The sequence below is a fragment of the Mucilaginibacter aquaedulcis genome (genome assembly GCF_030409325.1).
GTDB classification, from domain to species: Bacteria; Bacteroidota; Bacteroidia; order Sphingobacteriales; family Sphingobacteriaceae; genus Mucilaginibacter; species Mucilaginibacter aquaedulcis.
Genome location: NZ_JAUFPR010000001.1, coordinates 230,685 through 288,355 on the forward strand (window position 1 = coordinate 230,685; position 57,671 = coordinate 288,355).

Sequence of the window (57,671 nt, forward strand, 5' to 3'; positions counted from 1 at the left end):
ACCCGGAAATTTTGATTGCAGATCGGGGCCGGCACCGTTTGGTACAGAAGCAGGATTTTCTGTTTCTTCTACCCAGATGGCTTCGGTATTTCCCTGGGTACGCCGCTGATTACCAAAAATAAACATATCGGCAAAGGGATCGCCCGGCTGCGTGGCTTTAACACCATAGCGGTTGGTGATGAGGCTAAACTGACCGCTGTTAATAATGGCATCGCACTCGGCTTCGGCATCGGCATCCTTGCCTCCTATTCTTAAATAAGCCTCTGCCAATAATTGCGAGGCCATGGATTTATTAGGAAGTGATTTTGCTTCCAACTCGTCTATTGAAGGGGCATTGGTTTTAGCGAATGTAAGATCGGCAACGATCAAATTATTTACATCATTTAATGAAGCCCGCGTAAAATCAGTTTTGGGTGCCGAAAGCGGTTCCGTGATAAGCGGAACGCCACCATACAAAGTTGCCAGGTAATTATACCCCAATGCACGATAAAACATGGCCTGGGCCTTTATTTTATTCCTGAATCGGGCACTCATCGGTACAGTTGATTTATCAATATTAACAATAACAACATTGGCGTTATTGATAATGTTGTACGCCCATTTCCAGACAAATTCTGAAGAAACATCGGCAGAGTTTAACTTTTCATAATTAGTGTAAGGGATAGACATCGGGTCGAGATCGTCAGGCGCTTTGTTATAGGCTACATCGGTCCCCATTTGCCAAACGCACAAAAAGCCCTGGTTGCCATTGTTATTCTCGTTCATCGTGTTCCAGAGCGAATACTGGCTTTGCAAGCCAACAATACCGGCTTCAAAAGCCAATGAATCATTTAAAGCCTCGGGAGTAAATTTTGAATAAACCTTTTCGTTTAAAAAGTCTTTTTTGCATGCCGGCAGCACAAAAACAGCCAGCAATACAATTACTGATAATATTTTATAACGTTTCATTTTTTGTCGTATTAGCGGAGTGTGATGTTGGCGCCAATGATAATTGTGCGTACCAACGGATAGTTAACTTCGGTGTTTCCTGTGGCATTGTAAGCTACTTCAGGGTCCCAGCCATGCCATTTGGTAAATGTTGCCAGGTTGCGGCCACTTGCATAAAAAGAAAGGCCTGCAATTTTTAACCTGCTTAGTAACTCTTTACCCACCGTATAGCTTAGCGTTACATCTTTTATCCTGGTAAAACTGGCATTTTCCGGGTAGCCATAATTCAAATAATTAACATAGGTTAGCTTTGGTCTTATGTTACTTTGATTAGCCTCGGTCCAGTAACCTAAACCACTTGGCAGGTTTTGCCGGCCGCCCATATCAATAAAATCAATGGCTTCATTATTTTTTGTTACACCTTGTACGGTTTGTATAAAAACATTGAGCTGAAAGTTTTTGTAACGAAAGGTATTGGTTATACCACCTGTCCACTTGGGGAGTTGCTGTCCAATTATGGTTTGATCTTTTCCGTCTGATGTGATCATTCCGTTACCATCCAGATCGGCAAATTTTAGGTCACCCGGAGTAGCATTAGGGTCTTGATTTGCCGGATTTTCACCAACTTTCCAAACACCGGTTTGCTTATAATCATACACAACATAAACGGGTTGACCAATAAAGAAACGATTGCCCCGGTCATCTTTTTTATCGCCATACAGATCAATGATCTTGTTTTTATTGGTTGAAAAATTAAGGTTGGTTTCCCATTTAAAATTCTGCCCAACTATATTTTGGGTTTTGAGTGATATTTCCAATCCTTTGTTAGATACCTTGCCAATATTGGTAACTACCTGCGAATAACCTGTAGCCGAGGGCAGAGCACGGTATAATACCAGATCTTTGGTACGTGTGTTATAGGTTTCAATAGTACCGGTTACACGGTTGTTCAGGATCGCGAAATCAACACCAATATTACTGCCGTAGGTACTTTCCCACTTCAAATCGCTATTACCTAAAACATCGGCTATTACACCGGTTGTAGGTCTGCCGTTTGATGGGATAGATATAGTTGTAAATGTAGAGATAGTTGAATTTGGAATAACGGCCGATTGATTTCCCGATAAACCATAAGAGCCACGCAACTTCAGATTATTTATAAAACTTACCTTGTGCATAAAATCCTCGTTAGTGATATTCCAACCGAGCGCTACAGAAGGGAATAAGCCATATTTATTGGTATTTGCCCCAAACGCAGAATAGCCATCTCTCCTGGCCGTTGCTGTTATGAGGTACCGGCTATCGTAATTGTAATTAACCCGCAGCATTTGCGATACCATTTGGGTAGTAATGGCTTCAGATTCGGCCGAAACGGTGCTTGCTCCCTGCAAATTATTAAAATCCAATGCGTCGTTAATAAAGCCCGACGCCAAGGTTGAGGAATTAAATTGTTTGTTTTCTTGCGCGCTGTATAAACCTGTTACATCCAGATGGCTTTTGTTCCAGTTTTTCTCGTACGATAAAATATTCTCTACTATCCATCTTTTACGTTCACTATTGGTTATGGTAGCTGTGCCACCTGCTATGTCACCGGCAAGCCTGCCCTGGTAATTTTGAAAAAGTGTTGGCGTGTAAGTATAACCTGCATTAATGCGGTATTTAAAATCTTTAAATGGTTTTAACTCAGCATAAATGTTGGCTATGATATTTTGTCGTCTGTCGTTTCTGTCATTCAGCAAACCCAGCATGGGGCTTTGTATGGCCTGCTCCCCTTCCATGGGGAAAATTGCGTAAGTGCCGTCGGGGTTTTTAAATCTGCCGTATGGACTTACTGCCAATGCCTGGGTCAAATTTGCCCGGCCTCCGTCAGAATTATTCGATACCAGGTTTAAGTTTAAACCAGCGCTTAAATAATTGGTGATTTTGGCATCAATGTTCGAGCGGATGCTGCCGCGTTTATTCTGATAGCCTTTAATCACTCCCTTCTCACTAAAATAATCACCGGATACATAATATTTCACATCCTCATTACCGCCCGAAATGCTTAGGGTATGATCCTGTATAAAGCCTTGCTGTTGAATCTTTTTAAGCCAATCGGTAGTAATGCCGGCATTATAGTTTTGCTGCTCGTAAAGATTAGGCACTACGAAATCGTTAGTAACCCCGGCCTGCTGTTTCCAGTCGGCATATTTTTGTACGTATTCCGCAGGGCCCATAGGTTTAAAGGTGTGGGCAAAATTCTCATAACCTGCGTAAGTATTAAAAGTTATGGCAGCCTTACCGCTTTTACCGCGTTTGGTGGTGATCAGGATTACACCATTTGCACCACGAGTACCATATATAGCAGTGGCCGATACATCTTTCAATACATCAACCGAGGCCACATCTGTGGTGCTGATGTCACTTAAGCTGGCATTTTCAAACGGGATACCATCAATAACGATCAAGGGCGATGTTTGCCCGTTGATGGAATTTACCCCTCGCACCAATACTGAAGGCGACTGGCCCGGCACAGCCGTACCTGTGGTAATATTTACACCTGCCACAGCACCCTGCATAGCCTGTAAAACATCGCCAACGGGCAACTGGGTAAGCCTTTCTTTTGATAATGATGAAACAGAACCGGTTACATCTGATCGTTTGGCTGTACCATACCCAACAACAACAACTTCGGTAAGGGCTCTGTTTAAAGAACTCAGCTTTATCTGCAATGGCTTATTACCATCTGCCTTAATTTCAATGGGCTGATAGCCTATACTGGTTATTTCAATAATGGCATTGTTAGCAACGTTAAGCTTAAACATTCCCTGGGCATCGGTCATGGTACCGTTACTGGTATTTTTAACTCTTACGGATGCACCGGGAACCGGTTCATTGGTGTTGTTATCAACTATTTTGCCGGTAAGCGTTTTGGTTTGCGCCTGGGAGTGAACGCTAAATAATAGCAGCCAGCATAATAGCATAACAATGCGCTTATTAAAAAATAAGCCTGCTAATTGCGGTAAAAAAAGATAACGGCTTAAAGAGGCAATTAAGCTGCCTGCTACGCCGGGTTTCTTTGTAAATACACCTGGAGGTCGTTGTTTGATCATAATTCAAAGTTTGAGTGTGTTATTAATTAGTATCAGATATTTTCTTGGTGGATATCATTAATAAGCCAATTGTCACCCTCACTCATCTGCCAGTTTTAGCGCAGTACCTTCAGACAATTCACAACACTTTTCAACCGGCGCTCAAAACCGAAATCACAATACGTGTACGTATACAATTTAAACGTGTACGTACACGTTTAACAAATATAATTAGTTATTGTCATTATCCAAATTTATTTTCAGGAAATAGAATAAAATCAAAATCAAACACATGCTAACAGCAGCAGTAGTTAACTTTTACAGCGGAATAACAATCATTAGCGACATTAAAATTGGTTTAAACAAAAAAAGGAAGGCATAATTACCTTCCTTTTTTCTGGATATAATGGTATGCTATTCTACCTTACTATAGCTGTCTTCATCCACAAACAGTACAGCGTCGGAATGAGTTTTTAATATGGTTGAAGGGTATCTTTCAGAAACGGGTTCATTTAATGTGTAATTAATTGCTTCTGCCTTATTAAGGCCTGGCACCATGCAAAACAAATGCGAAGCACGCATTAACGCTGGAACCGTTAAAGTAATGGCATGCTGCGGTACATCCTGCAGGGTAGCAAAACAACCATCGTTTACCTGCTGCTGCCTGCAAGCCAGGTCAAGGGTAACTGTTTTAACCAGTTCCGGATCATTAAAATTTGCTACATGCGGATCATTAAAGGCAATGTGTGTGTTTTCCCCTATCCCCATACATACAATATCTGCCGGGTATTTTTTCAATAGCGCGGCATAGCGTGCACATTCTTCAGCAGGGTTTTCCGGGTTACCATTTATACAGTTTACACTCCTGAACGGAACGCGGAAAAATATGCTTTTCTTCAAAAAACTGCTGAATAATTGCGGAGCATTGTCAGGTAAACCCAAATACTCATCCATATGAAAAGCATTTATTTTTGGCCACTCAATGGTTTCATCAGCAATCAGTGTACTCAAAAATTCGTTTTGAGATGGCGCCGCTGCGAATATGATGTTTATGGCAGGCTTTGTAACCAGTAATTGTTTTATTTTGCTGCTTACCATTTCCGCAGCAGTTTTGCCAAGGGCTTCCCTGTTTTTTAAAACAAGCACTTTAAGCTTATTATTTATCTTTTGTAACATGTTTTTTTGTTAAAAAATTAATTAAACCGAGTAAACTACCTTGCCACCAATTATGGTTGCATGCAGATTAATATCATGATCAAATAAAACGAGGTCCGCATTTTTACCTGTTTCAATTGATCCCATCTTATCAAACACCTTCATAATTTTAGCTGGCGTGGCAGTCATCATTTTTACAGCATCAGTAACAGGCACATCGGCCAGTGTTATCATATTTTTAACCAGCTGAATAGTAGTTGCCACACTACCTGCAAAGGCACTCCTATCAGGCAACTTGGCCACATTATCCTCTACTATCACTTTCAGGCCATCATCAAGCCTGCCGAGCACGCTCTCGCCGGGCGGCATACCTGCTGCACGCATGGCATCGGTGATCAGTGCAATTTTATCGGGTCCCTTTATTTTATAAATAAGTTTAAGCAATGCCGGGGGCAGATGGCTGCCATCAGCAATAATCTCAACCGTCATATCATCAATCAGGTAGCCGCTCTCTATCACCCCAGCATAGCGGAAAGCATTGCGCCTTGTTACGCCCGACATGCACGAGTAGAAATGAGTAATATGTGTATATCCATTTTCGTATGCTGCCAAAACATCCTCATAAACAGCGTTGGTGTGAGCTATTGAAGGTAAAATCCCCCTATTGCTCAGGTATTTGCCAAAAGCTACAGCGCCTTCCAGTTCAGGCGCAGCGCTCCACCTTTTTACTATTGACGATCTTTGCAAAATGTCCTGGTACTCAGCAGCATCAGGCAAACGGATAAATCTTGGGTCCTGCGCGCCGCGTTGTTCCATTGAAAAATACGGCCCCTCTATATGCATGCCTATAAACCTTGCCCCATTAACATTTAGTGGCTCGGCTTGCTCATACAATTCAAGTGTTTTCAGCAATGCATCATGCTCGCAGCTTAATGTGGTGGGCGTAAACGCGGTGGTGCCATAGCTTGCATGCAACCTGGCTATTTCCAAATAGGCCTCGATGCTGTTATCCATGAAATCATATCCGCCGCCGCCGTGCACATGAATATCAATAAAACCAGGTGATAAATATTTCCCCTGCGCATCAATAACATTTGTGGCTAAAACATCTGTATCCTTACCTGTTAAGCCGGTTATTTTACCGCCATTAACCAATAAAGTGGCATCATCTACAATACCGGCCGGCGTAATGATCCTGGCATTAATTATTTTCAGATCTGAAGCATCCATTGATGACATATATAATATATTAAAAACTCCACTTTTTGACCTTGTGGCCATAAAATGCATAAAAAGCCAAATAAAAATAACAAGGCAACAACACCCAATAACCTTGCTGAAGATTCAAATGATCAGCAAAATACCCGTAAAACAATGGCAGGATAGCATTGCCACACAAACCCATGATGAGCAGCGATGCTCCTAATTTTAAATGCCTGCCCAAATTGTGCAGTGCCAGCGGCCATATGCCGGCCCATATCATAGAATTGGCAAAGCCCAAGGCCACTATAAACCATAAAGAAATATCGGTATGGTAACTCAAAAACTCAACTCGTCCCCTACTCATGATCACCAACACCGAAAAAACAATTCCTAACACGGTGCAGATACGCAAAGCATTTTTTTGAGAAACGGCCCAGGGTATTAAGCTGATACCTAACAGGTAGCCGCATATGGTAGCAAACAAGGTGTAAGAGGGGAATACTTTGGCTTCCGATAAGGAAAGCCCCTTGCTTTGCGCATAAGGAATAATACTATCGATAGCTATTACCTGTGAGCCAACATGAAAAAAGATAGCTACCGCCCCTAATATTAAATGAGGATATTGGAAAATCCTGGATTTATCGTTGTTTTTAGCAGCTTCATCAATAGCTTGAATCTTATCTATCTCAGGCAAAGGCGAAAATCTGATGAACACGCCAAGCAGGGTAAGAACAGTGCCAACGGCAGCGTATGGGAGTATTACCCGTTTAATAAGCGCATCAAGCGCCAGGTTTTTATGCGCCTCATCCATTAGTTGGATATTTTTAATCAGTTCACTATCGTTAGGCTTAATAATAAAGGCAGCCAACAACAAAGGGGCAATAATACCCGCGGTTTTATTACATATACCCATAATACTTATCCGCTGGGCCGCCCTGTTTTCGGGGCCTAATATGGTTACATACGGATTAGCCGCTGTTTGTAATATGGATAGCCCAATGCCGATAACGAACAACCCCGAAAGAAAAATGTAATATGACCGGTAATTAGCCGCCGGAATAAAAATAAAAGCTCCGGTGGCCATTATCCAAAAACCTACCATCATGCCATTTTTAAATCCGATTTTTTTTAATAAAAACGAAGCCGGAACGGATACCAAAAGATAAGAAATATAAAAAGCGAATGTTACCAGGTACGACTCAAAATTGGTAAGCTGGCAGGCCAATTTAAAATACGGAATAAGAATAGCGTTTACCCATGTAGAAAAGCCGAAAACAAAAAACACGATACAAATGATCATTAAAGGTATCTTATTGTTTAAACCCGGACTTTCCATTGTTCAATATCGCTTAGTATTGTATTCGTGTACGTACACGAATACAATACTAAGCATTAATTTTTATAAAACACAAATAAAATTCAGTATTGATTATTTTCATTGGTTTTTATCAGAATACATCGCTTATCTTTATACTAACAGAACAAAACCCGCATCTTATCAGCTGGCCCAAAGCCATTTAAACCTATTTTGATATGAGGCAAACCGTACTAACCTTTATTACAATAATTGATCCCGATCAGAAGCCAAAACTGATGGGTATCTTTGAAACTATTAGTGGCAACTTATTAACCAACAACTATATTCCATTTCCGTCTGTTAGCTTGCTCCATTTTGCAAGCTTTGTAATTGCGAACGACGAAGAACCATCTTCTTTGCTGATATTCGAGAATAATTTTGATGGCGAAGTATCCGCATACCTTGATGAATTATTATCAGTGGCCGGCCCGGGGCTGCACCAGATATACCAGTGCTGTTCAGACTATCCCGAAACAACATTTCGGCTGCAAAAATTAAAACAATACCTGCAATCAAAGATCATGCGACCGAACGCCTTCCACATAGGCAACGTTGGCAGGGCTGCAAGCGTGATCAAAGAAAACCAGCAGGTGCGTGAAAAATTCCAGGCTTGTTTGGATGATCTTTTCAGCAAACGATCACCTACAGATTATACCTCAGAAAACCTCCGCAAAGAAATGCTGACCGCTGTAACAACCGGCCAACCAGGTTTAATTACTCCGCTCCCGCCGCATCAAACACTGGCCGAAAAGATAGTACCATGGGTAAGGCTGATATTGATCGGACTTGTATTATTCCTGATCTTGCTGATACCTGCACTGATTGCCTTGCCGTTTCTTCGTAAGCTTGAAAAAACAGATGAGGTTGATACAACACCGCCATCTGCATCTGATATTGAACAATTTATCGGTACAGAAAACCGCATCACCCAAAACCATTTGGCGGTCATTACCGACATTAAGGCACCTAAATTTCGCTTATATCTGCTTAGGTTTGTGCTTTATGCGGTTAACCTGGTGGCACGTATAGCCACAAAAGGTAAGCTCAGTGGTATTCCAAGCATCCACTTTGCACATTGGTCAATTATTAATGAAGGGAAGCAAATGCTTTTTCTGAGTAATTATGATGGCAGCTGGATCAGTTATCTGGATGATTTTATTGACAAGGCTGCGACTGGTCTTACCGGCATCTGGAGTAACTCATTCGGTTTTCCCCGCACCCGTTTCCTGGTACTTGATGGTGCCCGCGATGAATTACGTTTTAAGGCTTATTCCCGTAATCACCAGGTTGCTTCACGCGTTTGGTACAGTGCCTACCGTGATCTGACAGTGCAGAATATAGACAAGGATAGCAAGATCAGGGAAGGAATACCCAAAACGCTCTCCAAAACTGAAACCGAGGCATGGCTTAAACTTTTTTAAAGATATGGCATCATTAAACTTTCCGGATATCCAGGGCTTTGTGCTGAGTTCATATGCAACTAAAATGCCTTGTGCCAATTACTTTTTACTGAAGATAACCGATGTGAAAAATTGCAGGGCCTGGCTATTGCAGGTACTACCCGATATCACAACCGGCACAGACCGTAAAAATGATTTTAGCTTAAATATTGCCTTCACCTCTCCCGCTTTAAAACAGCTTGGTATTACTGATAAAGAGTTGACCACCTTTTCTCCCGCATTTCAGGAAGGAATGATCACAGCCACGAGGCAACAGATATTGGGTGATACCGGCAACAGCGACCCTAAAAACTGGGCATGGGGTAATGAACAGTATAGTGTTGATATTCTTTTGCTTCTGTTTGCCATTGATGAAACCATGCTGCAAAAAAGGGTTGATATACTTAAAAACACTTTTGTAGCCGCATCAGGAATTGATTTGCTGCAGATACTCGCCGCAGGCAGGCAACCCGACTCGAAAGAGCATTTCGGTTTTTTGGATGGTGTGGGGCAACCCACCATTGAGGGTACCGGGCAAAAGGAAAGACAAAAGAACAGAACCGGACACGCTACAGAACTTAAAGCCGGTGAGTTTGTACTGGGTTACGAGAATGAAATGCAAAAAGTTGATCCGCTGCCCGCTACCGGGACTATGCCCGAGTTTGGCAGAAACGGCACCTATCTCGTATTCAGGCAGATGGAGCAGCACGTATATGATTTTTGGAATTATGTAAAAACCACAGCAAACAGCATTAATACCCAAAGCAGTATTAAGGATCAGGAGAAACTTGCTGCCAAAATGGTAGGTAGATGGCCCAGCGGGGCACCTATTTCTGAATATCCCGATAGCGACCCTGCTCCCGGTAGCACAAACGAAGAAAATAATTTCAGTTACGCAACTGCAGATCCATCGGGTTTTGGCTGCCCTATTGGTGCCCATATCCGCCGTACCAATCCGCGTGATTCCCTTTTTGATGACCCGGATATGTCAACGCTCACCGTGAGGCGTCACAGGATCATTCGCAGAGGCAGGTCATACGGCGACAGAACGCAAGATGTTTATACAGACGATGGTAAATCAAGAGGGCTTCATTTTATTTGCATCAATAGCAATATTGAACGCCAGTTTGAATTTATACAGCAAAGCTGGGTAAATAACCTCGGCTTTTCCACACTTGATCATGAAACAGATCCATTGGTTGGTCAGCGCAATGATAACAGTGTATACTCATTACAAGGTTGCCCGGCCAGGACACGGATTCATAACCTGCCGAATTTCGTTACTATAAAAGGCGGCGCGTACTTCTTTATGCCAGGCATGGCGGCGCTTAAAGAATTGACGAGGGAGCCTGGCACCGTTTAAGTTTTTTAGTATCGTGTTTCAGCGTATCGGCCTGTTATCAGATCAAAAGTGAATTTTTGCCGGGTTTAAGGTTGTATGTTTTGGCTTTCCATACCAATGTTCCGGAGGTATTTGAAGGTAAGCTGATGTTGATAGTCCACCTGGCACCAGTTAAACTGTAGTTAACCGATACCTTACCATTTGGGTGAGGTATCTCACCCCCTACTTTTGTTAAAGCACCTAAATGCGGTTCTATTTTTATTTTACTGAAACCGGGAGCATCGCTATCAATCCCCAGCACTGTTCTGAAAAACTCAATATTCGGGCTCGACCCCCAGGCATGGCAATCTGAACGTGATGTGTTAATATCAGAGTACTCGGCCCAGGTAGTGAGCCCCATTGCTATATTTTCCCGGTAAATGCCCAGCCAATCCATATAATCATTACCCAGGCCTGCTTTAACCAATGCCTGGTTCAGGTAATATTTAAAATAAACGGAGCACTGTGTTAAACTTTTATCAGTCAGCAATCGCTTAGCTATAGCTGGCCTGTCGGCACTTTTTACTACACCAGTAAGTATGGCCAGTGAATTAACATGCTGCGAAAATCCGTTTTTCTCTTTGGTATCGGCATATAATCCTTTAGCGGGATCCCAGTATTTGCGTTGAATGGTCGCTTTTAGCTGTGCGGCTTTTTGATCATAGAGAATGGCGTAATCATGCAAACCAATTTTGGCTTCCATTTCCGCAGCCCATTGATAGGCCCATAGCAACTGCAGGTCATAAATAGCCGCGCTGCCGTCCTTTCCCTTAACCTCGCCCCATAAGTTGCCCGACCAGTCAACAAACGCCCAATACGGGGTGTCTTTCAATGAACCGTTTGGCTGCTGATATTTGCTAAAAAAGTCAAGCACACCTCTTTCTCCAAGCAATTTATTTTTAATAAATGTATCGTTTCCACGGTACATCCAATAATCATGCAGCATACCAATGTACCATAATGAGAATGTGGAGATCACCTGTGTACCGTTTGAAGGGTAACAACTCCTGGTTATACCTTCAGGTAAGCGCGAATGATCAATCTGGTTAATCGCATTCCGGGCCAGCCGGTCATCAGTGGTGTTATAGTAGGATACGATGGCTTGTATCCGGGTATCGCCAATGTATTGCAACTGCTCATAGTAAGGGCAATCCGTATAAGTTTCCCAGGCGTTTAGCCTTGCGGTACGCCAGCCAATATCAAGCATTTGTTTTATTTCGGTGTTATCGGTGTCAAATATGGAGGCTTGTTTAAAAGGGTACGCGGTAAAAGTGCCATAAAGATCGTCGATCACCAACGGTTCGCTTTGTGTTTTTATGTTGAGCCGGATATAACGATAGGTACGAAAATTCAATGTGGTAAATGATTGGCCTTTACTTCCATCGGCTATGAGGCTATCTATCCGCCCTACAAATTCTTTTCCGTCCACAACGTTCCTGTTCCCTTTACGAACGCCCTTACTGCCCTTTTCATAAAGCGACTCGGCATAACCGAGTGACAAACCGGCGCCCTTGCCCCCACTAAAGTTTAATGTGATATAGGCATTGGTTTCAAAGGTTTGATCAAGCAATAATGAAACTGTACTATTTGCAGGAATAGTAAAAGAAGCCTTCTTTTCCGGAAACTCCTGCGGAACTTCTACACCTGTAGCCTTCCGTAATTTAAGCAGGCGCTGATAGGTCATTTCCCTTGCCGGTAAAGTTGAAGGTACTAAAGCCCAGTCAATACCCCATGCAGTGCCCTTGGGCTTTCCATCAGTTACTTTAAACGCCTGGGGCCAGGTATCATCATTATAATTAATGGTTGTCCAATCGCTGCTGACCGCCTTATTCATATCTACCATTTCGCCTTTACTGGCAGCAAAAAAATAGCCGGGAATGGGCTTGTGCCCTATATCGCGCAGGCATTTCCAGGTATTATTGGTATTGATGATCTCTTCCCTTGATGAATCACCTTGTAAAATAAATCCGGTTCTTACACTGATTTGTGCTACCGGGCTATACTGGGCTTCATTCCAAACAAGCGCGGCTATCGTGTTTTTTCCTGCAATAAGGTAGGGTGCCAGATCAACCGTTTCATAATTCCAGTAATAAGAATCGCCACGGGCCGGCCCCAACGATACCAACTTGCCGTTTATGTATAGCTTATACCGATTATCGGCCGATACGTGCACCATAAAGGCGACTGGCTTATCTGCAAGATCAATGCTCTTCCTAAAATAATAAACGCCATAACTAACCCCGCTATCGCGCGGAGCGGCTATCCATTGCGCGTTCCATGGTTTAGCAAATGCAGTTTGCCCCTGCACATTTTGTATGTAACCAAAGCTTAAAATGAAGATCAACGATAACAGAAAGGTCTTAAGAGAATCCCTCTTATCCCAATGAGCAGCCAAGCTTAATTTCGTGAAAAAAATAAATCGTTTTAGCGAAATGGGGTGATAAGAGCTATAGCTATTCATGGTAAGATGGTTTATATCATTGGTAAAAAAACTGCCAATTTATTTTTTAGGGCTTTTTATAGAGGATTTGCGAACTTTTAAGTTTGTTTTTAATATAACTGACCTTGGTTTGATTGCTCCTGAACGGTCATTAAGTTTCTCTAACAAAACACTGATCACATTATCGGCAATTTCATCTACCGGCTGCGCAATGGCAGTTATAGGGGGAGTATAAAGCTCAAATACATCATAATCATCAAATGAAATAACGGCAATATCATTAGGGGTGCGTTTACCCAGCTCCTGCATTATTCTTAATCCACAGGTACCCATATGGTTAGTACCAAACAAAATAGCATCCAGACCCTTATTTTGAACTATAAAATCACGAAGGGGATTCATAATAAGTTCCTCATTCTGATTAAATACGATCTCTTTGATGGTCACCGGTAAACCTTCGCGCTCAATGGCATCCCGGTAGCCCTTTAACCTGTCGAGCATTTGCGTTTGGTTGGAGGTAAAGGTTACAAAGGCGATTTTCTTGAAACCCTGTTCTATCAGATGGCGGGTAGCATTGTAAGTGCTGAAAAGGTTATTTACTTCTACAAAATCGGTATCAACATACGGAAGATGCCTGTCAAACAATACTACCGGCAACCCGTCTTTCATCAGTGATTCTATATCTTCCTCAATTCCTTCAGGCGGGGATATGATATACCCGTCCACATGCCTATCCCTGAACATCCTGATCAGATCCTGCGTTTTCTTGGTATCGTTATCTGTACTGCAATAAATTATCCTGTAACCATTTTTATAGGCCCGATCTTCAATAAGGCGGGCAATACTCGCGAAAAAGGGATTGGAAATATCTTCAACCATTAAACCTATGGTGTTTGATTTACCGGTGCGCAAACTTTTAGCCAGCGAATTAGGCTTGTACCCAACCTCATCAACGTATTTCATCACCGTTTTTACCAGCTCGGTACTAATGCGCTTTTCCTCGGCGCGCCCGTTCAGAATAAACGATATGGTGGTTTTTGATACGTTTAATGCAGTTGCGATATCAACAATAGACAGTTTCTTCTTCATTCGCGTTTATTGGTTATGGAAAATATCAGGCAATATAGCTGATAGAACTTATAACAATCTAAGTTAACCGATTTAACGCACAAATAAATCGGTTAACCGAATTTCCTTAACACATCATCGTTATCTTATTTATGCCGATCTCTTATTAAGCTTTGGGTAATAAACCCCAAACATCAATATAACAAGATAACATATAATTGGCAGATAATAGGCCGTTGCCACATTGTAATTGGCCACAAGGCCCATAGCAAGCGGAAACAATCCGCCACCTACAACACCCATTACTATAAATGACGATGCCTGCTGCGTTTTAGCACCCATATCTTTTAAGCCGAGGCTAAAAATTGTTGGGAACATGATACTAAAGAAAAAGTTGATGAACAGCAAGGCTACAAAAGACGGCCAGCCAAAAGCCTGTGCCACAATAATACACATCAGGATGTTACAGCCCGCAAAAATAGCAAGCAGTTTATATGGTTTTATATAACGCATTAAAGCCGTGCCTGCAAACCGGCCTACCATCATCATCACCATACTGAAAGAAAAGTAGTAACCCGCATGCTCGTCGGTTAAGTGCATAACTTCCCGGCCGTAATTAATAAAAAAGGCCCATGTACCACCCTGTGCCCCAACGTTAAACAATTGCGCTATGGCCGCAAAAACAAAGTGTTTGTGCTTAAATAATGATTTATCGGCCTCTTCGCCGCCTGGAATGGCATAAGAGTCGTTGCTTACGGCATGTGGGTCGGTTAGCTTTGGCACCTTTACAAATGAGAATAGCAGTGCTACCCCGGCCACTACAAACCCGATAATGATATACAGGTGCTTTACCGAAATAAGATCATTTGAATGTTCCTGCCCAGCCTTTAAAACAAAGTAGCTGCCAACTGCAGGCCCAATAATGCCGCCTACCCCGTTAAACGCCTGGGCAAAATTTATCCGCTGATCACTGGTGCGCTGATCGCCTAATGATGCAACAAATGGATGAGCCACGGTTTCTAATGTAGCCATACCGCAGGCCAATATGAATAAAGCTATCCTGAAAAAGGTAAAAGATTCGGCATCTGCAGCGGGTATAAACAGAAATGCGCCTATGGCATAAAAAGCTAAACCCAACAACACACCACCTTTATACCCAAATTTTTTCATGAATATACCAGCAGGGATCCCCATGAAAAAATATGCTCCAAAAATGGATAACTGAACATAGGCAGACCGCGATTTTGAAATATGCAATACGTTTTGGAAGTGTTTGTTCAGGGTATCGCCCAGGGTCATGGATATACCCCACATTAAAAACAGGGAGGTTACAAATATCAATACAAGAAGATACTTACGTTCTGTAAATTTAGGCTTAATACTCATAAAGCAGGTTTAATGATTTGTGATGATAATGGCAACACCAAAGTACTTTAAATAATTTAAAAGATATTTTAATAAATCGATTTAATTTTTCGCAGTAAGCGAAAACGGCTTGTCTTCCGCCGCCAGGCCACGGGTCATATTTGGTTTATCTCCCATCTCAAGGTGCAAAACACCACCCGCCATAATATCACTGTGTTTAATGAAGTTATGTGTATAAGGCTTGCCATTCAACGCTGCCGACTGGATATATACATTTTGTTTGCTATTGTTATTCGCCTCTATCAGAAACTTTTTGCCATCCTCCAGGGTAATGGTCATTTTTTTAAATGCCGGGCTACCTATTACATATTCATCGGTACCAGGACAAACACTGTAAAAACCTGCAGCACTTAACACATACCAGGAAGACATCTGACCTTCATCCTCATCTCCGGGATAGCCGTTTTCTCCGGCATTGTACATTTTATCCATCACCTCACGCAAATGCTGCTGGGCTTTCCAGGGTTGGCCGGCATAATTATACAAATACAACAGATGGTGTATGGGCTCATTACCTTGTGCATATTGTCCCATCTTAAAGGCGGCCATTTCGGTCATTTCATGAATTACCTGGCCATAACCTCCGACTTTGATGGTACCGGGTTCGGTAAAAACAGAATCTATCTTGTCAGTAAATTTTTTATCGCCTCCCATCAAGTTTATGAGGCCCTGCACATCCTGAAAAACCGACCATGTCCAGTGCCAGGCATTACCTTCAGTATAGGGGCCTCCCCAATCCATCGGGTCAAAGGGTTCTATCCAGTTACCTTTAGCATCTTTTGCCCGCATAAACCGTGTTTTAGGGTCGAAAAGATTTTTATAGTTATACATTTGCCTGCTAAACACATTTTCATAATAGGCATTGCCGGTTTGTTTAGCCAACTGGTACCCGCAAAAATCATCATAGGCAAATTCCAGCGTCCATGCGGTTGCACCCTGCGTTTGAGGCGTAAAAGGCACGTAGCCATCGGCAAAATATTCCTTCCAGCCCGGCCTGCCATTCGCACTGCCCCATGGGCCTTTGTTAGTGGCCTCGTGGTAATAGGCTGCCAATGCCTGTTTGGGATCAAAGGTGCGGATTCCCTTTACCCAGGCATCTGTTAAAAGTGAGATGGCATGATTACCAAGCATTCCCCCGGTTTCGGCCGGGAATGACCATGCCGGCAGCCAGCCGCATTGCTGTTGCGCATCTAACAAGGCCTGTACATATTGCCCCTGCATTTTGGGATGGATTACCGTATTAAGCGGAAATTGTGCCCTGAACGTATCCCAGAAACCATTATCAGTATACATAAAGCCACTATGTACCTTGCCATCATATGGGCTGTAATAGTAAGGCTTACCATCTTTCCCATACTCAAAAAACTGGTGTGAGAACAAGTTGGCATGGTACATACAACTGTAAAAGGTAGCTTTTTCATCTTCTGTGGCCCCTTCAATTTTCATCCTACCCAGCAAGGTGTTCCAAACCTTGTCGGCGGCTTTACGGGTATCATCAAAACCATTGTATGTACCCAATTCGTTTTGTAAAGTAAGTACTGCCTGTTCCGGGCTAATATAGCTGGATGCCACCTTAACCTGCACCGTTTCGCCATCCTTAAACTTCAGGTAGGCCCCTATGCCATCTCCTTCTGCATTCAGGTTTTTAGGGGATAGCTGATCTTTTTTATTTTCCCATATACCGTAATCAGCAAAAGCTTTATCAAAAGTGATTACAAAATAATTTTTAAAACCTTGCGGAGCCCATCTGCAGTTGTTTACCCAACCAATGATCTTATGCTCCTGAGGGATGATCTTGACCATGCTCATTTTGGTGTAACCATCCAACACTAAATAGGAGCTTTGCCCCTTTGGAAAAGTAAAGCGCAAATGCGCCCCCCGTTCGGTAGGCGTCATTTCGGTAGTGATATTGTTATCAAGTTTTACCTTGTAATAACTGGGCTGTGCAACTTCGTTTTCATGTTTAAAGGCCGTAGCACGGGCATCTTCATTAACTACCAGCTTGCCGGTAACCGGCATAAAAGAAAACACAGCGTAATCATTAACCCATGAACTGCATTGGTGCGATTGCTGAAACCCACGTATGGTATGCTCAAAATACTGATATTTCCAGCCATCGCCGTTTTTGCCGGTTTGGGCAGTCCAGGTATTCATGCCAAATGGTAATGCTGTGGCCGGGTAGGTATTGCCATAGCTAAACTCAAATTTAGTATTGGTACCTTGCCGGGTATTTACATACTTAACCAGGTTGGCGTCCTGCGCAAACAGGCGCGTTACGCATAGTAATGCTACAACGCAAGTGAGTGACCGTGTTTTCATGTGGGTGTTATAATATGGTTGATGCCGATAGCGGACGCAGGCATTTAAAACAAATATATTAAAATCGATTTAGCAATCAGGTTTTATTCGGGTTATTTGTATAACTTATTATTAACTAAGTTAATTGCTGCCGAATTTGATCCGTATAAACCTGGGCCTGTATAAATTGGGATGCTTACCCAGATCTTTTATAAACTCAACTGAATTAATGTTATAGCTAATGAGCAGTTCGCCGGGGGCCGATAAACTTGGGTGAGCCTTGGCATTGTAAACCACAAAGGTTTTTTCCTCCAGATCTGGCTTGCAATCCCATATTTTGATCACCGGGCCAAACGGGCCATAAGGCGTTGCACCAATGCGCATACCCACATCTGTGGTCATGCCCCCTACCTGGAAAATCAAGGCATAACGCCCATCGGGCAGTGCCGTGAGGCTTAGCTCATTTGATACGTTATCAGTAATATCGGTAACCTTGGCCATATCTTTTACCCAGTTTTGCCCGTCGTAAAATATCCAGTGGGCAAAGTTTTCAAAATCTTTGGGTAAAACACGGGCCACCATCAATCCTTTGTTTTTACCACGTACGCCATAAACATAAATGTAACCATCGGGCTTAACTGCACCTGACTTTTGGGTATTCACGTAAATGCCCGCGCCAAATGAACCGATATCCCCGTTTTTATCTGTGAGATAAAACGGCGTATCCATTTGTTTTATATCACGATATGGTGGTTGCGCACCAGCCGGAATTTTTAAAAGTGTATTACCAACCTCCTTAAAGCCAAATGCTTCGGTACTGATATTGCGAACCCGATAGCCAAAAATATAGATGGCATTGTTCATTTCCTGGTTTACAAAGCCATCACCCAACCAATAATAATCGCTGGTATCGGTTTGGGCGGTATGTGGTATAAAAACAGTTTCGGGCTGATTCTTTTTATCGGTATCCCAATAAAACTTCATTTGCGTATCAACGGGTTTATTACCATTAAGCCATGCCACTGAATTATGAATCATTTTATATCCCGGCGTCAGTGTACCATTTTCAATTTTCCCGATCATGCTGTCGCTAAAGATAAACAGGATCTTATCATTCGCTTTAGCTGGTTTGTTTTCCACACCGTTGAGTGGTATGGTATAAATACCATCGCCTCCAAACCAACCATCGTGGCATGTTAAAAGCGCGCTCCATTCTGGTGCTGCCTCAACACTAAACTTAATATCGGTAAGGTTTACAGATGCAGGGGCAGTTTGCGCAGTAAGCTTTAATGCTAAACAAACGAATGTGATGCAAATGGCCGCAATTTTTTTCATCATCATGATCAAAATGGAATAATCAAGTTTAAACTATGGGGAGTCAGAACAGTTACTGATCCTGCCTCCCCTGAAGGTTAATTTATAACACTATACCTTATTTACTTTACTAAAGTAATGGCTAAAAAACACCATCTGGAATGTTATGGAATTGCCCCAGTATTCCCAGGTATGGGCTCCGGGCCTAATTGTAAAATCATGCGGAATTTTACGCATCAAAAGCTCATCGTGAAAAGCGGTGTTAACCTTGTACAGAAAATCATCATATCCGCAATCAAAAGTAATAGCCAATGAATTTGGTTTTAGGAGGTAGATCATGTTGATCACGCTGTTCTTTTCCCAAATTTCGGGATGCTCACTGTATTTTCCCAAAACCTTTTCAATACCAAAGGAGTCTGAAAATGGCCTGATATCCACCACCCCACTCATGCTGCCAACTGCACCAAAAATATCCTGATGTTTAAAAGCAATGAACATGGCGCCATGGCCGCCCATACTTAGGCCGGTAATAGCGCGACCGCTCCTATCGGCTATAGTGGCATAATGTTTATCTATATAGTTAACCAGTTCGGCACCTACATAAGTTTCATACTGCGATTCTTTATTAAAGGGGCTGTCATAATACCAGCCAGCAAAATTGCCATCGGCACAAACAATAATAACCTGGTACTGATCTGCCAGTTTGGTAATAGATGGCACTTTAAGTATCCAATCGCTGTAGTTACCGCTGAACCCGTGAAGGAGGTATAAAACCGGAAATTTTTTAGCCTGCGAATAATCTGCCGGTTTAATAACCACCGCCTTAATATCCTTATGCATTGCAGCGCTATGGGTTAACACGGTATCAACAGTAGCTGCATGGGCCTTTGTAAAAACTAAGAAACAGGTAATAAATAATAACAGAGTTTTTTTATACATATTCATTTTCAATTGTTCGGGATATTCTATTTTGCTGCAATAATAGTGATGCGACGATTTTGCGGTTTGTTGATAGCATAGATCTGGTTGGTTAACACCTCCATTTCCTTTTGCCATGCATCGCGCAGGCTTTTGTAGCGGGCACGTGTGTAATTATCTTTATTGCCGTTAACAAAAATATCTTTTACCGCATATTTTTTTACACTATCCATAGCCGCGTTACTATCGTTATGCAGCAGGCCCTTGCCTTTTAAAAAATCATACTGCATCCAAACGTACATTCTGATACGGCGTTCAATATCCCAGCGTTCCTCGTTCAGCTCCCTGATCTGGATAGCCTGCTGGTATTGAGGGGTAGTTGTAATTTCGGCCATATTTATACCATCGGCCAGTTGCTGTGCCGACCAGCGACCAATCAATTCGCCATCAATAAGTACTTTGTAATCGCCAGCTTTCAGGTCTTTGACTGTTAAAGTTTCCTGGTTAAACTCCCTGGTAAACGGAATAACCTTTAATGCATCAGCCTGTTTTTTATGATTACCCCATCCACGAGGGATGGTATCTAAGGGGTAAGGCAGCGAATTAGCCAAGTAAGTAAAACTTAATGAATCGGCACCTGCTGTTACATTAGCAATACGGCAGTTAATTGCTTTGATCACTTTTTTACTTTGAGCACTGACTCCTAAATCGGCCACGGGTTTATTATCAAGCCCCTGAGCTTTCAGAAACAGGTAAGCCATCACCAGGTGTCCGTCATTATCAGGGTGTACCCTATCGTTAGGTGTTAAACTGAAAGTTGAGTCTTTAGCTTGTTCTCTCGCGTTGATGACTGCCATAGGATGGTAGAAATCCACATAACCATACCCGTTTCTTTTAGCCGCTTCCTGTTGAAAATCAATGATCTTTGAGAAAGCGATGCTCTTTTTGGGATAAATATTTTTGGTAGTAAACTTTGATGTTTCATCATAAGGCGAACCTAAAATAAAGATCTTTTTAATATCGGGTCTTTGCTTTAACTTATCCTCAAGCATATCGTAGTATTTGTAGCTACCTTGTATCTTTTTATCCATAAAATCCTGTGCATCTGCACGGTACCATTCAAAATAACCGCTATCATTCATACCCCAGGTAAGCGTTAAAATATTAGGCTTTTTGGTAAATACATCATCATCAAACCGATCATAGATCTGGTTAATGGCATCGCCGCCTATACCTGCATTAAAACAGGTAATACGTGCATTCGGAAAATGAGTCATGTAGTACAACCAAATGTACGAGTGGTAATGCCCGCCATCTGTAATGCTGTTACCCACAAAGGCAACCCTGTCGCCTGCCTTAAACGGGGCTATTTTTTGAGCACCGGCATGCAATAAGATACCTATCCCAAATAGTGTTAAAAAAGCTTTCTTTATCATATATATTTATTTTCTGGCGTTAATTAGTCTTATTGTTCGTAATCCGAATCTGGAGATACCGAATTTGAGGGTATTCCTATTATTGTTTAGCTGAGTAAGGGGTAAAACCTGCCTTATTCTGCCGTCAAGTTCTACCAGCTGGGCGCCATCGGCGTTGCAGTTAACGGTAGTTGTGATTTCTTTTGACGCTCCTGCATTGAACAAGCGAACCAATAGATCATTTTTATCAAACTGTACCGATGTGACCTCCACATCATGGTTATTAGTTTCAATTAGTGATTTACTTTCACTGGTTAACGGCTTTCCGCTACTCACGATTAATGGTTCATTCCATTTGGTGGCCTCTGCCCATGTACCGGCTTTATCCCATGTGGCGGCATGTGGTATCAATGCATAATGAATTTCTGTTGGCCCCTGAATGGTATAATTTCTTCCCCATAGGCCCATGCCTGAATATTGCACATTCAATGCTAAAGGAAAATCCTTACCGTGGGCATAACTCGTTGTGTGATCAGTAAACAGGGCCATACCATATTTTTCATCATCTCCGGTTACATCAACCCAGGTATGTATAACATTATTTTTGATACTATCCCAGCGGGTATAAAAAGTATTATCAAGCTTGCTTTCGGTAACATCAAAAGGGGCGTTCTTGTAAACCTTTTGATGTTTCAAATTAAGCGGGAACATGGCCAGCAGCTTATTCCTGTCGTCATAAAAAGCTTTGGCCGGTAACTCCCATTTATAGGTGCCGGGTTTGGTATCCTGCCCAATGCCTGTATTTTCTTTCCAGTCAATAGTGAGGTTGATATCGATTCGTGGCTCACCCTGGTTAAGCATGATAAATTGGGTGTAATTAGTCCCGTTGATTGTGCCTTTTACCGCTATTTTTAATTTAACAGAGCCGTTCTCCACAACCTCCACTTTGGCACTATTATCCTTGCTCGATTTGAAACCGCCGTCATTATAAAAGTTACCGCGCAATTCGTTGAACCCTCTGGAATTATTCCTGTCCACAAATTCTTTATTACCTAACTTTTTAGCGATAAGGCTTTTAATAACACCACCATGCGCCGGGTCGATAATAAGTTTGTACAAATCAGTTTCCAATTGATAGCTACCATTGGCCTGCAACTTTATACTGGCACCCGTCATTGCTGATCTTTTGACTTCCCTGAGCTGATAAAATGAATAACCCATTGACGGCACCACCGCTTTAAACACAATCCTGGTTGGTACTGAATCATGAGCCGCGATCAATTGCGAGGCGACTGGTTTCCCTTCACTATCAAAAACGCCAACGCTTTTAGCACTAAGTTTTGCCGGCAAACCTGCATACACCGTTTCTGTACGGTTAATGCCCGTCGTATTGTAAACAGTGATATAATCTTCATTATTTTTACTTAGCAGCTTTTCAGCCACATGTATAATGCTGTCACTTTTGTTGTTGGTAAATTCCGTCCAGCGTTTCACTTTGCCGGCCCAGGTATCACCCGGTTTGCCATTGTACGGAACTATCCAGCAATCATGATGCTGCGACAATAAAAGCGTTCGCCAGGCAGCATCAAAATCGTCTTGTGGGTAATTACTTCTGGCATACATCTTTGCCATAGAAGCCAGCTTTTCACTCTGAATAATCTTATTTTCGGCTGCACGAACACGTTGAGCTATCCGCTGCGTGATCTGCGATCCCCAAACCAGGTTCACTAATATATCTTCCTGTGATACTTTCCAATCGGGGTGCGGATCGTTTTTGGCTACATTGGCAAAATAATTTCTCCAGGTAGTATAAATACTTTGTACACTATTTTTGCTGCCATCGCCAATAAATGGGCCGTTTTTCCAGCCTGCATCCTGTAAGGTCATGCCGATAGGATGTTTTATCCCTGTTGCGTAGGCTGCCTTGATATATTCCGCAGAATTATCCCAGGCTATGGTTTGCCATGTAGATTTTGACGATAATTCTTCAACCGCATACCGTGGTGATGTAAGGATACCTGTACCGTCTGGCCCAACCCAGTTAACCAACCCGCCGCCGTGGGCACGTGTGTACCCGCCAAAGCAGGTATTTGGATTTTTAAGTGACGCGTATTTAAAACCGAACGATGTTAATATCTGCGGCAAGGCGTTCGTAAAACAGGGTTCTTCGGACGAATAACTGGTAAAAACAGCCCCGGGGAAATGCACCCTGATCTTTTTTATACCATAAGCAAACTGGCGAATGATGCTTTCGCCCGAGATGTTATAGTTGTAGCTTTGGGCATAAGCGGGGTTAACATATTCAATTCGCCCGCTCAGGCTTTGATCAGCGAACAGTGCTTTAAAATCGGAATAAGCCGCGGAGTCAACTACCTGAGCCTTATCCCAGGTTTCGGGTTCAAGTTCGATGTTGATTTTCCAGTCGGGGTGTTTTTTTAGCATATCGGCCATGAAACGGGTGTTCCAGTCGGGATAATGCCCCCACACGCCTCCGTGATATCCATCAATATACCAGGCCGTTTGCCCCAATGTACTCTTAGCACAACAGCTCAATGTTATAAAAAGGATCAAAGTAAATTTGAATTTCATATGCTATCGGGCTAATGCTATTTCCATAATATGGTTCACCGGTTTATTGATATGGTACAATTCGTCGGTAAGCAGGTCTATTTCTTTTTGCCAAACATCACGTACAGCTTTTATCCGGGCTTTTTGATAGGTAGGCAAGGTTGCCGCTACAAAAAAATCCTTCCGGGCATATTTCTGCAGCGAATCCAAAGTAGCGGGCTCATCGTTAAACAACATTCCTTTGGGTTTTAAAATGGAATAGTGTATCCAGTAATATTCGCGCAAACGCCGCTCTATATTCCAGCGCTCCTCGTTAATATGCATAACAGCCACCGCCTGCTGATATTGCGGCGTGTTGGTAAGCAGAGCCATGTTGATACCTTTCGCATAATCGTCCGCGTTCCAGGTACCGATAAGTTGGCCATCAATTTTTAACGTGTATTGGGCTGATTGTTTTAGTCCTTTGATCTGAACTATTTCCTGATCAAATTCCTCAATAAAAGGTACAAGTTTTAAAGCCTGTGCCTGCGATTTACCAGGGCGGCCAAAACCACTTGGAATGGTATCTAACGGGTAAGGCAACGAAGCTGCAAGATAATTGAATTTGATATGTTCATTATTAATTTGCGGCGCTGTGACGATGCAGTTTTGAGCAAGTGAAACTTTTTTAGTATTTGCATCAACAACCACATTGGCCACTTTTTTACCCACAAGCCCCTGTGCTTTGAGAAAAAGGTAGGCCATCACCATTTGCCCATCATTAGTTGGATGGATACGGTCGCCACCCTGCATGGTAAATGCAGAATCGGTTTGCTGCTCACGCAAATTAATGGCGGTCATAGGCCGGTTCAGATCAACAAAATCCCAATGGTTTTTAGCTGCTATATTTTGTTGGTCATTGGCTATTTGCAGCATCGCAGCATTTTTACCAATTAACGGCGTGGTTTTAATTTTAGAAGTTTCATCATAAGGAGAGGAAGCTATCATCACCTTCCTTATTTCAGGATGTTGTTTCAGTTTATCTTCAATCAGCCTGAAACTTTTTAAAGATGTTGCAATTTTTGCGGCATAGGTAGAATCGGCCTTTTCCCCTCTCAGGTTTTGATAGCCAGTATCATTCATGCCAAAGGTTAGCGTAACCACTGTAGGCTTTTTGGCGAACACATCACTATCAAAGCGTTCCAATATTTGCCGCGACACATCACCACCTATGCCCGCATTGAAAACGGTTATCCTGCGGTTAGGGAAGTGAGTAATGTAGTACAGCCATATGTAAGAATGGTAATGCCCGCCATCAGTAATACTATTCCCGGTAAACACCACCCTATCTCCTTGTTTAAAAGGCTGGATAGTTTGGGCCCTTATGGGTGCATTTAAAATGCAGAGTAATAAAACGGTATAAAAATATGTTTTCATGGTAGTTGAAAAAGAATCAGTTAATGAAGCTAAATAGTTTAGCTTCATTATATCAGTTTAAATAATTAATTCATTCCCCAATTTTTATTAGGTGTTGATGCCATGGTTAATTCTAACGTTCCTCCGGCAGCTATATCTTTAAAATCGATATAACATTTATTGTAAGCCTTACCATTTAACCGGGCACTTTGTATGTATATGTTTTGAGCCGAATTGTTCTTAGCCAAAATGGTGAACGACCTACCCGCGGCGTATTTAGGATCGAGTTTAAAGGTTACCTTATCAAAAACAGGGCTGGTTATTTCTTGCCGTGTATCGCCGGGACAAACCGGGTGTAAACCAGCTGATGCCAATACATACCATGCCGACATCTGGCCCACATCTTCATTACCTACCAAACCTTCAACCCCATTTTTATAAGCCCTGCGGCATATTTCACGAGTCCATTTTTGGGTTAACCAGGGCATTCCCAGTCTATTGTATAGAAAAGGCACATGATGTACAGGTTCATTGGCCTGGTTATAATAATCGTTCCACATCATGTTTTCAGGTGTTTTGGCAAACAGGTTATCAAGATCGGCCACTACTTTTTCTTTACCGCCCATTAATTCAACCATTCCCTTAACATCATGCGGTACAAACCAGCCCTGCTGGTAAGGGTTGGTTTCAAATGTACCGTACCACTGCGTTAACCTGCCTGTTTCTGGCCAGGGGGCCCACTTGCCATCCTTATCTTTGGGCCTGAACCAGCCTTTATCTTTATCAAAAATGTTATGATAATCCTGGCTGCGTGCCGCATATTTGGCCGCATCGACAGGATGGTTTAGCCAGCCGGCCATTTGCGAAACACACCATTCGGTGTAGGCATATTCTAATGTTAAAGCAATACTGTTTGAACCCGGTGTAAAGCCATTATCTCCATTGCCAAATTTTTCTACAGAACCTACCGATAACGCATATGCCTCAGGTACATTAAAATTACGGATGCCCTTAGCGTAAGCATCAGTTATTACAGACACCGCGGGGTTACCAAACATACATCCGCTGTATGCATTAAGCAGTTCCCAGCGTTCCAGATAGTTTTTCTTTTTTTCGCCAGCAAGGGTTACAAGCGAATTGACCATATCATTCACCAGCGAAGGGTTTATGATAGTTTGCAAAGGCATCTGGCTGCGAAATACATCCCAACCGCTAAAAATGGTGCGCTTGTTAAACGCGGCATTGCGATGAGCCTTTCCATCCCCACCAGGGTATTGCCCGTCAACATCATTAATTACCCGCGGATCTATCATGGTATGGTACATGGCGCTGTAAAAAACGGTACGTTCTTCCGGTGTGCCACCCTGAATACTCACTTTGGCAAGTGCCTTGTTCCACTGATTTACGGCACGTTGGTGGGCAGCGTCGAAATTCCAATCCTTGATCTCGGCGAGCAAATTCTTTTTAGCGCCGACCATGCTCACGTATGAAATCCCTGATTTTAACATCACCTGCTCGTTTTGCTGCGTGGCAAAATCAGTGTAAAAACCAAGGTGTTTGCCTTGCTTTTGCTTAACACCTTTTAAAACCGCCGAGTGGGCTACTATATTTTGATATTCGGCGCTTTCTATATCCTCACGCTTGCGGCTCCGGCCTTCGGGAATATCGGCGCTCCAAACTCCAAAGTTTTTCAGCGGTTTGCTAAACTGCGCGTAAAAATAAACGGTGTAATCGGCTTGGCCATCTCCGTTACCCCAGCCGCCACCATCGGGAGTGCATTTCATCCAGCCTTCAATAGTATGGTCGTCAACCAATTTTACATATTGCAGAGTCGAGGTACCACCCACCCTCCGGGCCAGATCTATCTGTATTCTTGACTGCTTATCTTTTGGAAATGTAAAACGCAACATACCACTATGCGGCGCAGCCGTCATTTCGGCTTTAATGTTGTTGTCGGTCAGTAAAACACTATAGTATCCGGCAGATGCTTTTTCGCTTGATTTTAAATAAGCCGAACGATACCCACCTTCAGGATGATCTAAGGTACCCGCGCTTGTTTTGAGCGTGCCGGTAGCTGGCATTACTAAAAAGTTGCCCATATCTCCAAACCAGCCTATACCGCTCATTTGCGTGAACGCGAACCCCTCAATACTTTTATGCTCGTAGCTGTATCCGGAACCATTATCGCCGCCGGTAATGGTATTGGGGCTTACCTGAACCATTCCATAGGGTGTTGTGGCCCCAGGAAAGGTTTTGCCCAACCCATGATAAATACCCGCAGCGGATGCACTGCTGCTGGCTCCTATTAAGGGATTTACATATGAGGCTGCATCCTGTGCCCTGGCTACGGATGTAAATACAGCTGCCCCTGCAATAATTGAAAGTTTAAAGGATCTGGTGATTTTCCTGAACATATCTTTTTTTAGTAATTGTAAAAAAAAGCGAAACGCATTTCATGAAAGATTTATAATAACTCTAAGCTATGCATAAAATCGGTTTAGCAGTATTAAGATTTAAAATTTATTGGAAGACAGCCTTTGCCATCTCCCAATAAATTAAATTTTAGCTTTACTTGCTCAAATTAGGATCCTTTTGAACTTCTGTTAATGGTATTGGCCATAGCAGATCAGCCTCGGTAAAGGGCCTGTTATGTAAAGGAGCCTTGTAGCCAATAATATCCACAATCTTGTTATTATCAACGTCAAAGGCCTTGCGTGTCCTCATCATATCATACCAGGTTTGAAACTCATAAGCCAGTTCCCAATAGCGCTCCTTTAATACATCATCAAGTGCCACGGTTGTTACAGCAGGGGCACTTGGAAAGGCCCGCTGATGCACTTTATTATATGCTGCTGTTGCGGTTGCATCATTAGTGCTGCCATTAATACTGGCACTTGCTTCGGCACATATCAATAAAACATCAGCATACCTTATCAACGGGAAATTTGAGCCATCCCTGCCGCTTATCTCGGCCTGGTCATTCCAGTATTTGTAAATGTAAGGCATGGGCAGCCTAATGATCTTTGAAGCATCTCCATATTGCTCATGCTCGGTATAGTAGAAGTTTTTTTCTTTCACCCGTTGATCACCTGCCTGATAAGAGCTGTAGAATGAGGCAGCAGGAGCCATTGCACCGCTGTACGAAGGCTGTATGCTGATAGGCAACTCCGGATAAGGCATCAATGTAAAATGCATGATATTAGGGATGGTATTTTCATCATGCTGGATCATAAATATATGCTCACCGCTGTTATAGTTTGATGGATTACGCAAATCGCTGTAATTAGCAAATAAATTGAACTGACCGCTTTGAATCACTTCGCTGGCTTCTGTATAAGCCTTTTGATAATACTCCTGCCCTTTATTGAGCGGAAAACCGGCCATTGTTATATAAACCTTTGCCAATAAGGATTTTATTGCTCCTTTTGATACATGTCCGGTTTTATCCGTCCAGTTTAAACCAGCTTGTTCTGCAGTAGTAAGATCGGTAACAATTTGTTTGTAAATATCATCAATGGATGAACGCTCAAGCTGGGTATTATCTAAACTTGTGGTAGGCGTGGTTTTCAGAGGCACCCTGCCATACAACCTAACCAGTTGAAAATAATAATAGGCGCGCAAAAAATATGCTTCGGCTAAAAAGTTATTTTTTATAGGCTCAGCTATCACACTGGTTTTACTCACATTAGCAATGATACTGTTACAATTTTCAATGGGATAGTATGATGATGTCCACCAGGTTGCTAATGCACCATTAGCCTGATCAATCCCTGCTAACTGGATAAACTGATTATCCTCGTTGCCACTTGGCCTTGGGCGCTGGCAATAGCCGGTTATATACTCCAAACTAAAAACTGAGCTTGTAGCCACACCTATGCCAGTAGCAAAAGGACTGTTTAAGCCTAAATAAGCACCATCAACCGCTGCCCTTATTTGCTGGGCGTTATTATAATAATTGTCGGGCGTTAAAATCCCGTTGGTTTTTTCTACAAGAAACTTTTTACATGACGAACTCAGTGTAAAAAGAATAAGGAGTGATAAATATATTTTTTTCATGGCAGACGAATTAAAAATTAGCATTGATACTCAGTGAAATGGTACGTGGCTTTGGATATTGGTACACATCCACACCTTGATTTAAAGAAGCATCAAACGAGGTAGCTTCCGGATCATACCCTTTGTATTTGGTAAACAAAAAGGCATTCTCTACATTAACGCCTACGGTAAGATTGGTCATTTTTATGCTCTTTAACAGATCTTTGTTAAAGCGGTAGCTAAATGCTATATTCCTTACGCGCAGGAATGATCCGTCTTCAATATAATGGCTGTCGGCCACCTCATTGTCTGAAAAAGAGTCGGTGGTTAACCTAACCTGCCCCATGGTTGAATTTTGATTTGTCGGAGTATAAGCGCCCAGGATCTCTTTGTAGCTGTTCACATTTATGGTTGGCCCGGTCATGATAAAACGGGTCAGATTAAGCAGCTTATTACCATACATGGCTTCCAGATCAAGGAAAAGTGAAAAGTTTTTGTAGGTAAATGTGTTGGTAAAGTTGCCTTCCCATTTAGGCATGGCATTGCCAAGGTCTGTACGGTCGCCGGCATCTTTAACACCATTGTTATTCAAATCAGCATAACGTACATCGCCCGGCTTTCTGCCAAATTTGGCTGCTTCTGCTGCCTGGGCAGTTGTCCAAACACCTTGCCTTACATAGCCAAAAAATTCATTCAGCGGTTCACCTTCCATAATGCGGCCACCCCAGGTATAAATTATATCATGATTGATGTTCAATACCTTTGACCGGTTCACAGAAAAATTCACGCTGGAGTTCCATTGGAAATTGCCGCCGGTAATGTTTTTAGTGTTAAGTGTAAGTTCAATACCGCGGTTACGGATAGAACCCAGATTTTTATAAGCCCCGGCATATCCTGTTGTTGCAGGCTGTTGTACAAAATAGATCAGGTCCTTGGTGATCTTATTATAATAATCGCCGCTGAAATCTATACGCCCGTTAAAAAAGCTGACATCAAAACCTAAATCCAACTGTTGTGATTTTTCCCATTTCAAATCAGGATTACCGAAGGTTGATAAAAGTACTGCCGCTGATTTTTGCTGATTAAAAATGGATTGCGTGCTGTTAAACAAGGATACGGTTGGATAATTCCCGATCTCCTGGTTACCCACAAAACCAAAGCTTCCACGCACTTTCAGATCGCTGATCACAGGAAGTAAACTTTTGAAAAAGCTCTCGTTTGAAACACGCCAGCCGGCATTAAATGCCGGGAAATAACCATACAAGTTCCCTCCCCTGAATTTTGAACTACCATCGGCCCTAAACGATGCTCCAAACAAATACCTGCCATCATAATCGTAATTTACCCTTGAATAAAAAGAGTTAAGCTGATTTTCAATTTGCGAAGACGCAGGAGTTTCTATAACAGTTCCGGCACCGAGGTTATAGTAACCAAAGGTATTATCAAAGAATTTTTCTGATCCGGCTTTGGTGTACGAAGTGATATAATCATACCAGCTTGCACCTATAATGGCATTGATGTGGTGTTTTTTGAAGGTGTTTTCATAAGAAAAATAATCCTCATTGCTCCATACCGAACTTAAAGTATTGGTACGCTGTGCTACACCGCCCTGTTGCTGCGATACACCAAATACATCATTTCCTGAAAAGTAATTTTCATAGCTTGAACCCAACTGACCGCTAAATGAGGTAACAAAATTCAAATGATCGGCTAAGTGGAATGTGCCTACGAAATTACCGAGTGTTGATATCCTGCCGGTTATATCCTTAACATCTGTAAGCAATTTAACCGGGTTTTCAGAGTCTTCTTCACCGGGGTAATCACCTTTGCGTGAGTAAGTTCCATCCGGGTATTTAACAGGCATAAAAGGTAAAAACTCATACATTTCCCTAACCGCATTTAAACCAAGTGTATTGATATCTACGTTATTTGATTGATACCCGCCCGCGTTTAAACTGGCTTTAATGTTTAACCAGGGCTTTACATCCCAACCTATGTTGATATATCCGTTCAATTGTTTGGCATAACTGTTAAGCATAATGCCCTGGTTGTTTTTGTAAGAGATGTTTGCTAAAACGGTAAAGTTGTCTTTCCCACCCGAAAATGTAAGCGAATGTTGATGTGAAACGGCTAACTGGGTGGCTTCCTTTTGCCAATCGGTATTGTATTTAGGGGTACCGTCGGCATTAAACAATTCATCTTTACGGGCAAACGTACTTGCCGGATCGAGATGAGGCGCTAACCTTCCCGGTACGTAATCATATTCCCTTCTCAGCAACTCAAGAGCCCCCTTGGCATCAAGCAGATCGATTTCATGCTGTAAAGAACCGAAGCTAACCGTATTATTGAAGGCAATATCCGATGCATTTTTTTTACCGAGTTTAGTTGTGATCACGATAACGCCGTTTGCTCCCCTTGAGCCATAAATGGCAGTAGAACCTGCATCTTTATAAACATCAACAGAGGCCACGATGTTAGGATCAATGGAATTGGGATCGGCTCCTACTACCCCATCTATTACATATAAGGGCGAGTTGGATGAATTAATAGAGCCTGTACCCCTGATTTTTATGGCAGGATTGCCTCCTGGCTTACCGGAGTTGGTCATTACGTTAACACCGGCTGCTTTCCCGGCAATACCTTGCAGTACATTCAATGTTGTAGGCCGCTCTGCAACCGCATCGCCTTTTATAGAGCTGATGGATGTGGTAAGGTTGGCCTTTTTTGAGGTACCATAACCAACAACAATTACTTCATTAAGCGCTTTGCTGCTGGGTTGTAGCTGTATTTTCATTAAGGTTGATGATGCAGCCACCTCCTTGCTGTCATAACCGGTGAAACTTACAACCAGTAAAGTGTTTTGATCGGGCACGTTCAGAGAGAAGTTGCCATTTCCGTCTGTAACGGTGCCGCCTGCGGCGTTTTTGATCTTTACTGAGGCTCCCGGTAGCGGCTGGCCTTTTTCGTCCTGTACAACACCCTTAACTGTAATTTGCTGATCAATAACTGTTTCAGGGTACAAATCGGTTAAAACCGGCTTCGTTGTTTTACCCAGCGCGTAAGCATTGGCGGTAAATGTAAATGAAAGCCCCAGCAAACTGTAATACAAGAAACGCCGGGCATGCGTAACCCTACAATTTTGTGTGTAAATCTGTTTTTTCATAATGAATATAATTGGTTAAAAACTTAAAACGATTTAGCTAAAACTTCAACAAAAAGAGGTATTGTCTTGTAAAATTAGGCTATAAAATGGGTTAAAGTCTATAAATCGGTTTAGCAAAAATATAATTTTTTATGATCAATCCAATTTTTTGATTTTTTTTTTTCGATAAAAATATCACAAGCGACAAACACATCAGGCAAAGCACTTTTCGATGTTACTTTATAACATAGTTGCCATCTCTTAAAACTTCTCTTTTGTAGGTAATGGCTTAAATTGTATAGTTTATGTCCTTTGAGGCAGATTTAGTAATGTATAATTTTGAACATGGATAAGAAGAAGATCGCTATAGTAGTGATGTCGGGTAACTTCTTAATGGATTTTGCCGGCCCCGCAGATGTTTTCAGACATGCCGGTATGCTCCGAGATATGTATGAGGTGGTTTTGCTTTCGCCCGATGGCAAGCCAATGAACTTATTTGGCAGCTTACAGATCAATGGTACCGGATCAACCGAGTTGGATGGCCCTATCGATACGCTGATGATCGTTGGCAATGATCAGGGATCGAACTATGAGCAATTCTATAACTGGTTAGCAGGTACACATAACCAGATCCGCAGGATAGGCACTGTGGGAGTTGGCAATCATATGGTAGAAAAACTGGGGCTGCTGCTGAATAAGAATTATTTCCATACCCGGGATGGGCAATTATATACATCGGGTGGTGTTTCGTCGGGTATAGACCTGGCCCTGGCTATGGTTGAGGAAGATTGCGGACGGGGTGTGGCAGCTGATGTTGCGCGAAAACTAATTTTCTTTTACCTCAACCGGCAGGCTTACCAAGTGCAGTTTGGGGCTTTGGTTGATGCCTCACCCATGGCCATGCAGTTGAAAGAATGGTTAATAAACCGTTTAAATGAACCGCTTAATGTTACCCGCTTAGCAGAAAAACTAAACATGAGCGCACGGAACTTTACCCGGGTATTTACCAGGCAAACAGGAATTTCTCCTGCAAAATTTATTGAGAAGCTTCGTGTAGAGGCTGCCAGCCGTTACATAGAACAGGGCGACCTTCCGCTTGAGCAAATTGCCGTACAATGTGGCCTTGGTGGATGGGTATCAATGAGGCGCCTATTTTTAAGACACCTGATGCTTACACCATCAGATTACAAAAGATTTTTAAAACTACAGAAATATGAAAATTGCAATTAATGGATTTGGCCGTATTGGCCGGATGACGCTGCGTGCTTTACAGAATAAGCAGGACATAGAGGTTGTTGCCATCAATGACCTCACCGATCTGCAAACATTGATACATCTTTTAAAATTTGATAGTGCTCATGGACGTTTTCCAGGCACCGTTGCCCAGGAAGATGGTGCCATGCTGGTTAATGGAAAGAAAATACAACTCCTGAGTGAAAAAGACCCTAAAAATTTGCCCTGGGAAAAACTGGGTATTGATGTGGTTATAGAATCGACCGGGCGTTTTACAGACAAGCAGGCAGCACAGGCTCATATTGATGCCGGCGCTAAAAAGGTTTTGATAACAGCACCTGCAACAGGCGGCATTAAAACAATTGTTCACGGTGTGAATAATCATATGATAGGAGGCGATCAAATTTATTCAACAGCATCCTGCACAACGGGCAGCATTGCCCCGGTATTGTTTATACTTGACAAAGAGTTTGGTATTGAATCGGGATTTATGGCTACTGTACATGCCTTCACGGCTGACCAGCACCTGCAAGACGCACCGCATAAAGATTTAAGAAGGGCCCGGTCTGCCCCGCATTCCATCATCCCAACCACAACGGGAGCTGCTAAAGCTATCGGTGATGTATTGCCTGAGCTAAAGGGCAAACTGGATGGGTTTTCATACCGTGTTCCGGTGATTGACGGGTCAATTGTTGATTTGTCAATCAATCTTAAAAAGGAAGTTTCGGCCAAAGATCTTAATGCTGTTTTAAAAAGCTATGCGGATAATTCGCTGAAAGGCATTTTAGAGTATACTGAAGAACAATTTGTATCTGCAGATATACTTGGCAACACACATAGTTCAATTGTTGATGGCAACCTGACCAAATCAATTGGAAACCTTGTTAAGGTAGTGGCCTGGTATGATAACGAAGTGGGTATCTCAAACAGGATAGCTGAACTGGTATCCGTATTATAAAACCATCCGCCAAACAGATTTCAACCTACCAAATATGATAAACATAAACGTTCGCAGTTATGCTGCGAACGTTTTTTTTATTACACCGATCATAATGATCAGCTACTCTCTTAATCAATAATACCGGGAACGAAGAACTGTTCGATACCTGCAACATCAGAAAGATAAGTAGCCATAGCTACGATTTTGCCGTCGCTTATTTGACATGCAATGATTACTTGTTCATCCAATATCAGGCTGCCCCTGCTTGAGGTATTATGAAGCGAAAGCGCAACACCGTGCAGACCGTATAAAACGTGTTTTAATTCAAATTTAACTCCAAAGCTTTTTAATCCTTGTGCGCGGCGAATAATAGCATCGGCCCCGGCAGCAACACCCGACAGAACACTTGTGCCGGGCAATGTCCATGCAGCATCCTGAGCCAATATTGTTCGCATGGTATCCCAATCATTATTTTTTAACGCGGTGAGGAATGTATTGGCTATGTGTAATTTATCGTCATCGGTTGGAAGATTGCTGTTTTGATCTGAAGTTTTCATGATGTGATTGTTTTTTGTTGAATCAAAATTAGAAGAACCCGCTGATCTTCAACATGGACGATAAAGGCTAACACTTGGACAAATATGCCAACCGGTAAAGGAAGCAGTTTATGCTCTTTTGCAGATATTAATTATCTATTGCTCCCAATAAATCATTGAGTTTTGATCGCGAACTCGCTTTTGCCTGGTATTTGTATCTTTTGTAAATATCTTTTAGTGACTTTGTTGAATAACATTACCGGTAAAGTTTCCGTTTTATCAACCTTAAAGTTGTTTAACTGCAATCCTGCGACATCATCAAAAACGCAGGCTGATCTAAAATCAGCTGCTTTATACCTGATTTGGATATTTTGCATACTAATATCCCCGGCGTGTCGCACGTAAAAACCCCAGGCAGGCAATTCGCCAAACATGGAAAACTCAGGATAATCAGCAATTTTCTCAGGAATAGCGGATAGTGAATCCAAAGGGAAATAAGCCACTTTTTTTGAAGCACCACCACCATAAGTGATATTGATATTGTTCAACTTCACTCCTTGTACCGGATGGCCAGGTATGCCGGCAATTGATGCAGGGAAAATATTATGAGCGAAAAGACTTGGCGGACCTTCCATCGAATAACCAGCATCGGGCTTGGTTACCGGAATCTGTACATTCACATTGGCAATATATATTCCGGTAAGTTTGCCTGCCGGAATATTTTTTTGTCTCTTACCCAGACGGATAAACAGTGCATTACCGGTGTTTTTAGCGGTAACATTACGGATGTCGATATTTTCAATTACAGCTCCGTCAACACTTTCAATAGCTATTGCCGAACGATAGGTATCATAAACCTGGATATCGCGCACCTTAATATCTTTAAATCCCCCAAACGAAGCGGTTCCTAACTTAAAGGCGCTGGCACTTGAACGTATTTTACAATTGGCGATAAAAATTTTTTCACAGGCCCCTTTTGGATCCGACGATTTGAGGCAGATGCCGTCATCTGCCACATTAAAAAAGCTATTGGTAAGCCGCACATTTTTACAGTCAACAAGGTCGATACCATCGTTATTCAAAAATGTATTGCTGATCACCTTTATGCTGTCAATAACCATGCGGTTGCAATTTGTATAATTCTGTATCCAGTCGAGGCCGTTTGTTACGGTGATATTTTTAATGGCAATATCACTACAATCGGTGAAATGGATAAGCACAGGGCGGTTATCCTCTTCAGGCCTCATCTGGTGCCAGTCGTTATAAGTTTGCCATTCCTTATCTTTTATGGTTCCGTTTTTGATCACCGCGTACAGATCTTTCAATAAAAGATCTGCCTGCCCATCAATAGTTCCGTAGCCTGTTAAGCTAATGTGATTTGCTTTGTTAGCTACTATCAGGGCCGATGCTTTCCCAAGCCCATAATCAATGCGCTTAGTGGTTGCCAATAAAAAGGCATTCTTTTCAAAATGAAGTTCAACATTTGATTTTAAATAGATAACTCCGGTTACAAATTTCCCTGCCGGAATGATCACCTTACCACCCTTTTTAGCGGCATCATCTATCGCTTTCTGAATTGCTTTGGTATCAACGGTTTTACCATCAGCTTTGGCACCATAACTAACTATATTATAGTTTTTACCCTGAGCAAATGCTGCGAAAACAAATAAATTGAATACTACCAACCAGGTTAAAAACTTCATATAATACAAATTGATGTAGCTTAAATAATTAAAACTCATGGATACCTGCCTCACAAATATCAATGAGCCCAATAGGTGCTTTTTGACAAAGCGCTATCGAATAATCATCTAATATATCCAATTCTGTAATTTCCCAATCAAAAGCGCCATCATTTACTATACTTTGCAGGCAATTATATTCATTCAAACCATCAACAATACCAATTCCTTTTGCTTTTAAGAAAGCCTCTTTCCTTGTCCAGATCTTAAAAAAGGTATCTGTTCTATCATTGCTGCAAAGGAACTTAGCCTGCTCTGAGGGATGCATGTAATCCATAACCGAATTAAAATCCATCTCTCTTTTTTTTAATTCAATATCTATTCCAATATCAAATTCAGAGAAAGCTACAATTACTATGCCGCCCGAATGGGAAATGTTAAAACATTGCATGCCGCTAACGTATGGCTTGCCATTTTCAGCTCTGTTAAATAAACCCCAGTGAAAACCGGATTCCAAAAAGAATTTGTGAACTATTAAACGGCCCATGAGCATTAACCTTTGATCATTCAAAAGTTTAAACCTCATGATTTCCTGCTGCATAAAGCCGGGCAATAAATCAAGAAGCCTTAACGCATCTGCATCAGTCATGTTTCTGACATCGAAAAAACAAAGCTTTATCATACATAGATATTGGCTGTGACAGCAGGCTCCCCTTACTTACTGACCATTCCCTAAAATAAGCGGCGTGTTAGCATCCTTTGGTAAAACGATGGTTTTGGCATTTGGCGAAGTAGACAGCTTTAACAAAGCCTCAATTTGTTTGTATTGCAGATAGCCTGGAGTTAGGCCACGGTTTACAAGTCCTTGTACGGCTTGTGTTGCCTGGCCATCAATTATTTTAATCTGACGTTCCTTTTCGGCAATGGCTATCTTGTAGTTATACTCAATGGCCAGCTGCTGTTGCTGTAATTTACTTTCAATAGCAGTAACCACTTTTTTGGGTAATTTAATATTTGATATTACCAGGTTGCCCAATAAAATATTACCGTGTATTAAACGCTCGCGGGCATTTAATAAGGCAACAGTCCTTATAGAATCAATTTTTAAAGTATAGATCTGTTCGGGAGTAAACTGCGATAGCAGCTCGCTTGTGGTTGATACAATTTCGGGATTTATATAAACCTTATCGTAAGCCATGCCATAATGTTCAAAAATAGCGGGGAGGCTATCAACCAAAGGTGTATACCGGTAATTAACTAAAAGTGACACTGTAACGCCATTTTGCACCATGATGTGCATGGTTTCCTGCACCATTTGCTCGCGGGTATTAAACTTGTAAATTGAATTCCAGGGCGAAACAAAATGGATACCTTCGCCATAAACTGCGTGTTTATCTACCCCGCCACCAAATGGCCTGAACAATATGGAAGCTGTTGCAGGCCCGTTTATTACCATAAAGCGCTCAATAAATACCACTAAAAGTAAAAGTGAAACGAGCAGTATGAGCAATATATTTATTCTTCTTTGACTCATGGTTCAGCATTAATGATGATCAGTACTATACTGGCTAAAGGTGCCATAGTCCATTTTATAAATCCTATCGGCATTATTGAAATAATGATCATCGTGAGTGATGGCAATTATTGTTTTCCCAAGTTTCTTAAAGTCATAAAGTAATTCATTGTAAAAATATTTTCTGAATTCCGGGTCTTGGTCTGCCGCCCACTCATCAAAGATCAAAACACTCTTGTTTTCCAATATCACTGAGATCATAGCCAGCCTCTTTCGCTGCCCTGTTGATAAACTGGTATTAGTAAACGCGCCGTCCTTGAAACCTGTTTTTTCTGACAGATGCATCTGTTTTAGCAATTTAAGCACCTTAGCTGTTTCCAGGTTTTGGATACCATACATTTCGGAGAAAAGGAAAAAATCAGCGAATATTACTCCGAAAAGATCCCGGTATTCCTGTATATTGTCGGGAATCACCTGCAGGTCATCAACAAATATCTCTCCTACATCGGGCGTGTAAAGGCCCGTTAGTAGTTTGATGAGGGTTGATTTACCGCTTCCGTTCCCTCCTATTATAAAGATGATCTCTCCTTTGTTCACCTCAAAATTTATTGGCCCGATACCAAACTGATCCCGCCCAACCTTATCCCGGTAAGCAAAATGCAGATCGTTAAACTTAATTTTTTCAAAGCCGGAAAATATGCCTTCCAATTTAGGGTCTTCCAGCGCACCAAATGTATCTTCCTTAAGGCGCTGCTCCAGCTTGGTGAGGTTGGTTACCGCAACGGTGGCCTTGTTAAGCACTTCAAAAGTACCCACAGCATCGCCCAGGGGCATAATTATGAATAATATGGTAGCGGTTATCTTTGCCACATCGGTTAAAACCGTTTGATCTAAAACCGGTATAACAAAAACCATTGTACCCAGCAGTATGTAAAAAAAGGCCTGTGCAAACACAAAATAAAACGACATTTGCGATGAAGTAATGATCTTCTTGTCCTTCAGTTTCCCGGCTATAGACTGGATCCTGTCAAAAAAGAGATCAAGCTTTTTTTGTTGATTGATCTTGATCTCCTTAAACCCGCCGGTTACCTCATTTATCTTTTCAAAATACACGGTTTCCAGTGCCACGGCTTCGCCTATTTCGCTCTGTATCTTATTACTGCCCATGAAGTAATTGGATATAGCCAAAATCAGCATTACAATGGTTATTACAAATGCTGTTAAGTTTATAAAGCCTAAATAAATAATGGCAAAAAACACCAATACCCCTGCTTGAAAGCCATTTGCAATAGAGGATGCCGAGTTGCTGATCTCATTGGTATCTTTTGTAAGGCGGGTATAAATTTCGGCACGACCCAGCTCCTCAAATTGCTGCAGCTCGGTGTTCATCAAATATTTTACAATACGCTCCCTTATACTGAATACAATTGTTTCGGCTAAAATGGCGGTTAACTTCAGGGCTCTGTTTTTGGCTATGATAAAGATTAAAAAAATGAGGATGAAGATGATTATAAACCTGTATTTGAAATCGCCGTGAACAATTTTGGAGGTTGAATAATTTATAACCGATAATAACAACGCGTTGGCCAATCCGGAGATGAGCGTCATTATCAGAATTGTTTTATAAGAGTTATCCTTCGATTCTTTTTTAATGAAATCAATCAGAAGAGAAATGTTCATTTACTTGTGATAATTATTTTTCGTTTAGGTTATTTAAAGTGGTGTAAGATATAAAAGATCGGGCAAAAAAACCGTAATTAATGCTACTTATTTCAGGCTTTTTTATTCCTATTACCTTGCAGAAAAAATAAAATATGTTGTATTTTTAATACACTAAATAATATATAATTTTATAACTAAACCTATGTTAATGATAGAGCTTATTTTTCCTTACTTAATTCCATATTTATTGCTGGCGGCCATAGCCGGGTTGTTTGGTATACGTACCAGGATAGGCTTTTGGGGAGTTTTTATTCTTAGCATTCTTGTTTCTCCAATAATAAGCCTGATCGTACTGTTCTTTCTTAAAGAAAAACCACGCAGTGTTGAAAAGATAAGTTAACCCGGTATATTTTCCGTTTTTAATAACCTGTATTTTCTAAATCATACGTATAGGTATAATCCGGTTAAATACATTTACTTTCTCTTGCTGGTGCATTTTATAGGATTTACTTTTGGTTAAACTAAATCAATCATCAATCTTATGAGCACATTCGTTATAGATGAAAAAAAACATGGTGACAGCATTCACCAGATAGCAGCCGAAGCTGTTGTTAGAAATTACATGATGTGGACCGGTGCCGCCGGTATCATCCCCGTTCCTATTGTTGATATGGCAGCTATTTCGGCCATTCAGTTAAGCATGCTGAACAAAATAGGTGAAATTTACAAACAAAAATTCACTGCAAACTGGGGCAAATCAGTTATCGCCTCACTTGTTGGCGGTTATGCATCAACCTCGCTTGGCCTTGGTGTTGGTATGAACATCGTAAAAGCTATTCCATTTATTGGCAGCCTTGCAAGTGTTGTAGTGGTTCCGGGTTTTGCCGCAGCTACTACCTGGGCATTGGGTCAGGTATTTATTTTGCATTTTGAATCGGGAGGTACCGTTCTTGATTTTGACCCGGTAGCTGTAAAAGATTACTATGTAAGCCTGGTAAAATCGGCCCCTTCTTCAAAAGAGACAGCTAAAGAAGCTGCCGCAGAAAAAGAAGTACACGGCACAGTTAAAGAAACCCATACAGCAAAAGGAAAAGAATAAGCTGAACGATTATATTATGTAAAAACGCGCTTTATTAAATTAAAGCGCGTTTTTTATTTTACAAATTTATCGAAAGATCCGCAGTAAGAGACGATTGCTCGATTCTGGTTGAAATAAGATCAGTAATTAACGCGGAGAACGCTAACGGATATTGGCTCATAAAAAAATGATGTCCCTCCAATTCATGAAACTCTACACTGCCTGTTGTTTCGTGCCGCCAGTTGTCAATGTCTTTTTTCTGGATAGGATCCTGATTTCCATTTATTATAACTAAGGGAAGAATTAGTTTTTGGGCGTAAGATGATTCGTGATTTTCATACAATGCCAAATCATTACGTAAAACAGGCAGTATGTATTCCATTAATTCTGTATTGGCTGCCAATTCTTTTGATAAACTTCCAATGCGTTCAAAATAAGCGATCAACTGATCGGATGGAATGTTGGATAACTGCCGTTTTATGGTATGCTGAGGACTGCCATGCCCTGAAAAAATCGCGATTTCGGGCATCACACCCATAACGCCTCTATCGTTCAAAAAATGCAATAATGCAACACCTATCACTGCCCCTATACTGTGCCCGTAGATAAAAATCTTATCTGGCTTCACATCATTAACTAAAGTAAGATATTGGCGGAACAGATTTTCCAACAAAATATCCATTTGGTTCACCAATGACGATCGTGAGTTTTTACCCCTGCCAGGATATTCCAGTGTTTCTAAAATTATTTCAGGAGGTAATAGCGGTTTAAGAAAATTGTAGCTATAGCTATTTCCACCGGCAAAGGGCAGCGCGATTAATAAGTTTTTTTTACCTGTCTTTTTATCCGTTATCATCTTTTCAATCTTTATATATAACCTCTTCAAACTTTAGCGTTAGGATCATGCGAATGGCCGCGCTCACAAATTCATCGTAATTTTTAAACAGTTGTTTCCGAACCTCCAAACTTTCGTCTTCATTAATTTGAAAGGTTAACGAGCTTATTTCCTTACTTCTTAATTTGGTTAGTATATTAAAAAATGTTTCGTCGATTATTTTAGAGCACTCAATGATCTCTAACCCACAAACAACCAGGTATTTGATAATAACATCTGTTAAGGATACCGATACAAAATTGCTGAACAGGAACTTGCTCAGATCAATATTTGAATTTTCCTCCTTAACCTGCTGTTCGCTATAGATGTAAAAACCGCCTTCCTTATTGCATAACAACGCGATGTGATTTTTATTATACATAATTTCTGCAAGAAGCAGTACCAGGCGGTTCAGGCTGGTATTTGTTAAAAAAATACGGGCCTCCAATCGTTTTACGGCAAGTAAACTATCATCATCTATGTTTTCGTTCAGAAAGGTTTTCAGGCTCTGGATCTTTTTCAGGGGGAAACCAAGCTGCCTTAGTTCAAAAACTATATTTAGCCAGATAAAATCAACAAACGAAAATTTGTGCCAGTCGCGGTTGCTTTTCCGGCCGCTTAGCATCAGGCCGTTGGCCTCCCAGTTGTTGATGGTACGGTAAGAGATACCTAAATCGTTAACGGTAAGCGCAGGCTTAAAAATGCTATCACAAATACCAAAGGCATTGAATATATTTTCAATATTGTTTTTCTGAAAAACTTCTCCGAACATTTATTGCGTGATTTAATATTAAACTAAAACCGGATTTGTTGTATACAGGATCTCCTTTTCGCCAAAAAGTCTTTCTGCCCTCAAGCCCTTACTTTTGCATTCGTCAAGCAACTGATTGGAGGCCACAATTGGATTTGAATCATCGGTATATTCATAGGCCATGATATATTTTAGCCAGGGCTCCATACCCATGGCATACACATATACCTCGCTAAAATTAAACCGGTTTACTATGTCGATCCCGCGCTGGTAGTTTGAACCTGCAAGGCGGCGGGAATGATCTTTATCCCGCGGAACATCTTCAGACAATAAAGGACCGTACAACCAGCTCATGGGTGCACCATCGCATTCCATTCCCAAAAACAGCACATCAACGTCACCGGTAATTTCATGTATAAGCCTGTACATGTTGGGTTCAATATTGCAGGAATCAGCAGCGAATAATATTTTCTTGTTGTTTATTTCAACGAGGTGGGCAAGCTTTGTGCGTATATCCAGATCGCAATGCTCACCCAAAAACGGGATACCGGTAATTTTCAGGCCATCAAGGTTTAAGGTTTCCAGTTCCCTAAGCTCGATAACATTGTTGAACCCGATGCTTTCTAAAATAAGTCTCAGGCTTGGATCCTGTAACGAGCCGCCTCCTCCACCAGGGATTACGATATTTTTGATACGGTGCCTGAGCTTCAGTAACGATTCCAGCAGTACATGATCCTGATGATTATGAGTAACCAATACGTAATCAATAATATCAGGCAAATCACCATAGGTATAACGCGAAACCTCAGCATCATAACCGTAGCTGATAACCGGATCGGCAAGGATAGACAGGTTTTGTGTTTCAAGCAGCAGGCAGGCGTGACCAAAATACCTTAACCTTGCGCCCTCGCCTGTGTATTTGCTGTAAGGCTCCGGCTCTTCTTCTGTAAAAAAAGACCGGAATAAATCTTTCTGATGTACCTCAATTTTAAGTTTATGGCATATCTCTTCAAATGTTTTTGGTTGTCTGTTCATGCTAAAAAACTCATCAAGCGCTTTACTTTTAAAAGGCAGGTTGATGCTTATCTTGTCCGCATCCTCAAGTACCGGCGTGCTTAAAACAAACGGGCGATGATCATCATCAATCAACGACAGGGAAATTGACTGAAAGGCATCGTTATAATACTTGCTATGGTAAAGCAGCGGCTCAATAAACCGGAAACCCGGCGCGTTCGACAGATCGTAAAAAAGTTCAACGTAACCGCGCAATACCTCCGGTACCTTTTCATATAATGCTTCTATGGAATACCCTTTGGCTTCCTGTTTCAGCATTTTGGTTAACTCTTTTATAGCCTGTGATAAAGCAACCATATAGCCCTGCTCTTCCAAAGTTGATTTTAATAAGGCCTTTACCTCATCAACGCGCTTACCGCCGTAATCCATAAAAGGGCCGCCTGTCATTTTGGGATCTTTACAAGCTGCAGCATGTATAGCGGGAGCCTGTATGTACGATTGCATAATTTTAACGTGCCGACTCTCAATATTCATGGCCGCTGTGGCCGGCGATATTAAGTAAGCCCAGGCATACCAGCCCTGAAATAATGGTTGAGCAATAACATTTGACCGGAGATATAATTTCTGAGATTCCATTTTTTTAGATGTATAACCCTGGCAGAAAATTTTCGCGATTTCCTGCCAGGGATTAAGGTGATGTATATTATACTGAAACTTGTATTGTAAAAAACTTTGTTGCTTATGGCAAGCCACCGTAATTTGGCGGCACACCAAGCAGTGTATTAATGATTTCGGTACACATCACCAGTGGCGCGTCTGAGTTAATGTTGGCATTAATGAAAACCGTAATATCATGCCCGTCAACTATTGCCCCTACAGATGCATAACCTGGAGTTAAACCACCATGGGTGTATATTTTGAGTGGCTTTGAATCACCTGGCAGCGGCGGCCGATGCGTGATAACCATGGCATACCCGTACCCTGTTGGCGGGCAGCCTTTTTTTGTCGGGTAATAATTGGTGAGTACATTATCATAAGAGTACTCAGTAAACATTTGCTTGGTGTATTTTTCTGGCAGGATGGTACTGTTTTTCAGCGCGATTGCCCACTTGGTAAAGTCGGCTCCAGTCATATAAATAGCTCCTGATGAAAAAGCTATATCGCTCATATTTATCCAGGCACCGCGTTGATATTTTGAAGCTATTGGCAGGCCCAACGAATCGTACTTAGAGGTGATAGGCTGATAACCATCGCCCAGGTTTTTAACGGTATCGCCACCATTTGGATAGGCACTTTCCAGTAAAAAACCACTATCATTCATTTTAAGCGGTTTAAATATCTTTTCGCTCAAAACTTCGTGGTATTTTTTGCCATATAGCTTTTCTACAACGGCGCCAAGGATATAATAGTTTCCGTCGCTATAATCAAATGCGGTTCCGGGTGCCGGGGCAATTGGATATGCGCATTGATCCATGATAAACTCTTCGTGAGTGTATATCTTACGGCCTACCCCGGTTATAAAGTTTGGAAAGTTATCATAGGATGGTATTCCCGACCTCATGGCCAGCAATTGATGAATGGTAACATTTCCAAGGCCCGAAGCGGCTTTAGCTGTATATGGCAGATATTTTTTCAGCGCGCTATCCAGAACAATTTTCCCTTCAGACTCGGCCATTAATATCAAAGCCGCGCAAAATTGCTTGCTGATTGAACCTATTTCAAATTTGGTATAGGTTTCGTTCTTAACACCCAATTCTTTACTGGCCATGCCCCAGGCTTTGTTGTAGGTCATTACATTTTTTTCGGAAATGCTTACAATTCCGGTAAAACAACCCTGAGCTTCAAAATGCCTGATGATCGAATCGATCTTGGCGTATTTACTTAGTGCCGATGCCCCTTTTGTTGCTTTGTGACTTTGCGCCTGCGAAAATACCGGCACAAGCATCATACACATTAAAACGAGCGTAAGCCGCTTTAATGGTAATGGTTTGTTTAATTTAATTTTCATGATTTAAAGGTTTAGGATTTGTGATTAATTGAATTTTAAGGTTAATAATTACCTGCCTGTTTACAGTTTGATATATTCATAGTTTAGGGATTGGATAGTTGCTTATATTTGATGATGCTTATCATTTGGGTTACAAGTTCTTTAACATGCGGGAGTTTGAGCATGGAAAAGTGATTACCCCCGGCATGGAGAACTTGAACCTGGCTTGCAAAATTTTCCCATCCGGCTGTGGTTGGGGCCTGATCATTATTTTCTGATGCGATAAACAGATGGATCGGAGCAGTTATCTTTTGCATCGGCGGAACATATCTTGTACCAAGCGTAGCTTTTAATATTTCTGCTAAATTGATAGCCTTATCAAAGGTTTTACTTTCTTCGAGTATGTTCGCATTTTCCAGAATTGCCTTTACGTATTCCAATTGTTGCTCATCCGAAAACTGTTTCAAAACATCCTTCCTGATATCTGCAGGTATTCCGTTCAGGTTGGCAAATTCAAGCAGCCAGTCGGCATTGCTCCAATCATGTTCTATGACCGCTGTTTCGGCTGATGGAGAAGCACAATCCATTATCGCTAAAAGATTCACTTTTTCGCCTGCTAATTCCAATTGCCGCGCCATTTCATAGGCCACCAAACCGCCAAAAGAATGCCCTCCTAAATAATAAGGCCCCTTGACCTGTATCTTTCTGATTGCATCAAGATTTTGTCTGGCAATCACCTCTACGCCGCTTAAATCCTTAACAATAGGTGGTTTATTAACCTGAAGCGCATAAAAGCTATTTTCATTTTGGAACGCCCTGCCCATATCACTTAGCTGAAGCGCACTGCCGCCCGCGCCGGGAATAAAAAACAATGACACGCCTTTATCGCTCTCATTTAATTTTATTACTATTTCATTGGTGTCGTTCTTATTTTTTTCTGTTAAGAATTTTGCCTGCGAAGCTATATCCGGATTTTTAAAAAGGTCTACCAGTGTCATTTCACTATTAAAAGTAGCATTGATCCGGTTTATAAGCTGCACAGCGAGCAGGGAATGGCCGCCTACATCGAAGAAATTATCACGTGTCCCAATTGAGCTGATGCTCAATAATGATTGCCAAACTGATAATAATTGCAGTTCATACGGGGTAGCTGGCGCTATATAATTTGCGGCCCCCTTTAATAATACATTGCCCGACTTTTTTGTGAGCAGTATTCTGTCAACTTTTCCATTCGGAGTAACGGGAAATGTATCTATTACCTCAAACAGGGCCGGCACCATATAATCAGGAAGACGGCTGGCAAGAAACTCTTTTAATGCAGGCACCAGTTTCTGTAAAAACTTACCTTTTGCCGGGTGATTGGTATAGCTGCTTAATGCCTCCGGTTCAGTAATGCCCTCGTCATACGAATAAAATTCAGGGACACCATCTCCAGCCAGAGTGAACCGGACATCAAAGCATGACCTATCCATATCCGAACATAGAACTTCAATTTGGTAGTGGCTGATGGATTCTAATTCAAAGAAATCCGCCGGATCAAAGGAAACCACATTTTCAAATTCCTCCCCATCAAATGCATCTCCCGCAGCATGCAACGCTTCGATGATCATGGCATCCTTTGAAACTCGGCTATTCCTAACGCCTTTCAATAATGCGGAAGATTGCCTTTCATTAAGCTCAGCAAGTACTTGTAGTGGTGTAGGCTTATCAACACTCCAATCGATATAAACCAAAGTTTCGGTGTTCGAAGCGCCCTCTTTTTCAAACACCACATCGTACCTGAACCGGTTCAGCTCATTACTGTGCCTGCTTTTTTTCCATAATGTTTTTACTCCGCTTATTGCCGGAAGAATAGTTGGGATTGATTTGAAAAATTGGGGAGCTACCAATAGTTCTTCCTCGTGCTGAATATTTTGATCAATAAGTTGAATTAGTCGCCGGGCATCGGCTTCATCACTATTTTTAAATAAAGCTATGGAAGTCTGGAAAACATCGTTCAATGATTGGTTCCGTACATCACCTATAAAGAAATGCCCGCCCGGATTTAGCATCTTCAACCCGTTGGTGAGTACCTTTAACAAATATTCCTGATCGGGAAAGTATTGAGTTACAGAGTTGAGAATGATCATATCAAACCGCCGATCGGTGATATCAGCTACGGCCGTCGCGTCGCATTGCCTCACATCTACATTATCCATCCCTTTTTGCTTCAAAACAGGCTGAAGCACCTCAATGGCATTGGCCGAAAAATCTGTACCGAGGTAATATTCGCATTCTGGTGCTATGCGAAACAGCAACAAACCCGATCCGCACCCTATCTCCAGCACATTTTTAGGCCGATAAGCCATTATTCGTTCAACGGTGTTATCAACCCATTGCTTCATTTCGGCTTCGGGGATTGGCTGACCAGTATAGCTGCTGTTCCACCCAGAAATGTTAAATGTAGCATCTTTAGGTTTAGGCAAATCATGACTGTAGGATTCATCAAAGATTTCCTGCCAATGCGTAACGTGTTCCTGCAATATCTCCTGCCCTGTCTGTGCACTCAGGTTGTTTTCCCAGTTTGTTTCGGGGCATACATAACTAAAAAGCTGTTTATTACTTGTTGCATCTTCGTTTATAACCACAACCGCATCCTTTACAAGCGGATGAGCACGAAGTACCGATTCGATTTCTCCCGGCTCTATCCTAAATCCCCGGATCTTAACCTGGTCATCCATCCGGCCTAAAAACTCGACCTGCCCATCGGCCAAAAACCGTGCACGGTCGCCCGAACGATACAGCCTTACAACCGGGCCGTTATCAATACTTAGCAAGATAAATTTATCCTTATTTAGTTGAGGGCGATTGTGATAACCTAACGCCAGGCCACGGCCACCAATGTAAAGCTCACCCGGCACACCAATCGGACTAATGTTAAAATTACTATCCAGCACATAAACCAAAATATTATCCATTGGCCGCCCAATGGTGATCCGGTCTATATCGGGCCTGCAAACGGCAATGGAGGTACAAACTGTAGATTCTGTTGGGCCGTATGCATTGTAAAAATTTCGGCCGCTGGCCCATTTCTTTACAAGATCAAGCGTGCAGGCTTCACCGGCCACAATAAGGTTAGTTAATTGCGGAAGCGGTTCATGGGGCAACAATGCCAAAAAGCTGGGCGACAGTGTAACATGAGAAATACCCTCGGCTGTTAAAAACTCGTTGAACTCCGGTAATGGTACCAGGTTTTCCTTTGGCGTCATAACAAGGCGTGCGCCGCATCCCAGCGCCATAAAATACTCACTTACAGAGGCGTCAAACCCGGGGGAAGCAAATTGCAACACCCTGCTTTCGGCAGTTACTTGAAATGTACGTATCTGCTGCTGCACCATGTTCAACAGACCCTCATGTTTTAAAATTACCCCTTTGGGTTTACCGGTTGACCCGGAGGTGTAGATCATATATGCATGATCAGCAGGTTGAATAATGAGGTCGGTTTTATCAGAATTGCCGCCATCACAGGTATCAATAGTGATAACTTTAAACGTTCCATCTGAAAGTACCGTTGCGCACCTTGAGTGTGTCAGTATAATATTGGTTTCCGAATCCTCAATTATAAATTTTAGTCGTTCTTGGGGATAGTCAGGGTCGAGAGGTAAATAACAACCTCCTGCTTTAAGCACAGCCAATAATCCAATAATCTGACTGGCCGATCTGCCAGCCATTACCCCTACCTTACCGCTTTTGAGTAATCCTTTTTCGGTTAAAAAATTAGCCAGTTGATTTGCCTTGTTATTAAGCTCGTTATAGTTAATTTCCTCCTGCTGATAGCGTATGGCTATGGAATGGGGATTTTGCTTTACGTTCTGCTCAAAAACATCTAAGATTGTTTTATTATCCTTTACATCATCCAAAACTCCGCTGAATTTTTCCATGATCAGTTGTTTTTCGGAGGCATCAAGTATATTAATTTCACTTACCTTACTATGAGGCGATTCAACCACCCCGCTTAACAATACCCGGAATTGGGCAATAAACCGCTGAATGGTGGCCTTATCAAAAATATCAGTATTGTACTCCACCACCCCTGCAATGCCATTGGCCGATTCCCCAGCAAAAAAGGTGATGTCATATTTTGATGTACCGCTATGTGTATTCAGATCGCTGATCTCCAGTCCAGGTAAAGTAAGTTCATCATTCCCGGTGTTTTGTAATGCAAATGCAACCTGGAATAATGGGCTGTGACTAAGTGTGCGTTCAGGATTTATTTCTTCAACCAGTTTTTCAAATGGAAGATCCTGGTGGTCAAATGCATCAAGCGACAACTGCCGAACCTGGGCTAATAATTCAGCAAAGGTGATCTGCGGAGCAAACTTTATCCTAAACACCAGCGAGTTGACAAAAAATCCAATAAGATTTTCAATCTCTTTCCGGTTCCTGTTAGCTATCACACTTCCGATAACAATATCATCCTGCCCGCACCAGCGTGATAGCAAAACAGCATACACGCTGAGCAATGCCATAAAAGGTGTAACATTTTGCTCGGCACACAACTGTTTTAGGCCATTTGATAACTCTGGGCTAAAGGTATACTTTTCTAATGCCCCGTTAAATGACTGCACGGCTGGTCGTGCCCTGTCTGTGGGTAATGAGATAAGGGCGGGTATACCTTCAAGCTGTTGTTTCCAATAAGCTAAAAGCCTGTCCAGCGTTTTACCAGCAAGCCATTTTTTTTGCCAAATGGCAAAATCGGCATATTGAATAGGCAGATCAGGTAAATTATTGTTTGAGTCATTGGTAAACGTCGTATAACCAGTTATAAGCTCTTTAATAAAAATATCTATTGACCAACCATCTGATATAATATGATGAAGTGTGACCAGAAACGAGTAATGGTCATTCCCCAAACGGATCAATCCGTAGCGTAATAGCTGATCGGTTGACAAATTAAACGGCAACCTTGCTTCCTCATCAATCATTTTTTGAAGCGCTGTTGTCTTTTCGTCACCAGAAAGATGTTCAAGACTTACAATATTTTTATCAAGTGTTAAAGCTGGTTTAATAAGCTGGTAAACCTGTTCGCCTGTTTCATGGAACGATGTCCGCAGCACCTCATGCCTTTTAACAATCAGGTTAAGACTTTTAATAAGTTGCTCCTCATCTAAATCACCTTTAAACATTATTGCCGCAGGCATATTGTAGGTAATGGCATTTTCACCCTCCAACTGATTAAGATACCAAAGGCGTTTTTGAGAAAATGAAAGCGGAACGTTTATGTCTGTCCGTTCTGCCGCAGTAATGTCATGTATTATTTTTTCTGCCGATGATTGTTTCGTACTCTTAATGATCTCCAATATCTGGTCTTTAGCCTCACTTATCTCGGTGCGGATCTCAAGTGATAATGTTCCTTTGGGGGCCGAAAGTTTTAACAACCCGGCGTCTTCCCAAAGTTTTATACCACGTTTTTCTAAATCGATAATTAAATCTGCTGCTTTGTTCATCATTAATAATTCTTAAAACTCAAACACTTCATTATCATTATCAGGTACTACTGCCTGTACCTGCCTGCCTTTTGTTTCATTGATCAATAGCTGCAATTCAATAGCAAAACTTTCTATATCAGGATAATCAAACAGCTTTTTTAATGGCATATCAACCTCAAACTCGGCCCTTACTCTTGACATACATTGTGTGGCCAGCAGAGAGTGCCCGCCAAGTGAAAAGAAATTGTCCCTGATGCCAATTTGTGGCAGGCCAAGTACAAGTGTCCAGATGGCATGAAGCTTTTGCTGAAGCTGATTTGCAGGCGGCAAATAATTATCATCAACCAAAACACTCACCTTATAATTCTCCTTCAGTGCCTTGCGGTCTATTTTACCATTTGGGGTAAGTGGAAGTTTATCCAAACTGGTAAAGGCTGATGGTATCATATAGGCTGGCAAACGGGCAGCCAATACCTCCCTGATCATGGTGGAGGAAACGTTTTTCCCCTGCTCCATGATCATAAATGCCAGCAGGCAATCATTGTGCTGATTATCCTTTCCTGCTATTACAACCGCCTCGTTTACATCCACTATTTCCTTAATTACCGACTCAATTTCACCGGTTTCTATCCTGAAACCCCGAATTTTTACCTGCTGATCAATCCTTCCTAAAAATGTAATAGTACCGTTCGGTGCCCATTTTGCCAGATCACCGGTGCGATAGATAAGATCGTCAGGAGATACAGCAAATGGATTGGCAATAAACCTTCCACTTGTTAATTCTGGCTGACCCAAATATCCTTTGGCCAGGCCCTTACCTCCAATATATAACTCTCCGGCTACGCCTATAGGAACCGGTTGCATTGCATTATTGAGTATGTAGAATTGGGTATTTGCAATGGGGCCACCTATCAGCGCGTACCCATTAGCCGCCAAATGCTGCTCTGGATCAATTTGAAGCACGGCCGACCATATAGTGGTTTCTGTTGGCCCATACATATTCCATACTGATTGTGTCCGATTCACCAGTTCCCGGGCCAATTCATTTGGCAGGGCTTCTCCACCGCACAAGGTTTTTAGTGATGCAGAACCCTCCCACCCGTTGTTCAGCAACATTTGCCAGGTTGTAGGAGTGGCCTGCATTATGGTTGGTTTTATTTTTTGCAGGCAGGCTATTAATCTTACCGGGTCAGCAGCTATTTCATCAGGCAACAGGGCCAGCGTAGCACCGCTGATGAGCGGAAGAAATATTTCGAGCCCGGCAATATCAAATGATATGGTGGTAACAGCCAGCAGTACATCATGGGCAGTAATTCCGGGTTCTGCTTGCATAGAAGCCAGGAAGTTGCTCAAGGCACCATGGCTTATCTGCACACCTTTGGGTTTACCCGTAGAACCTGAAGTATAAATAACATAAGCAAGGCTCTCCAACGTTACTTTAATAGCTAGTTCAGTTGCTTTATAAGCATCTATGCCGCCCTGTATTTCCTGAGTGGTTAATACCTTAACTTCTTCCTGCTGCCAAAGGGCACCGTATTTTTGTTCGGTTAGTAACAGGCTGGCTTTAGAGTCATGCAACATATAATGCAGGCGCTCAGCAGGGAATTTTGGATCTAATGGTAAGTAAGCCGCTCCGGATTTAAGGATGGCCAGCAAGCAGATCACCATCTCCGGCGACCGATCCATACATAGGGCAACCAATTCGCCCGTTTTTAATCCGGTACTTAACAAATAATCAGCAAGCTTATTGGCGCGTGAATTTATTTCGCCATAGCTGTAGTTTTCGCCATCAAACAACAATGCGGTAGTATCCGGCTGTATTGATGCATGTGCGGCAAACGCTTCTGAAACCGGCTGGATAATGTCTGCCATAGGTTCCCGTGCATTAAAGGTATCCAGGATGAGTGTTGTTTCTTCCTGATCGGCAAGTGAAACCTTACCTAAAGCTTGATCTATTCCTGCCGAAAATTCCTTCAGAATATTAAACAGATGGTGTAATAACCTATCAATGGTTTCTTCTGCAAACCGGGAAGCATCATAGCTGATACGGAAAGTAAGCGCATTGCCTGGTAATACCATGAGTGTTATGGGGTAATGCGTTTGTTCAGAAAACTGAACTTCTCCAATGGTCAAATCCGATATCCCTTCATCAACAGATTTATCCACAGGATAATTCTCGAATATGATCAATGATTCAAACAGTGGCTCGCTTCCTGTAACTCCGGAATATTCACGAATTTTGGTTAAAGAGGTATAAGAATAATTATCGCGTTCCAGTTGTTTGGCTTGTAAATCCTGCAGCCATTCACTTAACTCTTTATCGTTATTGATGCCTACCCGCACAGGTACCGAATTGATAAACAGGCCCACCATTTTTTCAACGCCTTCCAGTTCGGGCGGGCGTCCGGATACCGTTGCACCAAATACAACATCATCCGTACCTGAATACCTGCCTAAAAGTAAGGCCCATGCCGCATGAACAAGAATATTTAAAGTAACACCTTCATTTTGTGAAAGCTGTTTCAGTGAATTTTCCAACTCCGGGCCAAGCTCTTTTATGCATTCCTGCATCCGCACGCTTTTACCCGATAAGTCTTTATGCTGATCGATACCAAAAGGTGTAGCGTGATGAAACCCTGACAGATAATTATCCCACCATTGTTTTGCGGCGGCTTCATCTTGTTTAGCAAGCCAGTTTATAAAATTTACATATGGCCTGGTATAGCTAATTTGTGGCTCGGTACCCGAAGTTAAAGCCTCATACTGATCAAATACCTCCCTGAGAATAATGGGCAGGCACCAGCCATCCATTAAAATATGATGATGCGTCCAGCAGAAGAACCACTCGTTGTTTGGCAGATGACTGAGTTGGAAACGCATTAAAGCAGGCTCCAAGAATGTAAAAGATTGTTGAATATCCGAATCAAGAAATGTTTTGATCTCGTTTTTATCAGCCCAGCTGGCCTCATTCCATATAATATCTGCTTTGGTGTAAACAACCTGTGCGGGGTTGTCAAGTCCATCCCAGAAAAAGGCAGTGCGGAAAATATCATATTTGTTAATTACATTTTGCCAGGCCTTTTTAAATAAGCGCGCGTTCAGTTTACCCTGAATGGTTACACTCAGCTGCTCCCTGTAGGATACAGAGCTGGGGTTAAGCAGCGACTCAAAAAGCAGCCCTTGCTGTAATGGCGCCAAGGGATAAACATCAGCTATATCACGTAGTGAATAACCACTCTCCTTTATCTGCTTAGCCAGTAAACTAAGGTTTTGCTCATTTAAAACCGATACAGGAAAATCGACAGGACTGATACCGGCAGCTTCCGGCTGCATGCAATGATCAATAAGCGCGTGAAGATTTGAGATAAATGAACTTACCAGATCATGTATTGTGCTATCCCTGAGTTGGCTTTTATCGTATTCAATTCCGATTTTAAGCTGCCCGTTTATAATGATCAGGTTGGCGCTCAGTAAATATAATGGCCTATTATCTGGGCTTTGTTCAAAGCCACAGTCGGCATCAGAAAGTCTCCAGCCATTATTTTCCGGTATTGCAGTGCCGCTTTGACCGAGATAATTAAATATAACCTGAGGATGCAGACCCAAGGCAAAACTTTCTGATTCATTTGACAGGTATCTCAGCAAACCATAGCCTACTCCTTTATTAGGTATGCCTCGGTATTGTTGTTTTATAGATTGCAGAATTTCCGCGGCCCCGGCATTTTCAGGCATAGTAAAAACAGCCGGAAAAGCAGATGTGAACCAGCCGATTGTACGTGAGATGTCCAGGTCATCAACTAAGCTTTCCCTGCCATGTCCTTCAAGTTGTATTGTTACAGTTTCACTTTTTAACCACTGCCCAAGTGATAACACAAATGCAGAAAGCAAAACCTCCTGAATATGGGTACGATAAGCTGCTGGAACAACCTTAATTAAATTTTCTGTACGGCGCTCGTCTAAATAGGAAGCAATAATACCGGTTGAACTATCACCTGCTGAATTAATCACATTATCAAGCGGGACAAGCGGCGTTTTTATATTGCTGATTTTTTTCCAGTAATTGATCTCATCTGCCGAAATATTGTTTTTAGCATATGCTGTTGTAGCCTCAACCCAATCTTTAAAGGAATGTGTTTTTTCGGGCAGGCTTGACTTAGATGCAGAACCCAGTATATTGAAAAGATCTTCCAATAAAATCCTCCATGAAACGCCGTCAATTACCAAATGATGCGCGATCAGCAATAACCTTGATGGCTCATTATTACCCATTTTAAAAAGTGTAGCCTTAAATACCGATCCCTTTTCAAGGCTTAAGCCAGCCTGAATGTCATTGGCTATTTCAAGGAATTTATTTTCTTTTTCTTCGTCGGTAACCTCAGTCAGATCATAGTTATGGAAAATTTTATCAGCCGCATCAAGCATTATCTCTTGCACCCAAACGTTACCTGTTTCCTGGTAATAGCGTGCACGTAAAACATCGTGATGGGCTATTAATTTTTGAAGAGCCCGTTCAATTGATTCCGCGCTCGTTTCCTGATCGGTTTCTAACAGGGCAGCCTGGTTAAAGTGGTTGGGCCAGGTTAATTGCTGTTCAAAAAACCATTGCTGAATTGGAGCCAGCGGAACCTTTCCGGATATTTTACCCTGCTCTGCCGTTGTTTTACTTTTTTGTTTCGCAACCGCTGCCAGTGAGGCTATGGTCTGGTTTTCAAAAAGATCTTTCGGTGTAAATTCCAACCCGGCCGATCTTGCTCTTGAAACAATTTGAATACTCAGAATAGAATCGCCGCCAAGCTTAAAAAAGTTATGATGAATACCGGCTTTCTCCACTCCAAGTACATCCTGCCATATGCGGGCAAGTATCCTTTCCTGTTCGTTTCGTGGTGCTGTGTATTCATTTGTTTTGCGCACAGCACCCTTTGCATAAGCCAGAAGTGCCTTTTGATCTATCTTCCCGTTCAGGGTTAAAGGAATTTCATCCAAAACCACGATGCTATTAGGTTGAAGATAAACAGGCAGTTTATCTTGAAGAAATTCTTCCAAACTAATTACCCCCTCATCTAAAACAGGTTCTTCCGTAATAAAGGCTACAAGCCGTTGATATCTGTTGGCATCCTGCTGCACCTGCACCACAGCCTGTTTAACAGAGGGGTATTTTTTCAGCGTTTCCTCTATCTCACCAGGTTCAATCCTGAATCCCCGTAGTTTTACCTGCCGGTCAATACGGCCTATATAATAAATATTACCATCGGGCAGGAACTTTGCCATATCGCCTGAACGGTACATTTTCGCGCCCGCCTTTTTTGAAAAAGGATCGGCAATAAATCGTTCACTGTTGATCTCCGCTAAATTGATGTACCCTGCAGATAGGCCTGTACCGCTGATAAACAATTCGCCGGGTATTCCTGGAGGTAGCGGCATCAGGTTTTCATCAAGAATGTAAATAGCGGTATTACCAATGGGCCGGCCTATATGTAAAGGACTTTCATCTAAATCACACAAGGTAAGGGATGCGCAAACCGTATATTCTGTAGGGCCATATGCATTGATAAAATTGCGTTTTTTGCCCCATTGTGCAATAAGCTCGGGTTGGCAGGCCTCACCTGCAACTATCAATGTTTCTAATAAAGGTAGCTCCGCATACGGAAGTGCCTTAAGAATAGACGGAGGAATTATTACATAGGTGATCTTCGTGCTTTCGAGCAATGAGATCAGGTCGGGGCCCGGAAGCATTTTTGCCTTTGTTGCCATAACTACTGTTGCTCCGGCATGTAAGCAGGCAAATATTTCGGCAATGGAAGCATCAAAACTCAGGGAAGCGAATTGCAATGTTTTGCTGTTCTTATTCACCAGGAATCCCTTTGCCAGTTCAATGGATAAATTCAGTAAACCAATATGGCGCAACATTACCCCTTTCGGGTTCCCGGTTGAACCTGATGTATAAATTATATAAGCCAGCGATTCAGGATCAATGACAGGCTTGATGAAATTACCGACTCCGGTATAACTTACTGCTTCCCGGTTGTTGATAAATGGCAGGTTAAATTCCTCCAGTATATTCTCTTCGCCGGCAATAAAATTCACTTCAGCATCGCTAAGCATAAAACTTATCCTGTCCAGCGGGTAGTCGGGATCAATGGGTACGTATACACCGCCCGCTTTCATGATTCCTATAATGGCTGATAATATACGGATGGACCGGATGGCGATAACCCCCACCCTGTCTCCTTGTTTTAAGCCCCGGTGCTGCAAATAACGGGCAAAGTTTTCGGCTTCACGCTCCAGTTGCTGATAAGTTAGTAACAACCCATCATATTCAAAAGCAATATGTTCCGGGCTTTCTCCGGCTATTTCTGTAACCCGGTCTAATACTGTTTTGCCT

Annotated in this window: 34 protein-coding genes (2 of these 34 cut by a window edge); 6 read left to right on the forward strand and 28 right to left on the reverse strand. The window is 42.0% G+C overall.

Annotated elements, in window-relative coordinates; translation table 11 throughout:
• The 5 genes from QWZ01_RS00985 to QWZ01_RS01005 all read right to left on the reverse strand — a co-directional run.
• A protein-coding gene (locus tag QWZ01_RS00985) for a RagB/SusD family nutrient uptake outer membrane protein (protein ID WP_290321341.1) crosses the window boundary here: on the reverse strand, positions 1-948 show its 5' portion. It extends 690 nt beyond the left edge of the window; 948 of the gene's 1,638 nt are visible here — the first part of the coding sequence; it begins with the start codon at positions 946-948; its stop codon lies off the left edge, out of view.
• Positions 949-959: 11 nt separating this feature from the next.
• Positions 960-4,019, reverse strand: coding sequence for a SusC/RagA family TonB-linked outer membrane protein (locus QWZ01_RS00990; RefSeq protein WP_290321342.1), 3,060 nt, complete (start codon positions 4,017-4,019; stop codon positions 960-962).
• Positions 4,020-4,412: 393 nt separating this feature from the next.
• The gene (locus QWZ01_RS00995; protein WP_290321343.1) at positions 4,413-5,174 is read right to left on the reverse strand and encodes a glucosamine-6-phosphate deaminase; all 762 of its coding nucleotides are present in this window, start codon (positions 5,172-5,174) and stop codon (positions 4,413-4,415) included.
• A 21-nt stretch (positions 5,175-5,195) separates the two neighbouring features.
• A complete protein-coding gene (gene nagA / locus QWZ01_RS01000; RefSeq protein ID WP_290322074.1) occupies positions 5,196-6,383 on the reverse strand; it encodes an N-acetylglucosamine-6-phosphate deacetylase in 1,188 nt (395 codons plus the stop codon).
• A gap of 19 nt (positions 6,384-6,402) precedes the next feature.
• Positions 6,403-7,656 carry a sugar MFS transporter gene (locus QWZ01_RS01005; protein ID WP_353959380.1) on the reverse strand — a complete coding sequence of 418 codons (1,254 nt, stop codon included), beginning with the start codon at positions 7,654-7,656 and terminating at the stop codon, positions 6,403-6,405.
• Positions 7,657-7,889: 233 nt separating this feature from the next.
• On the opposite strand from QWZ01_RS01005, the gene QWZ01_RS01010 reads away from it, so the two are divergent.
• A complete protein-coding gene (locus QWZ01_RS01010; RefSeq protein ID WP_290321345.1) occupies positions 7,890-9,134 on the forward strand; it encodes a hypothetical protein in 1,245 nt (414 codons plus the stop codon).
• 4 nt (positions 9,135-9,138) lie between these two features.
• Positions 9,139-10,515 carry a Dyp-type peroxidase gene (locus tag QWZ01_RS01015; protein ID WP_290321346.1) on the forward strand — a complete coding sequence of 459 codons (1,377 nt, stop codon included), beginning with the start codon at positions 9,139-9,141 and terminating at the stop codon, positions 10,513-10,515.
• A 37-nt stretch (positions 10,516-10,552) separates the two neighbouring features.
• Here the strand turns inward: QWZ01_RS01015 and QWZ01_RS01020 are convergent, their stop codons facing one another.
• From QWZ01_RS01020 to QWZ01_RS01075, 12 genes are all read right to left on the reverse strand, one after another.
• The gene (locus QWZ01_RS01020) at positions 10,553-12,877 is read right to left on the reverse strand and encodes an alpha-L-rhamnosidase-related protein (protein WP_290321347.1); all 2,325 of its coding nucleotides are present in this window, start codon (positions 12,875-12,877) and stop codon (positions 10,553-10,555) included.
• A 156-nt stretch (positions 12,878-13,033) separates the two neighbouring features.
• Positions 13,034-14,062, reverse strand: a complete 1,029-nt coding sequence (locus tag QWZ01_RS01025) for a LacI family DNA-binding transcriptional regulator (RefSeq protein ID WP_290321348.1) — start codon at positions 14,060-14,062, stop codon at positions 13,034-13,036.
• Positions 14,063-14,191: 129 nt separating this feature from the next.
• Positions 14,192-15,427, reverse strand: coding sequence for an L-fucose:H+ symporter permease (gene fucP, locus QWZ01_RS01030; protein ID WP_290321349.1), 1,236 nt, complete (start codon positions 15,425-15,427; stop codon positions 14,192-14,194).
• Between the two features lie 81 nt (positions 15,428-15,508).
• Positions 15,509-17,785, reverse strand: coding sequence for a GH92 family glycosyl hydrolase (locus QWZ01_RS01035; protein WP_290321350.1), 2,277 nt, complete (start codon positions 17,783-17,785; stop codon positions 15,509-15,511).
• A gap of 120 nt (positions 17,786-17,905) precedes the next feature.
• On the reverse strand, positions 17,906-19,105 hold the full coding sequence (locus QWZ01_RS01040; protein ID WP_290321351.1) for a DUF5005 domain-containing protein: 1,200 nt from the start codon (positions 19,103-19,105) through the stop codon (positions 17,906-17,908).
• Positions 19,106-19,189: 84 nt separating this feature from the next.
• Complete coding sequence (locus tag QWZ01_RS01045; protein ID WP_290321352.1) at positions 19,190-20,017, reverse strand: alpha/beta hydrolase; 828 nt, start codon at positions 20,015-20,017, stop codon at positions 19,190-19,192.
• 26 nt (positions 20,018-20,043) lie between these two features.
• Positions 20,044-21,432, reverse strand: a complete 1,389-nt coding sequence (locus QWZ01_RS01050) for an SGNH/GDSL hydrolase family protein (protein ID WP_290321353.1) — start codon at positions 21,430-21,432, stop codon at positions 20,044-20,046.
• Between the two features lie 6 nt (positions 21,433-21,438).
• Complete coding sequence (locus QWZ01_RS01055) at positions 21,439-24,000, reverse strand: glycoside hydrolase family 38 C-terminal domain-containing protein (protein ID WP_290321354.1); 2,562 nt, start codon at positions 23,998-24,000, stop codon at positions 21,439-21,441.
• A 3-nt stretch (positions 24,001-24,003) separates the two neighbouring features.
• Positions 24,004-25,443 (reverse strand): SGNH/GDSL hydrolase family protein, encoded by a 1,440-nt coding sequence (locus QWZ01_RS01060; protein ID WP_290321355.1) that lies wholly within the window; start codon positions 25,441-25,443, stop codon positions 24,004-24,006.
• Between the two features lie 17 nt (positions 25,444-25,460).
• Entirely contained in the window at positions 25,461-27,788 is a 2,328-nt protein-coding gene (locus QWZ01_RS01065) for a GH92 family glycosyl hydrolase (RefSeq protein ID WP_290321356.1), read from the reverse strand.
• A 154-nt stretch (positions 27,789-27,942) separates the two neighbouring features.
• Positions 27,943-29,430, reverse strand: a complete 1,488-nt coding sequence (locus tag QWZ01_RS01070; protein ID WP_290321357.1) for a RagB/SusD family nutrient uptake outer membrane protein — start codon at positions 29,428-29,430, stop codon at positions 27,943-27,945.
• Between the two features lie 10 nt (positions 29,431-29,440).
• Positions 29,441-32,572 carry a SusC/RagA family TonB-linked outer membrane protein gene (locus QWZ01_RS01075; protein ID WP_290321358.1) on the reverse strand — a complete coding sequence of 1,044 codons (3,132 nt, stop codon included), beginning with the start codon at positions 32,570-32,572 and terminating at the stop codon, positions 29,441-29,443.
• A 324-nt stretch (positions 32,573-32,896) separates the two neighbouring features.
• Between QWZ01_RS01075 and QWZ01_RS01080 the strand changes: the two genes are divergently transcribed.
• Positions 32,897-33,781 carry a GlxA family transcriptional regulator gene (locus QWZ01_RS01080; RefSeq protein ID WP_290321359.1) on the forward strand — a complete coding sequence of 295 codons (885 nt, stop codon included), beginning with the start codon at positions 32,897-32,899 and terminating at the stop codon, positions 33,779-33,781.
• Positions 33,765-34,742 (forward strand): type I glyceraldehyde-3-phosphate dehydrogenase, encoded by a 978-nt coding sequence (gene gap / locus QWZ01_RS01085; protein ID WP_290321360.1) that lies wholly within the window; start codon positions 33,765-33,767, stop codon positions 34,740-34,742. The genes QWZ01_RS01080 and gap overlap by 17 nt, the downstream gene beginning before the upstream one ends.
• Positions 34,743-34,852: 110 nt before the next feature.
• Here the strand turns inward: gap and QWZ01_RS01090 are convergent, their stop codons facing one another.
• From QWZ01_RS01090 to QWZ01_RS01110, 5 genes are all read right to left on the reverse strand, one after another.
• A complete protein-coding gene (locus QWZ01_RS01090) occupies positions 34,853-35,281 on the reverse strand; it encodes a nuclear transport factor 2 family protein (protein WP_290321361.1) in 429 nt (142 codons plus the stop codon).
• Between the two features lie 152 nt (positions 35,282-35,433).
• Positions 35,434-36,963, reverse strand: coding sequence for a glycoside hydrolase family 28 protein (locus QWZ01_RS01095; protein ID WP_290321362.1), 1,530 nt, complete (start codon positions 36,961-36,963; stop codon positions 35,434-35,436).
• Between the two features lie 28 nt (positions 36,964-36,991).
• Entirely contained in the window at positions 36,992-37,591 is a 600-nt protein-coding gene (locus QWZ01_RS01100) for a 4'-phosphopantetheinyl transferase family protein (protein ID WP_290321363.1), read from the reverse strand.
• A gap of 69 nt (positions 37,592-37,660) precedes the next feature.
• Positions 37,661-38,476, reverse strand: coding sequence for a prohibitin family protein (locus QWZ01_RS01105; RefSeq protein ID WP_290321364.1), 816 nt, complete (start codon positions 38,474-38,476; stop codon positions 37,661-37,663).
• Positions 38,477-38,485: 9 nt separating this feature from the next.
• Entirely contained in the window at positions 38,486-40,135 is a 1,650-nt protein-coding gene (locus QWZ01_RS01110) for a cyclic peptide export ABC transporter (RefSeq protein ID WP_290321365.1), read from the reverse strand.
• A gap of 190 nt (positions 40,136-40,325) precedes the next feature.
• Between QWZ01_RS01110 and QWZ01_RS01115 the strand changes: the two genes are divergently transcribed.
• Both QWZ01_RS01115 and QWZ01_RS01120 read left to right on the forward strand, forming a co-directional pair.
• Positions 40,326-40,517, forward strand: coding sequence for a hypothetical protein (locus QWZ01_RS01115; protein WP_290321366.1), 192 nt, complete (start codon positions 40,326-40,328; stop codon positions 40,515-40,517).
• A 141-nt stretch (positions 40,518-40,658) separates the two neighbouring features.
• Positions 40,659-41,216, forward strand: a complete 558-nt coding sequence (locus QWZ01_RS01120; RefSeq protein WP_290321367.1) for a YcjF family protein — start codon at positions 40,659-40,661, stop codon at positions 41,214-41,216.
• A gap of 58 nt (positions 41,217-41,274) precedes the next feature.
• Here the strand turns inward: QWZ01_RS01120 and QWZ01_RS01125 are convergent, their stop codons facing one another.
• The 6 genes from QWZ01_RS01125 to QWZ01_RS01150 all read right to left on the reverse strand — a co-directional run.
• Positions 41,275-42,051, reverse strand: coding sequence for a thioesterase II family protein (locus QWZ01_RS01125; protein ID WP_290321368.1), 777 nt, complete (start codon positions 42,049-42,051; stop codon positions 41,275-41,277).
• Positions 42,052-42,055: 4 nt separating this feature from the next.
• Positions 42,056-42,841: a helix-turn-helix domain-containing protein gene (locus QWZ01_RS01130; RefSeq protein WP_290321369.1), complete on the reverse strand. Its 786-nt coding sequence runs from the start codon at positions 42,839-42,841 to the stop codon at positions 42,056-42,058.
• An 18-nt stretch (positions 42,842-42,859) separates the two neighbouring features.
• A complete protein-coding gene (locus QWZ01_RS01135; RefSeq protein WP_290321370.1) occupies positions 42,860-44,470 on the reverse strand; it encodes an MBL fold metallo-hydrolase in 1,611 nt (536 codons plus the stop codon).
• A 103-nt stretch (positions 44,471-44,573) separates the two neighbouring features.
• Positions 44,574-45,842: a serine hydrolase domain-containing protein gene (locus tag QWZ01_RS01140; protein ID WP_290321371.1), complete on the reverse strand. Its 1,269-nt coding sequence runs from the start codon at positions 45,840-45,842 to the stop codon at positions 44,574-44,576.
• Between the two features lie 83 nt (positions 45,843-45,925).
• Positions 45,926-51,310, reverse strand: a complete 5,385-nt coding sequence (locus QWZ01_RS01145) for a non-ribosomal peptide synthetase (protein WP_290321372.1) — start codon at positions 51,308-51,310, stop codon at positions 45,926-45,928.
• Between the two features lie 9 nt (positions 51,311-51,319).
• A protein-coding gene (locus QWZ01_RS01150; RefSeq protein ID WP_290321373.1) for a non-ribosomal peptide synthetase crosses the window boundary here: on the reverse strand, positions 51,320-57,671 show its 3' portion. Its footprint extends 4,556 nt past the window's final position; the window shows 6,352 of its 10,908 coding nt (coding positions 4,557-10,908); the start codon falls outside the window, past its right edge; it ends in the stop codon at positions 51,320-51,322.

Bases quoted from the DNA above. Each gene is read 5' to 3' on its own strand.
- QWZ01_RS00990 (WP_290321342.1), bottom strand. From the start codon at position 4,019: ATGATCAAACAACGACCTCCAGGTGTATTTACAAAGAAACCCGGCGTA.
- QWZ01_RS00995 (WP_290321343.1), bottom strand. From the start codon at position 5,174: ATGTTACAAAAGATAAATAATAAGCTTAAAGTGCTTGTTTTAAAAAAC.
- nagA (WP_290322074.1), bottom strand. From the start codon at position 6,383: ATGGATGCTTCAGATCTGAAAATAATTAATGCCAGGATCATTACGCCG.
- QWZ01_RS01005 (WP_353959380.1), bottom strand. From the start codon at position 7,656: ATGATCATTTGTATCGTGTTTTTTGTTTTCGGCTTTTCTACATGGGTA.
- QWZ01_RS01010 (WP_290321345.1), top strand. From the start codon at position 7,890: ATGAGGCAAACCGTACTAACCTTTATTACAATAATTGATCCCGATCAG.
- QWZ01_RS01015 (WP_290321346.1), top strand. From the start codon at position 9,139: ATGGCATCATTAAACTTTCCGGATATCCAGGGCTTTGTGCTGAGTTCA.
- QWZ01_RS01025 (WP_290321348.1), bottom strand. From the start codon at position 14,062: ATGAAGAAGAAACTGTCTATTGTTGATATCGCAACTGCATTAAACGTA.
- fucP (WP_290321349.1), bottom strand. From the start codon at position 15,427: ATGAGTATTAAGCCTAAATTTACAGAACGTAAGTATCTTCTTGTATTG.
- QWZ01_RS01035 (WP_290321350.1), bottom strand. From the start codon at position 17,785: ATGAAAACACGGTCACTCACTTGCGTTGTAGCATTACTATGCGTAACG.
- QWZ01_RS01040 (WP_290321351.1), bottom strand. From the start codon at position 19,105: ATGATGATGAAAAAAATTGCGGCCATTTGCATCACATTCGTTTGTTTA.
- QWZ01_RS01045 (WP_290321352.1), bottom strand. From the start codon at position 20,017: ATGTATAAAAAAACTCTGTTATTATTTATTACCTGTTTCTTAGTTTTT.
- QWZ01_RS01050 (WP_290321353.1), bottom strand. From the start codon at position 21,432: ATGATAAAGAAAGCTTTTTTAACACTATTTGGGATAGGTATCTTATTG.
- QWZ01_RS01055 (WP_290321354.1), bottom strand. From the start codon at position 24,000: ATGAAATTCAAATTTACTTTGATCCTTTTTATAACATTGAGCTGTTGT.
- QWZ01_RS01060 (WP_290321355.1), bottom strand. From the start codon at position 25,443: ATGAAGCTAAACTATTTAGCTTCATTAACTGATTCTTTTTCAACTACC.
- QWZ01_RS01065 (WP_290321356.1), bottom strand. From the start codon at position 27,788: ATGTTCAGGAAAATCACCAGATCCTTTAAACTTTCAATTATTGCAGGG.
- QWZ01_RS01070 (WP_290321357.1), bottom strand. From the start codon at position 29,430: ATGAAAAAAATATATTTATCACTCCTTATTCTTTTTACACTGAGTTCG.
- QWZ01_RS01075 (WP_290321358.1), bottom strand. From the start codon at position 32,572: ATGAAAAAACAGATTTACACACAAAATTGTAGGGTTACGCATGCCCGG.
- QWZ01_RS01080 (WP_290321359.1), top strand. From the start codon at position 32,897: ATGGATAAGAAGAAGATCGCTATAGTAGTGATGTCGGGTAACTTCTTA.
- gap (WP_290321360.1), top strand. From the start codon at position 33,765: ATGAAAATTGCAATTAATGGATTTGGCCGTATTGGCCGGATGACGCTG.
- QWZ01_RS01090 (WP_290321361.1), bottom strand. From the start codon at position 35,281: ATGAAAACTTCAGATCAAAACAGCAATCTTCCAACCGATGACGATAAA.
- QWZ01_RS01095 (WP_290321362.1), bottom strand. From the start codon at position 36,963: ATGAAGTTTTTAACCTGGTTGGTAGTATTCAATTTATTTGTTTTCGCA.
- QWZ01_RS01100 (WP_290321363.1), bottom strand. From the start codon at position 37,591: ATGACTGATGCAGATGCGTTAAGGCTTCTTGATTTATTGCCCGGCTTT.
- QWZ01_RS01105 (WP_290321364.1), bottom strand. From the start codon at position 38,476: ATGAGTCAAAGAAGAATAAATATATTGCTCATACTGCTCGTTTCACTT.
- QWZ01_RS01110 (WP_290321365.1), bottom strand. From the start codon at position 40,135: ATGAACATTTCTCTTCTGATTGATTTCATTAAAAAAGAATCGAAGGAT.
- QWZ01_RS01115 (WP_290321366.1), top strand. From the start codon at position 40,326: ATGATAGAGCTTATTTTTCCTTACTTAATTCCATATTTATTGCTGGCG.
- QWZ01_RS01120 (WP_290321367.1), top strand. From the start codon at position 40,659: ATGAGCACATTCGTTATAGATGAAAAAAAACATGGTGACAGCATTCAC.
- QWZ01_RS01125 (WP_290321368.1), bottom strand. From the start codon at position 42,051: ATGATAACGGATAAAAAGACAGGTAAAAAAAACTTATTAATCGCGCTG.
- QWZ01_RS01130 (WP_290321369.1), bottom strand. From the start codon at position 42,841: ATGTTCGGAGAAGTTTTTCAGAAAAACAATATTGAAAATATATTCAAT.
- QWZ01_RS01135 (WP_290321370.1), bottom strand. From the start codon at position 44,470: ATGGAATCTCAGAAATTATATCTCCGGTCAAATGTTATTGCTCAACCA.
- QWZ01_RS01140 (WP_290321371.1), bottom strand. From the start codon at position 45,842: ATGAAAATTAAATTAAACAAACCATTACCATTAAAGCGGCTTACGCTC.
- QWZ01_RS01145 (WP_290321372.1), bottom strand. From the start codon at position 51,310: ATGATGAACAAAGCAGCAGATTTAATTATCGATTTAGAAAAACGTGGT.